This window comes from Streptococcus mitis, assembly GCF_946190375.1.
Taxonomy (GTDB): Bacteria; Bacillota; Bacilli; order Lactobacillales; family Streptococcaceae; genus Streptococcus; species Streptococcus mitis_CJ.
The window spans coordinates 1-44,786 of the sequence record NZ_CAMIAF010000017.1 but is presented as its reverse complement, the minus strand read 5'-3'; the positions used below and the strand labels follow the sequence as shown (position 1 = coordinate 44,786).

At 42.7% G+C, this 44,786-nt stretch carries 44 protein-coding genes, 1 pseudogene and 1 riboswitch; of the genes and pseudogenes, 31 read left to right on the top strand and 14 right to left on the bottom strand.

The features are described 5' to 3' along the window. Positions 1-78: 78 nt before the first annotated feature. The 9 genes and pseudogenes from N8M09_RS08615 to tig all read left to right on the top strand — a co-directional run. A pseudogene (locus N8M09_RS08615) lies at positions 79-573 on the top strand (N-acetylmuramoyl-L-alanine amidase family protein); the annotation flags it as partial. Positions 574-801: 228 nt separating this feature from the next. After that, on the top strand, positions 802-1,680 hold the full coding sequence (gene mvk / locus N8M09_RS08610; RefSeq protein WP_261064885.1) for a mevalonate kinase: 879 nt from the start codon (positions 802-804) through the stop codon (positions 1,678-1,680). Next, positions 1,662-2,615 carry a diphosphomevalonate decarboxylase gene (mvaD, locus tag N8M09_RS08605; protein WP_261064884.1) on the top strand — a complete coding sequence of 318 codons (954 nt, stop codon included), beginning with the start codon at positions 1,662-1,664 and terminating at the stop codon, positions 2,613-2,615. The genes mvk and mvaD overlap by 19 nt, the downstream gene beginning before the upstream one ends. Further along, the gene (locus tag N8M09_RS08600) at positions 2,602-3,609 is read left to right on the top strand and encodes a phosphomevalonate kinase (protein WP_261064883.1); all 1,008 of its coding nucleotides are present in this window, start codon (positions 2,602-2,604) and stop codon (positions 3,607-3,609) included. The genes mvaD and N8M09_RS08600 overlap by 14 nt, the downstream gene beginning before the upstream one ends. Next, entirely contained in the window at positions 3,593-4,603 is a 1,011-nt protein-coding gene (fni, locus tag N8M09_RS08595; protein ID WP_261064882.1) for a type 2 isopentenyl-diphosphate Delta-isomerase, read from the top strand. Before N8M09_RS08600 ends, fni begins: the two co-directional genes overlap by 17 nt. Positions 4,604-4,679: 76 nt before the next feature. Then, positions 4,680-5,378 carry a cell wall-active antibiotics response protein LiaF gene (gene liaF, locus N8M09_RS08590; protein WP_261064881.1) on the top strand — a complete coding sequence of 233 codons (699 nt, stop codon included), beginning with the start codon at positions 4,680-4,682 and terminating at the stop codon, positions 5,376-5,378. Further along, positions 5,375-6,370 carry an envelope stress sensor histidine kinase LiaS gene (locus N8M09_RS08585; RefSeq protein WP_261064880.1) on the top strand — a complete coding sequence of 332 codons (996 nt, stop codon included), beginning with the start codon at positions 5,375-5,377 and terminating at the stop codon, positions 6,368-6,370. The genes liaF and N8M09_RS08585 overlap by 4 nt, the downstream gene beginning before the upstream one ends. Positions 6,371-6,383: 13 nt before the next feature. Next, positions 6,384-7,016, top strand: a complete 633-nt coding sequence (locus tag N8M09_RS08580) for a response regulator transcription factor (RefSeq protein WP_227325565.1) — start codon at positions 6,384-6,386, stop codon at positions 7,014-7,016. Between the two features lie 161 nt (positions 7,017-7,177). Next, entirely contained in the window at positions 7,178-8,461 is a 1,284-nt protein-coding gene (gene tig / locus N8M09_RS08575; RefSeq protein ID WP_261064879.1) for a trigger factor, read from the top strand. Between the two features lie 153 nt (positions 8,462-8,614). Here tig and recD2 read toward each other — a convergent pair whose 3' ends face one another. The 3 genes from recD2 to rnhC form a co-directional block, all read right to left on the bottom strand. Then, positions 8,615-10,981: an SF1B family DNA helicase RecD2 gene (gene recD2 / locus N8M09_RS08570; protein WP_261064878.1), complete on the bottom strand. Its 2,367-nt coding sequence runs from the start codon at positions 10,979-10,981 to the stop codon at positions 8,615-8,617. Between the two features lie 234 nt (positions 10,982-11,215). Continuing rightward, on the bottom strand, positions 11,216-11,830 hold the full coding sequence (gene lepB / locus N8M09_RS08565) for a signal peptidase I (RefSeq protein WP_261064877.1): 615 nt from the start codon (positions 11,828-11,830) through the stop codon (positions 11,216-11,218). A gap of 3 nt (positions 11,831-11,833) precedes the next feature. Continuing rightward, positions 11,834-12,715, bottom strand: coding sequence for a ribonuclease HIII (rnhC, locus tag N8M09_RS08560; protein ID WP_261064876.1), 882 nt, complete (start codon positions 12,713-12,715; stop codon positions 11,834-11,836). A gap of 86 nt (positions 12,716-12,801) precedes the next feature. Between rnhC and zapA the strand changes: the two genes are divergently transcribed. From zapA to N8M09_RS08530, 6 genes are all read left to right on the top strand, one after another. Continuing rightward, the gene (gene zapA, locus N8M09_RS08555; protein WP_261064875.1) at positions 12,802-13,104 is read left to right on the top strand and encodes a cell division protein ZapA; all 303 of its coding nucleotides are present in this window, start codon (positions 12,802-12,804) and stop codon (positions 13,102-13,104) included. After that, positions 13,101-13,649 (top strand): CvpA family protein, encoded by a 549-nt coding sequence (locus N8M09_RS08550; RefSeq protein ID WP_261064874.1) that lies wholly within the window; start codon positions 13,101-13,103, stop codon positions 13,647-13,649. Before zapA ends, N8M09_RS08550 begins: the two co-directional genes overlap by 4 nt. Positions 13,650-13,866: 217 nt before the next feature. After that, positions 13,867-16,203 (top strand): endonuclease MutS2, encoded by a 2,337-nt coding sequence (locus tag N8M09_RS08545; RefSeq protein ID WP_261064873.1) that lies wholly within the window; start codon positions 13,867-13,869, stop codon positions 16,201-16,203. 164 nt (positions 16,204-16,367) lie between these two features. Next, a riboswitch (glycine riboswitch) is annotated at positions 16,368-16,456 on the top strand. Positions 16,457-16,546: 90 nt separating this feature from the next. Then, the gene (locus N8M09_RS08540; RefSeq protein WP_261064872.1) at positions 16,547-17,869 is read left to right on the top strand and encodes an alanine/glycine:cation symporter family protein; all 1,323 of its coding nucleotides are present in this window, start codon (positions 16,547-16,549) and stop codon (positions 17,867-17,869) included. 131 nt (positions 17,870-18,000) lie between these two features. Beyond that, positions 18,001-18,549: a carboxymuconolactone decarboxylase family protein gene (locus N8M09_RS08535; protein ID WP_000206768.1), complete on the top strand. Its 549-nt coding sequence runs from the start codon at positions 18,001-18,003 to the stop codon at positions 18,547-18,549. A 109-nt stretch (positions 18,550-18,658) separates the two neighbouring features. Then, on the top strand, positions 18,659-19,558 hold the full coding sequence (locus tag N8M09_RS08530; protein ID WP_261064871.1) for a TDT family transporter: 900 nt from the start codon (positions 18,659-18,661) through the stop codon (positions 19,556-19,558). Between the two features lie 23 nt (positions 19,559-19,581). Here the strand turns inward: N8M09_RS08530 and serS are convergent, their stop codons facing one another. The 3 genes from serS to N8M09_RS08515 form a co-directional block, all read right to left on the bottom strand. Further along, positions 19,582-20,856 carry a serine--tRNA ligase gene (gene serS / locus N8M09_RS08525; RefSeq protein WP_261064870.1) on the bottom strand — a complete coding sequence of 425 codons (1,275 nt, stop codon included), beginning with the start codon at positions 20,854-20,856 and terminating at the stop codon, positions 19,582-19,584. A gap of 213 nt (positions 20,857-21,069) precedes the next feature. After that, the gene (locus N8M09_RS08520; RefSeq protein WP_000079349.1) at positions 21,070-21,441 is read right to left on the bottom strand and encodes a DUF956 family protein; all 372 of its coding nucleotides are present in this window, start codon (positions 21,439-21,441) and stop codon (positions 21,070-21,072) included. A 2-nt stretch (positions 21,442-21,443) separates the two neighbouring features. Then, positions 21,444-22,808 carry an aspartate kinase gene (locus tag N8M09_RS08515; RefSeq protein WP_261064869.1) on the bottom strand — a complete coding sequence of 455 codons (1,365 nt, stop codon included), beginning with the start codon at positions 22,806-22,808 and terminating at the stop codon, positions 21,444-21,446. Positions 22,809-23,123: 315 nt separating this feature from the next. On the opposite strand from N8M09_RS08515, the gene N8M09_RS08510 reads away from it, so the two are divergent. The 13 genes from N8M09_RS08510 to N8M09_RS08450 all read left to right on the top strand — a co-directional run bounded on the left by N8M09_RS08510 (position 23,124) and on the right by N8M09_RS08450 (position 33,682). Further along, complete coding sequence (locus tag N8M09_RS08510) at positions 23,124-23,909, top strand: enoyl-CoA hydratase (protein ID WP_261064868.1); 786 nt, start codon at positions 23,124-23,126, stop codon at positions 23,907-23,909. Positions 23,910-24,000: 91 nt separating this feature from the next. Then, positions 24,001-24,435, top strand: coding sequence for a fatty acid biosynthesis transcriptional regulator FabT (gene fabT / locus N8M09_RS08505; protein WP_000386357.1), 435 nt, complete (start codon positions 24,001-24,003; stop codon positions 24,433-24,435). Further along, entirely contained in the window at positions 24,435-25,409 is a 975-nt protein-coding gene (locus N8M09_RS08500; protein WP_261064867.1) for a beta-ketoacyl-ACP synthase III, read from the top strand. Before fabT ends, N8M09_RS08500 begins: the two co-directional genes overlap by 1 nt. Before the next feature lie 58 nt (positions 25,410-25,467). Then, on the top strand, positions 25,468-25,692 hold the full coding sequence (locus N8M09_RS08495; protein WP_000257838.1) for an acyl carrier protein: 225 nt from the start codon (positions 25,468-25,470) through the stop codon (positions 25,690-25,692). A gap of 117 nt (positions 25,693-25,809) precedes the next feature. Then, positions 25,810-26,784 (top strand): enoyl-[acyl-carrier-protein] reductase FabK, encoded by a 975-nt coding sequence (fabK, locus tag N8M09_RS08490; protein WP_049511594.1) that lies wholly within the window; start codon positions 25,810-25,812, stop codon positions 26,782-26,784. Continuing rightward, entirely contained in the window at positions 26,777-27,700 is a 924-nt protein-coding gene (fabD, locus tag N8M09_RS08485; RefSeq protein WP_261064866.1) for an ACP S-malonyltransferase, read from the top strand. The genes fabK and fabD overlap by 8 nt, the downstream gene beginning before the upstream one ends. A gap of 40 nt (positions 27,701-27,740) precedes the next feature. After that, positions 27,741-28,472 (top strand): 3-oxoacyl-[acyl-carrier-protein] reductase, encoded by a 732-nt coding sequence (fabG, locus tag N8M09_RS08480; protein WP_261064865.1) that lies wholly within the window; start codon positions 27,741-27,743, stop codon positions 28,470-28,472. A gap of 21 nt (positions 28,473-28,493) precedes the next feature. Then, the gene (gene fabF / locus N8M09_RS08475) at positions 28,494-29,729 is read left to right on the top strand and encodes a beta-ketoacyl-ACP synthase II (protein WP_261064864.1); all 1,236 of its coding nucleotides are present in this window, start codon (positions 28,494-28,496) and stop codon (positions 29,727-29,729) included. Between the two features lie 2 nt (positions 29,730-29,731). Beyond that, positions 29,732-30,217: an acetyl-CoA carboxylase biotin carboxyl carrier protein gene (gene accB, locus N8M09_RS08470; RefSeq protein WP_261064863.1), complete on the top strand. Its 486-nt coding sequence runs from the start codon at positions 29,732-29,734 to the stop codon at positions 30,215-30,217. After that, entirely contained in the window at positions 30,214-30,636 is a 423-nt protein-coding gene (fabZ, locus tag N8M09_RS08465) for a 3-hydroxyacyl-ACP dehydratase FabZ (protein ID WP_000565515.1), read from the top strand. The genes accB and fabZ overlap by 4 nt, the downstream gene beginning before the upstream one ends. Positions 30,637-30,647: 11 nt before the next feature. Continuing rightward, positions 30,648-32,015, top strand: a complete 1,368-nt coding sequence (accC, locus tag N8M09_RS08460) for an acetyl-CoA carboxylase biotin carboxylase subunit (RefSeq protein WP_261064862.1) — start codon at positions 30,648-30,650, stop codon at positions 32,013-32,015. A 36-nt stretch (positions 32,016-32,051) separates the two neighbouring features. Beyond that, positions 32,052-32,918 (top strand): acetyl-CoA carboxylase, carboxyltransferase subunit beta, encoded by an 867-nt coding sequence (gene accD / locus N8M09_RS08455; protein WP_261064861.1) that lies wholly within the window; start codon positions 32,052-32,054, stop codon positions 32,916-32,918. Next, complete coding sequence (locus N8M09_RS08450) at positions 32,915-33,682, top strand: acetyl-CoA carboxylase carboxyl transferase subunit alpha (RefSeq protein ID WP_261064860.1); 768 nt, start codon at positions 32,915-32,917, stop codon at positions 33,680-33,682. Before accD ends, N8M09_RS08450 begins: the two co-directional genes overlap by 4 nt. Before the next feature lie 114 nt (positions 33,683-33,796). Here N8M09_RS08450 and nusB read toward each other — a convergent pair whose 3' ends face one another. The 6 genes from nusB to gatC form a co-directional block, all read right to left on the bottom strand. After that, a complete protein-coding gene (gene nusB, locus N8M09_RS08445) occupies positions 33,797-34,222 on the bottom strand; it encodes a transcription antitermination factor NusB (RefSeq protein ID WP_261064859.1) in 426 nt (141 codons plus the stop codon). Next, on the bottom strand, positions 34,215-34,604 hold the full coding sequence (locus tag N8M09_RS08440) for an Asp23/Gls24 family envelope stress response protein (RefSeq protein ID WP_000536307.1): 390 nt from the start codon (positions 34,602-34,604) through the stop codon (positions 34,215-34,217). The genes nusB and N8M09_RS08440 overlap by 8 nt, the downstream gene beginning before the upstream one ends. A gap of 21 nt (positions 34,605-34,625) precedes the next feature. Next, complete coding sequence (gene efp, locus N8M09_RS08435; protein WP_000568643.1) at positions 34,626-35,186, bottom strand: elongation factor P; 561 nt, start codon at positions 35,184-35,186, stop codon at positions 34,626-34,628. Between the two features lie 127 nt (positions 35,187-35,313). Next, positions 35,314-36,756 (bottom strand): Asp-tRNA(Asn)/Glu-tRNA(Gln) amidotransferase subunit GatB, encoded by a 1,443-nt coding sequence (gatB, locus tag N8M09_RS08430; protein WP_261064858.1) that lies wholly within the window; start codon positions 36,754-36,756, stop codon positions 35,314-35,316. Next, positions 36,756-38,222, bottom strand: coding sequence for an Asp-tRNA(Asn)/Glu-tRNA(Gln) amidotransferase subunit GatA (gene gatA, locus N8M09_RS08425; RefSeq protein ID WP_261064857.1), 1,467 nt, complete (start codon positions 38,220-38,222; stop codon positions 36,756-36,758). Before gatA ends, gatB begins: the two co-directional genes overlap by 1 nt. Further along, positions 38,222-38,524: an Asp-tRNA(Asn)/Glu-tRNA(Gln) amidotransferase subunit GatC gene (gene gatC, locus N8M09_RS08420; protein WP_000705419.1), complete on the bottom strand. Its 303-nt coding sequence runs from the start codon at positions 38,522-38,524 to the stop codon at positions 38,222-38,224. Before gatC ends, gatA begins: the two co-directional genes overlap by 1 nt. Positions 38,525-38,818: 294 nt before the next feature. On the opposite strand from gatC, the gene N8M09_RS08415 reads away from it, so the two are divergent. Then, on the top strand, positions 38,819-38,893 hold the full coding sequence (locus N8M09_RS08415; protein WP_232610068.1) for a hypothetical protein: 75 nt from the start codon (positions 38,819-38,821) through the stop codon (positions 38,891-38,893). A gap of 250 nt (positions 38,894-39,143) precedes the next feature. Here the strand turns inward: N8M09_RS08415 and N8M09_RS08410 are convergent, their stop codons facing one another. Both N8M09_RS08410 and N8M09_RS08405 read right to left on the bottom strand, forming a co-directional pair. Continuing rightward, positions 39,144-39,389, bottom strand: a complete 246-nt coding sequence (locus N8M09_RS08410) for a DUF4160 domain-containing protein (protein WP_261064856.1) — start codon at positions 39,387-39,389, stop codon at positions 39,144-39,146. Then, complete coding sequence (locus tag N8M09_RS08405; RefSeq protein ID WP_261064855.1) at positions 39,382-39,633, bottom strand: hypothetical protein; 252 nt, start codon at positions 39,631-39,633, stop codon at positions 39,382-39,384. The genes N8M09_RS08410 and N8M09_RS08405 overlap by 8 nt, the downstream gene beginning before the upstream one ends. 234 nt (positions 39,634-39,867) lie before the next feature. On the opposite strand from N8M09_RS08405, the gene N8M09_RS08400 reads away from it, so the two are divergent. Beyond that, positions 39,868-41,412 (top strand): peptide chain release factor 3, encoded by a 1,545-nt coding sequence (locus tag N8M09_RS08400; protein WP_001025436.1) that lies wholly within the window; start codon positions 39,868-39,870, stop codon positions 41,410-41,412. An 855-nt stretch (positions 41,413-42,267) separates the two neighbouring features. Further along, positions 42,268-44,786, top strand: a 2,519-nt coding sequence (locus tag N8M09_RS08395; RefSeq protein WP_261064854.1) for an accessory Sec-dependent serine-rich glycoprotein adhesin, incomplete at its 3' end; no start/stop codon positions are given.

The window sequence follows — 44,786 nt, the reverse complement described above, 5'->3', positions numbered from 1 at the left end:
TGATTATCAAGCATTATTTTACCTCATCTCTAGTATAACAAAAAAGCCATCAATTTGATGACTTTTTCAGTAGGCTCCTTTAACCAAGATGGGGTTCTTCAAGAATTTGTTGGCAAGCAAGTTTTAGAGGCAAAAACTGCTACCAATACCAACAAACATCATGGGGAACAATATGATAGTCCAGCAGAGAAACGAGTCTATTATTTTGAAGATTAACGTAGTTATCATACTTTAAAAACGGGTTGGATTTCTGACGAAGGACATTGGTATTATTTACAGAAGGATAGCGGCTTCGATGCTCATATCGACAGTTTAACGGTTGGGGAGCTAGTGCGTGGCTGGACCAATGATAACTCAACTTGGTACTATCTAGATCCAGAAACTGGTATCATGCAAACTGGTTGGAAGCAAATTGGCAATAAGTGGTACTACCTCCGTTCATCAGGAGCCATGGCAACTGGTTGGTTTCAGGTCAATGGCAAATGGTACTACGCTTATAGCTCAGGTGCTTTGGCAGTGAATACGACCGTAGATGGCTATTCTGTCAACTATAATGGCGAATGGGTTCAATAATGAAAGAAGCGATTGTGAAGGAAACAATCGCTTTTTTTGTGAAAATATAATAAAATAGATAGGAGAGAATAAATACTTGTAGGAAAAAATAATACTCTTCGAAAATCAAATTCAAACCACGTCAGCGTCGCCTTGCCGTACTCAAGTACAGCCTGCGGCTAGCTTCCTAGTTTGCTTTTTGATTTTCATTGAGTATGAGACGGCTTTTTCGTCTAGCAAAAGGAAAAAATGACAAAAAAAGTTGGTGTCGGTCAGGCACATAGTAAGATTATTTTAATAGGGGAGCATGCGGTCGTTTACGGTTATCCTGCCATTTCCCTGCCTCTTTTGGAGGTAGAGGTGACTTGTAAGGTAGTTCCTGCAGCGAGTCCTTGGCGCCTTTATGAGGAGGATACCTTGTCCATGGCGGTGTATGCTTCACTTGAACATCTAAATATCAAGGATGCTTGTATTCACTGTGAGATTGACTCGGCTATTCCTGAAAAACGAGGAATGGGTTCATCAGCAGCTATCAGCATAGCGGCCATTCGTGCGGTATTTGACTACTATCAGGCAGAACTGCCTCATGATGTACTAGAAGTTTTGGTCAATCGGGCTGAGATGATTGCCCATATGAATCCAAGTGGTTTGGATGCTAAGACCTGTCTCAGTGACCAGCCTATTCGCTTTATTAAGAATGTAGGATTTACAGAGCTTGAGATGGATTTATCTGCCTATTTGGTGATTGCCGATACGGGCGTTTATGGTCACACTCGTGAAGCCATCCAGGTGGTTCAAAACAAGGGCAAGGATGCCCTACCGTTTTTACATGCCTTGGGGGAATTGACCCATCGGGCAGAAGATGCAATTACACGAAGAGATACTGAAGGACTGGGACAAATCCTCAGTCAAGCGCATTTACATTTAAGAGAAATTGGTGTCAGTAGCCTTGAATCAGACTCTTTGGTTGAAACGGCTCTGAACCATGGTGCTTTAGGTGCCAAGATGAGTGGTGGTGGGTTAGGAGGCTGTATCATAGCCTTGGCAACCAATTTGACTCATGCACAAGAACTAGCAGAAAGATTAGAAGAGAAAGGAGCTGTTCAGACATGGATCGAGAGCCTGTAACAGTACGTTCTTACGCAAATATTGCTATTATCAAATATTGGGGAAAGAAAAAAGAAAAAGAGATGGTGCCTGCTACTAGCAGTATTTCTCTGACTTTGGAAAACATGTACACAGAGACGACCTTGTCATCTCTACCGACGGATGAGACTGCTGATGCCTTTTATATCAATGGTCAGCTACAGAATGAGGCGGAGCATGCCAAGATGAGCAAGATTATTGACCGTTACCGTCCAGAAGGTGAGGGTTTTGTCCGTATAGATACTCAAAACAATATGCCTACCGCAGCGGGTCTGTCCTCAAGTTCTAGTGGTTTGTCTGCCTTGGTCAAGGCTTGTAATGCTTATTTTCAGCTTGGATTGACTCGGAGCCAGTTGGCACAGGAGGCTAAGTTTGCATCAGGCTCTTCCTCTAGGAGTTTTTATGGACCACTAGGTGCTTGGGATAAGGATAGTGGGGAAATTTACCCTGTAGAGACAGACTTGAAACTAGCCATGATTATGTTGGTCTTGGAGGACAAGAAAAAACCAATCTCTAGTCGTGACGGGATGAAACTCTGTGTGGAAACCTCGACGACCTTTGATGACTGGGTCCGTCAGTCTGAGAAGGATTATCAGGATATGCTGGGTTATCTCAAGGAAAATGACTTTGCCAAGGTTGGGGAGTTAACGGAGAAAAATGCCCTTGCTATGCACGCTACGACCAAAACTGCGTCACCAGCCTTTTCTTATCTGACCGATGCATCTTATGAAGCCATGGACTTTGTTCGCCAGCTACGTGAGCAAGGAGAAGCATGCTACTTTACTATGGATGCTGGTCCCAATGTCAAAGTCCTCTGTCAAGAGAAAGACTTGGAGCATTTATCAGAAATCTTCGGTCAACGTTATCGCTTGATTGTGTCAAAAACAAAGGATTTGAGTCAAGATGATTGCTGTTAAAACTTGCGGAAAACTCTATTGGGCAGGCGAATATGCTATTTTAGAGCCAGGGCAGTTGGCCTTGATAAAGGCCATTCCCATCTATATGAAGGGCGAGATTGCTTTTTCTGATAGTTACCGTATCTACTCAGATCTGTTTGATTTCGCAGTGGATTTGACGCCAAATCCTGCCTACAGCTTGATTCAAGAAACGATTGTTTTAGTGGAAGATTTCCTGATTTATCGAGGTCAAACTTTAAAACCTTTTTCTCTAGAAATTCGTGGAAAAATGGAACGAGAAGGGAAAAAGTTTGGTTTAGGTTCTAGTGGCAGCGTCGTTGTCTTGGTTGTCAAGGCTTTACTGGCTCTGTATAATCTTTCAGTGGATCAGGAGCTCTTGTTCAAGCTGGCTAGCGCGGTCTTGCTCAAGCGCGGAGACAATGGTTCTATGGGGGACCTTGCCTGTATTGTGGCAGAGGATTTGGTTCTCTACCAGTCATTTGATCGCCGGAGGGTGGCTGCTTGGTTGGAAGAAGAAAACTTGGCGACTGTTTTAGAGCGTGATTGGGGATTTTTAATCTCACAAGTAAAATCAACTTTAGAATGTGATTTTCTAGTGGGATGGACCAAGGAAGTGGCTGTATCGAGTCACATGGTCCAGCAAATCAAGCAAAATATCAATCAGAATTTTTTAAGCTCCTCAAAAGAAACGGTGGCTGCTTTAGTAGAAGCCTTGGAGCAGGGGAAATCAGAAAAAATTATCGAGCAAGTAGAAGTAGCCAGCCAGCTTTTAGAAGGCTTGAGCACAGATATTTACACGCCTTCGCTTAGACAGTTGAAAGAAGCTAGTCAAGATTTGAAAGCTGTTGCTAAGAGTAGTGGCGCTGGTGGTGGTGATTGTGGTATTGCCTTGAGTTTTGATGAGCAATCAACTGAAACCCTAAAAAACCGTTGGGCCGATCTGGGGATTGAGCTCTTATACCAAGAAAGGATAGGACATGACGACAAATCGTAAGGATGAGCACATCCGCTATGCCCTTGAGCAGAAAAGTTCCTATAATAGCTTTGATGAGGTGGAGTTGATTCATTCTTCCTTGCCTCTTTACGATCTGGATGAAATCAATCTGTCTACAGAATTTGCTGGTCGAAAGTGGGACTTTCCTTTTTATATCAATGCTATGACGGGTGGAAGCGAAAAAGGTAAAGAAATCAATCAAAAACTGGCTCAGGTGGCAGAAGACTGTGAGATTTTGTTTGTGACAGGCTCTTATAGTGCGGCTCTCAAAGATCCATCAGATGCCTCTTTTTCTGTCAAGTCTAGTCATCCAAATCTCCTTCTTGGAACCAATATTGGATTGGACAAGTCTGTCGAGTTAGGACTTCAGACTGTAGAAGAGATGAATCCTGTTCTCTTGCAGGTGCATGTCAATGTCATGCAGGAATTACTCATGCCAGAGGGAGAAAGGAAGTTCAGAAGCTGGCAATCGAATCTAGCAGACTATAGCAAGCAAATCCCTGTTCCGATTGTCCTAAAGGAAGTGGGCTTTGGGATGGATGCCAAGACCATCGAGAGAGCCTATGAATTGGGCGTTCGAACCTTTGACCTGTCGGGTCGTGGTGGCACCAGCTTTGCCTATATCGAAAACCGTCGCAGTGGTCAGCGTGATTATCTCAATCAATGGGGCCAGTCTACCATGCAAGCCCTTCTCAATGCCCAAGACTGGAAAGACAAGGTTGAACTCTTGGTCAGTGGTGGCGTTCGGAATCCGCTGGATATGATTAAGTGCTTGGTCTTTGGTGCTAAGGCTGTAGGATTGTCACGAACCGTTCTGGAATTGGTTGAAACCTATTCAGTTGAAGAAGTGATTGGCATTGTCCAAGGTTGGAAAGAAGATCTACGCTTAATTATGTGTGCTCTTAATTGTGCTACCATAGCAGATTTGCAAAGCGTAGATTACATTCTTTATGGAAAATTAAAAGAAGCAAAGGATCAGATGAAAAAGGCGTAACCACCGCCTTTTTTCCATCTTCAGACCGAGGTGACTTTTTTGAATTGTGATAAAATAAAAGGGAGAGGATGAACCTATGAGAAAATTTAAAATCTTTTTATTTATCGAAGCCTGTCTGTTGACGGGAGCTCTGATGTTGATGGTTTCAGAGCATTTTTCGCGTTTTCTGCTGATTCTATTCCTCTTTTTACTTTTGATTCGCTATTACACTGGTAAAGAGGGCAATAACCTCCTTTTGGTGGTGGCAACCATTCTCTTCTTTTTCATCGTCATGCTCAATCCTTTTGTGATTCTAGCTATTTTTGTTGCGGTCATCTATAGCCTCTTTCTTCTTTATCCGATGATGAACCAGGAAAAAGAGCAGACCAATTTGGTTTTTGAAGAGGTGGTGACGGTTAAGAAGGAGAAAAATCGTTGGTTTGGAAATCTCCATCATTTTTCAAGCTACCAGACTTGCCAGTTTGATGATATCAATCTCTTTCGTCTCATGGGCAAGGACACTATTCATCTGGAGAGGGTCATCCTAACCAATCATGACAATGTCATTATCCTCAGAAAGATAGTGGGAACGTCCAAAATCATTGTGCCTGTAGATGTAGAAGTCAGTCTCAGTGTTAATTGTCTATATGGGGATTTGAATTTTTTCAACCAGCCCAAGCGAGCCCTTCGCAATGAACACTATCATCAGGAAACGAAAGACTATCTTAAGAGTAACAAGAGTGTCAAGATTTTCTTGACCACTATGATTGGCGATGTGGAGGTGGTCAGAGGATGAAAAAACAAGCTTATGTAATGATTGCTCTCACCTCTTTATTATTTGTCTTGTTTTTCTCCCACAGCTTGATGGAAATCCTTGATTTTGACTGGTCTATTTTCTTGCGGGATGTCGAAAAAACAGAAAAATTTATCTTTTTATTGTTGGTATTCAGCATGTCCATGACCTGTCTCTTAGCCCTGTTTTGGAGAGGTATTGAAGAGCTTTCTCTAAGAAAATTGCAGGCTAATCTCAAGCGTTTGTTGGCAGGGCAAGAAGTGGTTCAGGTTGCAGATCCAGATTTGGATGCCAGTTTCAAGTCCTTGTCAGGTAAACTTAACCTCTTGACAGAAGCTCTTCAAAAGGCTGAAAATCACAGTCTTGCTCAGGAAGAGGAAATCATTGAGAAGGAACGGAAGCGGATTGCTAGGGATTTGCACGATACAGTCAGTCAGGAGTTGTTTGCGGCCCACATGATTTTGTCAGGTATCAGTCAGCAGGCTTTGAAATTGGATAGAGAAAAGATGCAGACCCAGTTGCAGAGCGTCACAGCCATCCTTGAAACAGCCCAGAAGGACTTGCGGGTCTTGCTCCTGCACTTGCGACCAGTTGAACTGGAGCAGAAGAGTCTGGTTGAGGGAATACAAATCCTCTTAAAAGAGCTTGAGGATAAGAGTGATCTCAGAGTTAGTCTTAAGCAAAATGTGACGCAATTGCCCAAGAAAATCGAGGAGCATATCTTCCGTATTCTGCAAGAATTGATCAGCAATACCCTTCGCCATGCCCAGGCCTCTTGTTTAGATGTCTATCTCTATCAGACAGATTTTGAATTGCAGCTGAAGGTGGTGGACAATGGGATTGGTTTTCAGTTGGGGAGTTTAGATGACCTGAGTTATGGACTCCGCAATATCAAGGAGCGGGTTGAAGATATGGCAGGGACGGTTCAGTTATTAACAGCTCCCAAGCAAGGACTGGCGGTTGATATCCGTATTCCCCTGCTTGATAAGGAATGATAAAGGAGTAAAGATGAAAATTTTACTAGTAGATGACCATGAAATGGTCCGCTTAGGCTTGAAAAGCTACTTTGACCTCCAAGACGATGTGGAAGTTGTGGGCGAGGCGTCCAACGGGTCTCAAGGCATTGAGTTGGCCTTGGAATTGCGTCCAGATGTCATTGTCATGGATATTGTCATGCCTGAGATGAATGGGATTGACGCGACTCTAGCTATTCTCAAAGAATGGCCTGAAGCCAAGATTTTGATTGTGACCTCTTACCTAGACAATGAAAAAATCATGCCGGTCTTGAACGCGGGTGCTAGGGGCTATATGCTCAAGACTTCAAGTGCGGATGAACTGCTCCACGCTGTTCGTAAGGTTGCCGCTGGCGAGTTGGCTATTGAACAAGAGGTCAGCAAGAAGGTCGAATACCACCGCAATCACATAGAACTACATGAGGACCTGACTGCGCGTGAGCGAGATGTTCTCCAACTCATCGCCAAGGGCTACGAAAATCAGCGCATCGCAGACGAACTTTTTATCTCTCTCAAGACGGTCAAGACCCACGTGTCCAACATTCTTGCCAAACTTGAAGTCAGCGATCGTACCCAGGCAGCAGTCTATGCCTTTCAGCACCACTTGGTAGGGCATGAGGATTTTTAATAGTTATGTAAAAATAATATTGGAGAAGTGGCTGACCTTAGTATCAAAGAATCAAGCAAGTACCTCTCCCATCGTTGAAAAGCGCAGTCATTACTTGAAAAAAGTCGCTCGTTTATGTTATAATAGACTGTATTTAAAAAATTTTAAGGAGAAATGACAGAATGTCTGTATCATTTGAAAACAAAGAAACAAACCGTGGTGTATTGACTTTCACTATCTCTCAAGACCAAATCAAACCAGAATTGGACCGTGTCTTCAACTCAGTGAAGAAATCTCTTAATGTTCCAGGTTTCCGTAAAGGTCACCTTCCACGCCCTATCTTCGACAAAAAATTTGGTGAAGAGTCACTTTACCAAGACGTTATGAACGCTCTTTTGCCAAACGCTTATGAAGCAGCTGTAAAAGAAGCTGGTCTTGAAGTGGTTGCTCAACCAAAAATTGACGTAACTTCAATGGAAAAAGGACAAGACTGGGTTATCACTGCTGAAGTTGTTACAAAACCTGAAGTAAAATTGGGTGACTACAAAAACCTTGAAGTATCAGTTGATGTAGAGAAAGAAGTAACTGACGCTGACGTTGAAGAGCGTATCGAACGCGAACGCAACAACTTGGCTGAATTGGTTATCAAAGAAGCTGCTGCTGAAAACGGAGACACTGTTGTCATCGACTTCGTTGGTTCTATTGATGGTGTTGAATTTGATGGTGGAAAAGGTGAAAACTTCTCACTTGGACTTGGTTCAGGTCAATTCATCCCTGGTTTCGAAGACCAATTGGTAGGTCACTCAGCTGGTGAAACTGTTGATGTTATCGTAACATTCCCAGAAGACTACCAAGCAGAAGACCTTGCAGGTAAAGAAGCTAAATTCGTAACAACTATCCACGAAGTAAAAGCTAAAGAAGTTCCAGCTCTTGACGATGAACTTGCAAAAGACATCGATGAAGAAGTTGAAACACTTGCTGAATTGAAAGAAAAATACCGCAAGGAATTGGTTGCTGCTAAAGAAGAAGCATACAAAGATGCCGTTGAAGGTGCAGCAATTGATAAAGCGGTAGAAAACGCTGAAATCGTAGAACTTCCAGAAGAAATGATCCACGAAGAAGTTCACCGTTCAGTAAATGAATTCCTTGGAAACTTGCAACGTCAAGGTATCAACCCTGACATGTACTTCCAAATCACTGGAACTACTCAAGAAGACCTTCACAACCAATACCAAGCAGAAGCTGAGTCACGTACTAAGACTAACCTTGTTATCGAAGCAGTTGCCAAAGCTGAAGGATTTGATGCTTCAGAAGAAGAAATCCAAAAAGAAGTTGAGCAATTGGCTGCAGATTACAACATGGAAGTTGCACAAGTACAAAGCTTGCTTTCAGCTGATATGTTGAAACATGATATCACAATCAAAAAAGCTGTTGAGTTGATTACAAGCACAGCAACAGTTAAATAATCTTATACTCTTCGAAAATCAAATTCAAACCACGTCAGCGTCGCCTTACCGTACTCAAGTACAGCTTGCGGCTATCTTCCTAGTTTGCTCTTTGATTTTCATTGAGTATTAATAAACAAAAATCCCACCTGAATTGGTGGGTTTTCTTATGCACTATTTTCCAAAAATCTCTTTGAGGTCTACGTCTGTAATCCCAATCATGGCTGGGATGCTGTCCCAATTTTCTTCGGTCAGGATGTAGGATTGTTCAGAGTCAGTTGATGTGGCATTTTCGGAAACAGCTTGTGTATTTTCTTCAACATTTTCAATTAGATCACTGAAGCGTTCAATCAGATAGGTTTTTCGGGCTGTTCCGATGTGTTGGGTGGCATAATCGAAGGCCTGTAATTCACCTAGTAAGATAAGCTTGCTTTTGGCGCGTGTAATGGCTGTATAGATGAGATTGCGCTCCAGCATACGCCTACTAGCACTAGTAATCGGTAGGATGACAACAGGGAACTCACTTCCCTGAGACTTATGTATACTCATGGCATAGGCCAAACGAATCTTGTACCATTCGTTACGTGGGTAAGAGACTTCGTTACCGTCAAAATCAATGACAATCTCGTCTTGCTTCGATTCGGTATATTTACCAGGAATCAGGTCTGTGATGGCTCCTAAATCTCCATTAAAGACATTGATTTCAGCATCGTTGACCAAATGAATGACTTTGTCTCCCTTGCGATAGTGGCACTGGGGAGCTTCAAAACTAAGTTGGTCTTTTTGTGGTGGGTTAAGGAGGTCTTGCATGAGCTGGTTGATAGCATCAATCCCTGCCGTCCCTCGGTACATGGGAGCCAGAACTTGGATATCACGGGCAGGGATACCACTTCTGAGGGCAGCGCCTAAGATCTTTTCAATCGTAGCTGGAATATGGCCGCTAGCAATTTCAAAGTAGGAACGGTCAGCTTTTTTCTGGGTGAAATCAGCTGGCAAGATGCCCTGTCGAATTTGACTAGCTAGGGTAACGATGGTTGATTCTTCGCTTTGCCGGTAAATTTTTTCCAAGCGAGTCTGAGGAATCAGGGGAATATGAAGCAGATCCGCTAGAACCTGTCCAGGGCTGACAGACGGTAGCTGATCGCTATCTCCCACGATGAGAATTTTACTGTTAGAAGAGATATTGGAGAAGAGTTGATTGGCCAGCCAAGTATCCACCATGGAGAATTCATCTACGATGATAAAGTCGGCATCCAGATAATCTTCCAGATGACTGGTATCATCGTCACCTGTCATTCCCAAGTGGCGGTGTATGGTCGCGCTAGGCAAGCCTGTCAATTCATTCATGCGCCGAGCGGCTCGTCCAGTTGGAGCAGCAAGAAGAATCGGCAGATTGCTTTTTTTCCTGAGGTCAAGTCCTTCTAAAAGGGCATAAACAGCGATGATACCATTGATAACAGTTGTCTTACCAGTACCAGGTCCACCTGTCAGAATAAAGACCTTGTTCTGGATAGCATCACAGATGGCTTGTTTTTGAATGCTATCATACTCAATTCCCAGCTCTTCCTCGACAGTAGTGATATGCTTTTGAATGGTTTCTAAATCCTGGCTCTTCTGTTTTCCTTTTTCAAGGATACGAACCAAGTGACTGCGGATGCCTTCCTCAGCGAAAAAAAGGCTGTTGTCAAAAATCTTGGTATCAACCTGCTGAACCTTGTCTTCTTCAATCAGGTAGGAGAGTTCTTGGGCCACTTGGCTGGGGTCCAGTTCCACGGGGCGAGAAGATTCAAGGAGATTAAGGGTTTGTTCCAGCAAATCCCGTGCTTCAACATAAGTGTCCCCTGTTTCCGTACAGGCCTGGAAAAGACTATGAACTAGTCCTGCACGGAAGCGTTCAGGAGCCTGACTTTCGATTCCTAGTTCTTCCGCTAATTGGTCAGCAATAGTAAATCCCAAACCCTTGATATCCTCAACCAATTGGTAGGGATAATTTTCAACCACATCAAGGGTTTCTTCCTTGTAAAAGTCTTGAATCTGAAAGGCTAGTTTGTTGGGAATGCCGTAGTTGGCTAGTTTGGCTAAAACCATCTCGGTTCCGTAGTTGAGACGGAGGGTGGAGACGAAAGCCTCGCGATTTTTGGCAGAGAGTCCTGCGATGCCTTCTAGCTTTTCTGGGTGTTGCAGAATTTCGTCAATGGTATTGTCGCCATAGGTATCCACAATTTTCTGAGCTGTCTTGAGACCAATTCCCTTGAAATGGCTACTTGAAAAGTACTTAACCAAACCTTTGCTAGTTGGTTTTGAGCGTTCATACCGGCTGATTTGCAGTTGTTCCCCATACTTGGAGTGCTGGACAATTTGTCCCCAAAAAGTATAGTCTTCTCCCTCAATCACATCAGCCATGGTTCCCGTGACAATGATTTCAAAATCATCAAAATCCTCTGCGTCCGTATCTTCGATTTCTAGGAGGAGGATGCGATAAAAATTGCTGGGATTTTCAAAAATAATCCGTTCAATGGTTCCTGAAAAATAAACTTCCATAAGATTCCTTTGCATAAATAGGTGAGAGTTAATACTCTTCGAAAATCAAATTCAAACCACGTCAGCTTCGCCTTGCCGTACTCAAGTACAGCCTGCGGCTAGCTTCCTAGTTTGCTCTTTGATTTTCATTGAGTATAACTTTGTTTCTATCTTAATCAAACTGGATAGTGAATAATCATATTCTCACGATAGAAGAAGAGGCTGAGATTCTTGATTCTCGGCCTCTTAGGTCTTTTAAAATGTTCCGATACGGGTGATTGGCCAGAAGCGGAATTTAGCTTCCCCTGTGATATCTTTTGCTTTGAAGGTACCTACGTGGCGGCTGTCGCTCGAAACCAAGCGGTCGTCTCCGAGGAGAAGGTATTCTCCTTCTGGGACGGTAAAGCTAAAGTTGGTGTTGTAGTTGACATCAACTGTGAAGGCTTGAGCCTTTTGAGCAATACTTCTAAAGAAAGTTCCTTTATTTCCTTCAAATCCCTTGCCTGAGTATGTGCTTTGGAGTTTGTCATCCTTGAAGCGTTTGATGTAGTCAGCTAGGTAAGGCTCGTCCGTTTCTTTGTCATTGATGTAAAGTTTATCGTTTTCGTAACGGATGGTGTCGCCAGGCATTCCGATAACACGTTTGACAATGTCCTTATTGGCATCTTCTTCATGGGCCACCACGATATCAAATCGGTCAATAGGGAGGTGTTTGACAACAAAGAGGATTTCGCCATCTGCTAGGGTAGGATCCATGGAATGTCCTTCTACGCGGACGTTACTCCAAAAAAAGATACGGCTTAAAGCTAGTAATGACAGAATCAGGAGGAACAATCCCCACTCTTTTAGGAAATTTTTAAATGAATTCATAACTTACCTTTCTAAGCGTTTTTTCGCTTTTTCAGTATTTTTAAAGTGCAGTTTGGCACAGAAGTTAAGTCCCTGCATACCATAGGCTTGCAAAATCTGGCTAGCAACCTTATCAGAAGCTGTTCCAGCTCCACTTGGAAGCTGATAGCCCAGTTCTCGTCCCAGATTTTCAAGATTTTCCAGAAAGAGATCACGTGCAATGATAGAAGAAACTGCGACAGCCAAGTATTTTCCTTCAGCCTTTTCTTCTAAGCTGATAGGATTGCTGAAACGATTGGCCTCTTGTGCCAAGTACTTGTCATAATTTTTAGCACTGGTAAAGGCATCAATCACAATTTTCTCAGGCTGAAGTCCTTTTTGAAGAAGGAGATAGATAGCCTGGTTATGGAGGGCTACCTTAACAGAAACAGCATTGTAGCGGTCTCCGATGACCTCGTTGTATTTGCTTGGTGAGAGAAGCAGTGCCTGGTGCTGGATTTTTTCCTTGAGAACAGGAGCAATCTGACGAATCTTTTGGTCGGTCAGAGTTTTGGAATCCCCCACACCGAGTTTTCGCAAGAAGGCATGCTGGTCAGGTGTGACAAAAGAAGCCACAACTGCAAGTCCACCAAAGTAGGAACCATTTCCAACCTCATCCGTCCCAATCAAAGGGAGATTTTGTCCGCTGGTTTGCTCTAGAACCTGATAGCCAAAGAAACTGGCGTATTTCTCAGCTCCTTCACCCTGAAGCAAGACCTTTCCAGAAGTATAGATAGAAACCGTTGCTTGAGGTAATCTCAAAAAGTAGCGGATATAGGGATTCTTACTGGGAGCCAGACTGCTTTGATAGTGTTCAAGAAAAGCCTGAATCTCCTTTTCGCTTGGTGTGAGTGTTATACTTGCCATAGTTTCTATTGTACCATAAAAGCAGGCAAATTTGTAAAAACTGACAAAATTAGCGAATTTTGGTATAATATCGTGAGGTGAATTTTATGGCAAATCTAAATCGATTCAAATTTACATTCGGGAAAAAATCATTAACCTTGACAAGCGAGCATGATAACCTTTTTATGGAGGAGATCGCCAAGGTTGCGACAGAAAAATACCAAGCAATTAAAGAACAAATGCCTAGTGCAGATGATGAAACAATCGCTCTTTTGTTGGCAGTCAACTGTTTATCAACTCAACTCAGCCGTGAGATTGAATTTGATGATAAGGAGCAAGAATTAGAAGAACTCCGTCACAAGCTTGTGACTTGTAAGCAAGAACAGAGCAAGATTGAGGACTACTTATGATTTCACTCCTTCTTCTATTGGTCTTGGCTTGGGGATTTTATATCGGCTATCGGAGAGGCCTGCTCTTACAGGTTTATTACCTGATTTCAGCCATGGCTTCGGCTTTTGTGGCTGGCCAGTTTTATAAGGTGCTGGGAGAGCAATTTCATTTGTTGCTCCCTTATGCAAATCCGCAGGAAGGTCAGGGAACTTTCTTTTTCCCATCGGATCAACTCTTTCAGTTGGATAAGGTCTTTTATGCAGGGATCGGCTACTTGCTTGTATTTGGGATTGTCTATAGCATCGGTCGTTTGCTTGGTCTCTTGTTACACTTACTTCCTAGTAAAAAACTGGGTGGCAAGTTGTTCCAAGTTTCAGCAGGCATTTTGTCCATGTTGGTGACCTTATTTGTCTTGCAAATGGCCTTGACCATCTTGGCGACCATCCCCATGGCAGCTATACAAAATCCTCTTGAAAAGAGTATCGTCGCAAAATACATCATCCAGAGCATACCAGTAACAACCAGTTGGCTCAAACAAATCTGGGTGACAAATTTAATCGGATAAAAAGGGCAGGAGTTTTCCTAGCCCTTTGTTTACAGATTGACTAGAATCTATCAGAATGTAAAAAGCTAATACTCTTCGAAAATCTCTTCAAACCACGTCAGCTTCCATCTGCAACCTCAAAACACTGTTTTGAGCAACCTGTGGCTAGCTTCCTAGTTTGCTCTTTGATTTTCATTGAGTATACCACACCTAGACATTCAAAGATAAGGAAATAAAGATGAATAAGAAAATATTAGAAACATTAGAGTTCAATAAGGTCAAGGCCTTGTTTGAACCCCATTTGTTGACCGAGCAGGGCTTGGAGCAATTGAGACAGCTGGCTCCGACTGCCAAAGCAGATAAAATCAAACAGGTTTTTGCTGAGATGAAGGAAATGCAGGCTCTCTTTGTCGAGCAACCGCATTTTACCATTCTCGCAACTAAGGAAATTGCAGGAGTCTGCAAGCGATTGGAGATGGGGGCGGATCTCAATATCGAGGAGTTCCTACTCTTGAAGCGCGTACTTCTTGCTAGCCGAGAACTGCAAAGTTTTTATGCCAATCTGGAAAATGTTAGCTTGGAAGAATTAGCCCTTTGGTTTGAGAAATTACATGATTTTCCGCAATTACAAGGAAATCTCCAAGCCTTTAATGATGCAGGTTTCATTGAAAATTTTGCCAGTGAAGAATTGGCGCGCATCCGTCGAAAAATCCATGATAGCGAGAGTCAGGTACGCGATGTTTTACAGGATCTGCTCAAGCAAAAAGCGCAGATGTTGACAGAAGGGATTATTGCCAGCAGAAATGGCCGTCAGGTTCTACCTGTCAAAAACACTTACCGTAATAAGATTGCAGGTGTCGTCCATGATATTTCTGCCAGCGGAAACACCGTCTATATCGAACCCCGTGAGGTGGTCAAACTGAGCGAAGAAATCGCTAGTCGGCGAGCAGATGAGCGTTATGAAATGCTTCGAATTCTCCAAGAAATCTCGGAGCGTGTTCGCCCTCATGCGGCTGAAATTGCCAATGATGCTTGGATTATCGGCCATCTGGACTTGATTCGTGCCAAGATTCGTTTTATCCAAGAAAGGCAAGCAGTAGTTCCCCAGCTGTCAGAAAATCAAGAAATTCAATTGCTCCATGTCTGCCATCCTTTGGTCAAAAATGCCGTCGCAAATGATGTCCATTTTGGTCAAGATTTAACAGCTATTGTCATTACAGGTCCCAATACAGGTGGGAAGACCATCATGCTTAAAACTCTGGGATTGACGCAGGTTATGGCTCAGTCCGGTTTGCCGATTTTAGCAGACAAGGGAAGTCGTGTTGGTATTTTTGAAGAAATCTTTGCCGATATTGGAGATGAGCAGTCTATTGAGCAGAGCTTGTCTACCTTTTCTAGCCACATGACGAATATTGTGGATATTCTTGGCAAGGTCAATCAACATTCACTCTTACTCTTGGATGAGTTAGGAGCTGGTACAGACCCTCAAGAGGGAGCAGCCCTTGCCATGGCTATTCTGGAGGACCTTCGCCTGCGTCAAGTCAAGACCATGGCGACCACCCACTATCCAGAACTCAAGGCCTACGGTATTGAGACAGCCTTTGTGCAAAATGCTAGCATGGAGTTTGATACTGCAACTCTTCGCCCGACTTATCGCTTTATGCAGGGTGTTCCTGGCCGAAGCAATGCCTTCGAAATTGCTAAACGTTTAGGACTATCTGAAGTTATCGTAGGAGATGCCAGTCAGCAGGTCGATCAGGACAATGATGTCAACCGGATTATTGAGCAACTGGAAGAGCAGACGCTGGAAAGCCGTAAACGCTTGGACAATATCCGTGAGGTGGAGCAAGAAAATCTCAAGATGAACCGTGCCCTCAAAAAACTTTACAACGAACTCAATCGTGAAAAGGAAACCGAGCTTAATAAGGCGCGTGAACAGGCTACTGAGATTGTGGACATGGCCCTCAGTGAGAGTGACCAGATTCTTAAAAATCTCCACAGTAAATCCCAACTCAAGCCCCACGAAATCATTGAAGCCAAGGCCAAGTTGAAAAAATTGGCTCCTGAAAAAGTGGACTTGTCTAAAAACAAGGTCCTTCAAAAGGCCAAGAAAAAACGAGCTCCAAAGGTGGGAGATGATATCGTGGTGCTCAGTTATGGACAGCGTGGTACCTTGACCAGTCAACTCAAGGACGGCCGCTGGGAAGCCCAAGTTGGCTTGATTAAGATGACCTTGGAAGAGAAAGAGTTTGACCTTGTTCAAGCCCAGCAAGAAAAACCAGTCAAGAAGAAACAGGTCAATGTTGTGAAACGGACATCTGGCCGAGGCCCTCAAGCCAGACTGGATCTTCGAGGTAAACGCTATGAAGAAGCTATGAATGAGCTAGATGCCTTTATCGACCAAGCCTTGCTTAACAATATGGCGCAAGTTGATATCATTCATGGTATCGGAACAGGAGTCATCCGAGAAGGTGTCACCAAATACCTACAAAGAAACAAACATGTCAAGAGTTTCGGCTATGCCCCACAAAATGCTGGAGGCAGTGGTGCGACCATTGTGACTTTTAAAGGATAAGAAGTATTTCGGAATTCATAAAGTGAAAACTGTTGAACTAATTTTTACTAATAAACACATTGACAAAAGCCAACATTTTTTGTAAAATAAGAATCAATTAAATACCAACACCGAATGAAGTTTAATAGAAGTGGGGAATCGTTTGATTTTCCATGACTGTAAATGGACGGAACTCTGGAGAGACCGTAAAGGCACCGAAGGGGCAAGGCAGGTAACTGCTCAAACTCTCAGGTAAAAGGACAGAGCTAGGATAGACCGCTTTTTAGCATTTATCTAAGCATTCCAGAGTACATGTATCTTGCATGTGCTCTTTCTTTTGGGGTTGAAAAGATAGGAGAAGGAAATGTTAGAATTGCTTAAATCAATTGATGCTTTTGCTTGGGGCCCACCCCTCTTGATTCTCTTGGTCGGAACAGGGATTTACCTAACTGCCCGTCTAGGCCTCTTGCAGGTTTTGCGTCTGCCCAAGGCCTTCCAGCTTATTTTTACCAAGGATAAGGGGCATGGCGATGTATCCAGCTTTGCGGCCTTGTGTACAGCCCTAGCAGCGACAGTTGGTACGGGAAATATTATCGGGGTGGCGACGGCTATCAAGGTCGGTGGACCAGGAGCCCTCTTTTGGATGTGGATGGCTGCTTTCTTTGGAATGGCTACCAAGTATGCGGAAGGACTACTAGCTATTAAATATCGCACCAAGGATGATCATGGTGCAGTAGCGGGAGGTCCTATGCACTATATTCTTCTAGGGATGGGAGAAAAGTGGCGTCCCCTTGCCATCTTCTTTGCCCTGGCAGGTGTGCTAGTAGCTTTATTGGGAATCGGAACCTTCACTCAAGTTAACTCGATTACTGAATCTATCCAGAATACAACGACTATTTCGCCAGCTATCACTGCTCTTGTGTTGTCTGTATTTGTAGCGATTGCAGTCTTTGGTGGACTCAAGTCCATCTCTAAGGTTTCAACTACCGTTGTTCCTTTTATGGCTATCATCTATATTTTGGGAACTCTTACAGTTATTTTCTTTAATATTGGGAAGATTCCTGCCACAATCGCTTTAATCTTGACATCCGCTTTTAGTCCGGTTGCTGCGGTAGGTGGATTTGCCGGTGCTACCATTCGAATGGCTATTCAAAATGGTGTGGCGCGTGGTGTGTTTTCAAATGAGTCTGGTCTAGGTTCAGCTCCTATTGCAGCTGCTGCGGCTAAGACAAATGAACCAGTAGAGCAAGGTTTGATTTCCATGACAGGAACCTTTATTGACACCCTCATTATCTGTACCTTGACTGGTTTGACCATCTTGGTAACTGGTGTTTGGAGTGGTGATTTGAATGGAGTTGCCTTGACTCAGTCAGCCTTCTCAACAGTCTTTTCACACTTTGGACCTGCACTCCTGACCATCTTCCTTGTGCTTTTTGCCTTCACGACGATTTTAGGTTGGAACTATTACGGGGAACGTTGTTTTGAGTTCCTCTTTGGGGTTCGCTTTATCTGGCTCTACCGTGTGATCTTTGTGCTCATGGTCTTGTTGGGAGGATTTATCGAGTTGGATATGGTTTGGATTATCGCAGATATTGTCAATGCCTTGATGGCTCTGCCAAACTTGATTGCCCTATTAGTCTTGTCGCCAGTCGTCATTTCTGAGACTAAAAAGTATTTTGACAAATAATGGAATCACACATCGCGTGTGATTTTTTGCTGTCATAAAAAATTTCTATCAGTGCAATTTAAAATATATATTATACACGGTATAGAATCTGTGATAGACTAGATTTCAACAACATGAAAAGAGGTTTTATGATGACAACATTTACAATTCATACAGTAGAATCAGCGCCAGCAGAAGTGAAAGAAGTTCTTGAAACAGTAGAAAAAGATAACAATGGCTATATTCCCAACCTAATCGGTCTCTTGGCTAATGCACCGACTGCTTTAGAGGCTTACCGTACTGTCGGAGCTATCAACCGTCGCAACAGCCTGACACCCGTTGAGCGCGAAGTAGTGCAAATCACAGCTGCCGTGACCAATGGTTGTGCCTTCTGCGTCGCAGGTCACACAGCCTTTTCAATTAAACAAATCCAGATGAACGATGATCTGCTGCAAGCCCTTCGCAATCGTACTCCAATCGAAACAGATCCTAAATTGGACACACTAGCTAAGTTTACCTTGGCAGTTATCAATACCAAGGGTCGTGTAGGAGATGAAGCCTTGGCTGAGTTTCTAGAAGCTGGCTACACCCAACAAAATGCCTTGGATGTGGTTCTTGGTGTCAGCCTAGCAAGCCTCTGTAACTATGCCAACAATCTAGCTAATACCCCAATTAACCCAGAATTGCAACCTTATGCTTAATTCATATCTGAGTAAAAATGAAGTCTAAAATAATCGGACTTCATTTTTTATCCCCTCATTTAAGCGCTTTTATGCTATACTGAAACTAACATGATTATTGGAGGTTAGGATGAAAAAACTCCCCTTGGTATTTTCTGGTTGTTTGCTAGGTTTGGCAGGAGCTGGAAATCTCGTTTTAGATACATTGCCGGTTCTGTCCCATCTTTTTAGTCTGACAGGTTTGATTTTGTGGATTTACTTTCTGATTTTGCATCTCTTTAATTGGAAGGAAACCAAGCAAGAATTGACCAAGTCTCCTCTTTTGTCAGGAATGGCCACCTTTCCCATGGCTGGGATGATTTTATCGACTTATGTCTTTCGCGTCTTCTCTCATCTTCCTTTGGTAGCGCAAGGACTCTGGTGGTTTTCATTTCTCTTGGATTTGGCCTTGATTGCTGGTTTTACCATCAAGTTTGCTTGTCCAGGGCGGAGGGTTCATGCGACTCCAAGCTGGACGGTTCTCTATGTTGGGATAGCAGTGGCAGCTTTGACCTATCCTCTTGTCGGTATCATCGAAATCGCCTATGCAACCTTGAGTTTTGGGTTTCTCCTAACCTTCTATCTCTACCCGCTTATTTATAGCGATTTAAAGAAACATCCACTCCCACTAGCCATGCTTGGACAAGAAGGGATTTACTGTGCTCCTTTCTCATTGCTTTTGGCTTCTCTAGTTCGGGTTGGAGGAGCTAGCCTACCGACTTGGGTCTTGATTGTCATGCTCTTGGCTTCCCAATCCTTCTTTTTCTTTGTTTTGACTCGCCTGCCCAATATTTTAAAACAAGGTTTTCAACCAGCCTTCTCAGCCCTCACCTTCCCAACTATTATCACAGCTACTTCGCTCAAGATGGCTCAGGGGCTCTTGAAACTTCCATTTTTGGATTATTTGGTATTGGCTGAAACTATTATATGCCTAACTATTTTATTCTTTGTATTAGGCGCTTATCTGAATTGGTTACGAAAAAAGGTCTAGCTAGAAATAGCTAAACCTTATTTTTATGGTTTGATGACTTCAGCTCCACCCATGTATGGACGAAGTGCTTCTGGGATGGTCACAGAACCATCTGCATTTTGGTAGTTTTCAAGAATAGCAGCTACTGTACGTCCAACTGCAAGTCCAGAACCGTTCAAGGTGTGGAGTAATTTTACCTTGCCATCTGCTTCATCACGGTAACGGATTTGGGCACGACGGGCTTGGAAATCTTCTGTGTTTGAACAGCTTGAGATTTCACGGTAGGTATTTTGCGCTGGAATCCATACTTCCAAGTCGTAAGTTTTAGCAGCTGAGAAGCCCATATCTCCAGTAGAGAGCGCAACGACACGGTATGGAAGGTTGAGTTTTTGAAGAATGTTTTCAGCGTTGGCTGTCATTTTTTCTAATTCTTCATAAGATTCTTCTGGTTTGGCAAATTTGACCATTTCAACCTTGTGGAATTGGTGCAAACGAATTAAGCCACGCGTATCACGACCAGCTGAACCAGCCTCAGAACGGAATGATGGACTCATAGCAGTGAAGTAGATTGGCAGGTCTTTACCGTCAAGGATTTCATCACGGTAGTAGTTTGTTAGAGGAACTTCAGCTGTAGGAATAAGGACATAATTGCTGTCGCTGAGTTCAAAAGTATCTTCCTTGAATTTTGGATATTGACCAGTCCCAAACATAGAATCGTGGTTAACCATGTAAGGAGTGATGACTTCAGTATAGCCTTCCTTGCCATGTTCATCCAACATAAAGTTGTAGATGGCACGTTCCAAACGAGCACCGAGACCTTTATAGAAGAGGAAGCGAGCGCCTGTTACCTTACCACCGCGTTCCCAGTCAAGAATACCAAGGTCTTCACCAAGATCCCAGTGAGCTTTTGGTTCGAAGTCAAACTCGCGCGGAGTCCCCCAACGGCGAACTTCCACATTGTCATCTTCATCAGCTCCAACAGGAACGCTGTCAGCTGGGATATTTGGAAGAGTAGTGGTAAATTCTGTCAATTTAGCATCGATTTCTGCCAATTCAGCATCCAAGGCTTTAACCTCAGCAGATAGATTTTGCATAGCAGCAATCTTGTTATCTGCATTTTCCTTGTTGCGTTTGGCTTGGGCAATCTCAGCAGAAACTGTGTTGCGTTCTGCTTTGAGAGTTTCAACCTTGACCAAGATGTCACGACGTTTAGCATCGATTTTTTTCATCTCATTCAAGATAGCAGCATCTACACCACGTGTAGCCAATTTTTCTGCGACAGCATCAAAGTCTGTACGAATGCGTTTGATATCTAACATAAGAACTCCTTTATGAAAAAAGCACACCTGACAAAGCGTTGGAGTGGCAGGGCCACGGTTCCATCCAACTTCACAGGTGTGCACTTGATTGTGTATGTAATTGTTATTAACGGTAGAATTTCACCTATCCCTCCTATCTGCTCGCAGCATCCGCAGACTTTCTGAAAGAAGAAGATAACCTACTTATCCGTTGCTATGATTATACTAAAGTTTCTACTTTTTTGCAAATAGATTTTTAAATTTTTGACCAATTGTCTGAATCAAGGTCGGAAGCTTGACGACCTTGTCATTGCCCAGTTTTTCACGAGCAATTTTGAGAATGGCACCTGAGTCTTTTGAAGCAAAGAGGAATTTTCCTCTGTCTGTAAAGACTTCGAAGTGGCGACTGATTTTGCGACCAGTAACATTAGCTCCAATTTGGTTGATATGGCTCCAAGGAATCTGGATAAATTGTTCAACATTGACATCGGGGTAAAATTCCAAAGCCTGATCTCCGACAAGGAATTTCCCAACTTTCCCAGCTATAGAGAGATAGGAAGTTCCTGTCGTATTGAGAAGCACTGTTTTGTTAAGTGATTGAGCCATGCTTAGTCTTCCTTACTTTCACCGAAAAAGGCATTGTAGAGGGCTTTAATTGCTGCTTTTTCTTGGTCTTTATTGACAACAAACATGATAGAAACTTCACTAGAACCTTGAGACATCATCTGGATATTGATCTTGTTTTCAGATAGAGCACGTGTAGCAGTAGCAGTTACTCCGATATGACTCTTCATTTTTTCTCCAACAATCATAATGATAGAAAGGTCGTGTTCGATTTCTGCATGATCTACTTCAGCCTTTTGAACCAACTGACGAAGGATTTCTTCTTCCTTGATAGGAGTTAGTTCGCGAGAACGGAGAATGATAGAAAGATCGTCGATACCTGTTGGCATATGTTCCCAACCGATGTTGAGGTCTTCAAGGATTTGCAGAACCTTGCGTCCAAATCCAACTTCACGGTTCATGAGGTATTTAGACATGTTGATGCTGACAAAGCCTGAGTCACCAGCAATTCCTACTACTGGGAATTCATCACTACTATGTTTTAGAACGATACGAGTACCTGGATGATCAGGATTGTTGGTATTCTTGATAACTAGAGGAATTTTTCCACGGTAGGCAGGTAGAAGGGCTTCGTCATGAAGGACTGAGAATCCTGCATAAGCCAACTCACGCATTTCACGGTAGGTCAACTCAGGGATCGAGTGTGGTTGGTGGATAATGCCTGGGTGAGCCGCAAAGATACCATCAACGTCTGTAAAGTTTTCATAGAGGTCTGCCTTAACACCGGCAGCAATAATAGAACCTGTAATGTCTGAGCCTCCACGTGAGAAGGTACAGATTTGATTTTCCTTAGTAACTCCAAAGAAACCAGGAATGACAAGGACTTCATTTGTATTTGTCAATTCCTCAATCTTGTCATAACTTGATGGAATGATGCGAGCGTGGCCAGGTTCACTCGTTACCACAATCCCAGCTTCTCTAGGATGAACATAGCGTGCATCGATACCGTTTTGGTTAAAATAGGCAGCGATCAATTTAGCATTGTTATTTTCACCCGCTGCTAGGAAAGTATCGTAGAGAAATTCATTTTCATCAATAGGAAGAGTGGCTAAGGCGCGAATACTTTTTGAAATTTTTTCTAGAACGGCTGGTTTCAGTCCCAATTCACTAACCATGGCAGCATAGCGGTCGATAATCCAGTTTTGGCTCTTGCTAATATCGTTACCAGCAACATAGTCGCGGTAGTATTTAATCAAGGCATCCGTAACCTTAGTATCTTCAGCATTGCGTTTACCAGGCGCAGAAACGACTACAAAACGGCGCTCTGAATCACTTTTTACTATGTTCAAAACTTTTTCTAATTGACTAGCAGAGGCAAGAGAGCTACCTCCAAATTTAACAACTTTCATAAGAACTCCTAAAGTAAGTATTTTATACGATTATAGCAGAAAGAAAGCCTTTTTTCAATGAAGAAAATAAGATGCGTTCTAGTATAAAGCGAGCCTTTCTAATCGGCTGAGACACTTTCAGTTGATTTTTTCTTGTTTTCTGATTTTAAAAAAGATATACTTTGACAATGAAATAATTTAACACTCAATGAAAATCAAAGAGTAAACTAGGAAGCTAGCCGTAGACAGTACTTGAGTACGGCAAGGCGAAGCTGACGTGGTTTGAATTTGATTTTCGAAGAGTATAAACTGCTTATAAAATAAAAAGGAGTCCCGATGGAACACATTATTTATCAGCTTGATGAGGACTTGGCAATCCTTACCTTGAATCGTCCTGAGGTCGCGAATGGCTTTCATATTCCTATGTGTGAGGAGATTTTAGAATCTCTGACTCTGGCAGAAGAGGATCCAGCTGTGCATTTTATCTTGATTAATGCCAAGGGAAAGGTCTTCTCCGTTGGGGGAGATTTGGTAGAGATGAAGCGAGCAGTGGATGAGGATGATATTCCATCATTGACGAAAATCGCAGAGCTGGTCAATACGATTTCTTATAAAATCAAGCAAATTGCTAAACCTGTCTTGATGGAGGTTGATGGGGCTGTTGCAGGTGCCGCAGCCAATATGGCTATTGCTGCAGATTTCTGTCTGGCAACGGATAAGGCTAAGTTTATACAAGCCTTTGTTGGTGTTGGTTTGGCTCCGGATGCAGGAGGAATTCATCTCTTGAGTCGTAGTATTGGTGTGACGCGTGCTACTCAATTAGCCATGACAGGAGAAGCTTTGACCGCAGAAAAAGCTCTGGAGTGGGGGCTAGTTTACCGCGTCTGTGAAGCTGATAAACTTGAAAAAACGAGAGAACAGCTTCTTAAAAAATTAAGACGTGGTTCAAGTAATTCCTATGCTGCCATTAAGAAGTTGGTCTGGGAGAGCCAATTCAAAGATTGGCAAGATTATGCTGCTTTAGAATTGAATCTACAGAAATCCTTGGCCCAGACAGAAGATTTCAAAGAGGGAGTGCGGGCTCATTCGGAGAGAAGAAGACCGAAATTTACTGGAAAATAAGAAAATACTTGCACCATTCTTTGAAGTTTGATATAATTCTTTTGTCAAATGTTTTGATTGTGAAAGTTTTTTGAAAAGGAGGGAAAAGAGATTGGACTACCAACGAATTAATGAATATTTAACATCTATATTTAACAATGTCCTCGTTATCGAGGAAGTTAGCTTGAGGGGTAGTCGTTTCAAGGATATCTCCATCAAAGAAGTCCATACAATCGATGTAATTGGAAAATTCCCAGACGTGACGCCAAGTCAAGTGTCGAAAGAGTTGATGGTGACTCTTGGGACGGTTACGACGAGTTTGAATAATCTTGAACGAAAGGGTTACATTGAACGTATTCGCTCAGAGCAGGATCGACGTGTGGTGCATCTGCATTTGACAAAGAAGGGTCGCTTGGTTCATAGGCTGCATAAACGCTTCCACAAGGCCATGGTCGAAAATATTATCGACGGTATGAGTAAGGAAGAAACTGAAGTTATGGGCAAAGGTTTGACTAAACTTTATCAATTTTTGGAGGATTTGAAATAATGGCTTTTGCAAAAATAAGCCAGGTTGCTCATTATGTACCAGAGCAAGTGGTTACAAATCATGATTTAGCCCAGATTATGGATACCAATGATGAGTGGATTTCAAGTCGGACGGGAATACGTCAAAGACATATTTCAAGAACAGAATCTACTAGTGATTTGGCTACAGAGGTTGCTCAGAAACTGATGGCAAAAGCTGAAATCACAGGAGAAGAGCTGGATTTTATCATTCTAGCTACTATTACTCCAGATTCGATGATGCCCTCTACAGCTGCTCGTGTCCAAGCCAATATTGGTGCTAATAAGGCCTTTGCTTTTGACCTAACAGCGGCTTGCAGTGGATTTGTATTTGCCTTGTCAACTGCTGAAAAGTTTATCGCTTCTGGTCGCTTTCAAAAAGGCTTGGTGATTGGTAGTGAAACTCTCTCTAAAGCAGTCGATTGGTCAGACCGATCAACAGCTGTTTTGTTTGGAGATGGTGCTGGTGGTGTCTTGTTAGAAGCTAGCGAGCAAGAGCATTTCTTGGCAGAGAGTCTCAATAGCGATGGGAGTCGTAGCGAGTGTCTGACCTATGGACATTCAGGCTTGCATTCTCCATTTTCAGATCAAGAAAGTGCAGATTCATTTTTGAAGATGGATGGGCGCGCAGTCTTTGATTTTGCTATTCGGGATGTAGCCAAGTCTATCAAACAGACTATTGATGAATCTCCTATAGAGGCGACAGACTTGGATTATCTGCTACTTCATCAGGCTAATGACCGTATCTTGGATAAGATGGCTAGAAAAATCGGTGTCGATCGAGACAAACTTCCAGCCAATATGATGGAATATGGCAATACCAGTGCAGCCAGTATCCCGATTTTACTTTCAGAGTGTGTAGAACAAGGCCTCATCCGTTTAGATGGTAGCCAGACTGTTCTACTATCAGGCTTCGGTGGAGGCTTGACATGGGGCACGCTCATTCTTACAATTTAGGTAATCATGTGGTGAACACATTGTTATAAAAAACTATTTATTTTAAAGGAGTCCTATCATGGCAGTATTTGAAAAAGTACAAGAAATTATCGTTGAAGAACTTGGAAAAGACGCATCAGAAGTAACACTTGAATCAACTTTTGATGATTTGGACGCAGATTCATTGGACTTGTTCCAAGTAATCTCAGAAATCGAAGATGCTTTTGATATCCAAATCGAAGCAGAAGATGACTTGAAAACAGTTGGTGACTTGGTTGCCTACGTTGAAGAGCAAACAAAATAAGCAGAATATAAGATAGAAGGAGTAGGGAAACCCGCTCCCTCTTGTTTAGGCAATAGTTTGATTTTCAAATTATGACAGTATCGAACTATTACGTAAGCAAGAAACGATGGAGGCACTATGAAAACGCGTATTACAGAATTATTGAATATTGATTATCCTATCTTTCAAGGAGGAATGGCCTGGGTTGCTGATGGTGATTTGGCAGGGGCTGTTTCCAAGGCTGGAGGACTAGGGATTATCGGTGGGGGAAATGCCCCTAAAGAAGTTGTCAAGGCAAATATTGACAAGATCAAATCGTTAACGGATAAACCCTTTGGTGTTAACATCATGCTCTTGTCTCCCTTTGTGGAAGATATTGTAGATCTCGTCATCGAGGAAGGCGTCAAAGTGGTTACAACAGGGGCAGGAAATCCTGGTAAATACATGGAACGTTTCCATGAAGCAGGGATTACAGTTATTCCTGTTGTACCAAGCGTTGCCCTAGCTAAACGAATGGAAAAAATTGGTGCGGATGCTGTTATTGCAGAAGGAATGGAGGCCGGGGGGCATATCGGTAAATTAACAACCATGACCTTGGTGCGTCAAGTGGCGGCAACTGTATCTATTCCTGTTATTGCTGCAGGAGGGATTGCGGATGGTGAAGGTGCTGCTGCTGGCTTTATGCTAGGTGCAGAGGCTGTTCAGGTTGGAACTCGTTTTGTCGTTGCAAAAGAGTCTAATGCCCATCCAAATTATAAGGCGAAAATTTTAAAAGCTAGGGATATTGATACTACGATTTCAGCACAACACTTTGGCCATGCTGTTCGTGCGATTAAAAATCAGTTGACTCGTGATTTTGAAAAAGCTGAGAAAGATGCCTTTAAACAAGAAAATCCTGATTTGGAAATCTTTGAACAAATGGGAGCGGGCGCTCTAGCCAAAGCGGTTGTTCACGGAGATGTGGATGGTGGATCTGTTATGGCAGGTCAAATTGCAGGGCTTGTTTCCAAAGAAGAAACCGTTGAAGAAATCCTAAAAGATTTGTATTACGGAGCAGCTAAGAAAATTCAAGAAGAAGCCTCTCGTTGGGCAGGAGTTGTAAGAAATGACTAAAACGGCCTTTTTATTTGCTGGCCAAGGTGCCCAGTATCTAGGTATGGGACGGGATCTCTATGATTACTACCCTATTGTCAAAGAAACGATTGATCAAGCAAGTCAGGTACTGGGTTATGATTTGCGTTATCTCATTGATAGGGAAGAAGAAAAACTCAATCAGACTCGCTATACGCAACCTGCCATTCTAGCGACATCGGTTGCTATTTACCGTTTATTGCAAGAAAAGGGCTATCAGCCTGATATGGTTGCTGGTTTATCCCTTGGAGAATACTCTGCCTTGGTAGCCAGCGGTGCCTTGGAGTTTGAAGATGCAGTAGCCTTGGTAGCCAAGCGTGGAGCCTATATGGAAGAAGCGGCTCCTGCTGGCTCTGGCAAGATGGTGGCAGTTCTTAATACACCAGTAGAGGTCATTGAGGAAGCCTGTCAAAAAGCTTCTGAACTTGGAGTGGTTACCCCAGCCAACTATAATACACCTGCACAAATCGTGATTGGTGGAGAAGTGGCTGCAGTCGATCGAGCTGTTGAACTCTTGCAAGAAGCAGGTGCCAAACGCTTGATTCCTCTCAAGGTTTCAGGATCTTTTCATACTGCTCTTCTTGAACCTGCTAGTCAGAAACTGGCTGAAACACTAGCTCAGGTAAGTTTTTCAGATTTCACTTGTCCCCTAGTCGGCAATACAGAAGCAGCTGTCATGCAAAAAGAAGACATCGCTCGACTCTTGACGCGTCAGGTCAAGGAACCAGTTCGTTTCTATGAAAGTATTGCTCTTATGCAAGAAGCAGGCGTAACCAACTTTATCGAGATTGGACCGGGGAAAGTCTTGTCAGGCTTTGTCAAAAAAATTGATAAAACAGCTAAACTAGCCAATGTTGAAGATCAGGCGAGTTTGGAAGCCTTGCTAGAAAACGAGTAATCCCTTCTCCCATAAATACAAGAGGAAACAGGAGAAAAGAATGCAACTTAAAAATAAAAATATCTTTATTACAGGTTCGAGTCGTGGAATTGGTCTTGCCATTGCCCATAAGTTTGCGCAAGCAGGAGCCAATATCGTCTTAAACAGCCGTGGGGCAATTTCAGAGGACTTGCTAGCCGAGTTTGCAGACTATGGTGTCAAGGTAGTTCCCATTTCAGGAGATGTGTCAGATTTTGCAGACGCTAAGCGTATGGTTGATCAAGCTATTGCAGAGCTGGGTTCGGTAGATGTTTTGGTCAACAATGCAGGGATTACCCAAGATACCCTTATGCTCAAGATGACAGAAGCGGATTTTGAAAAAGTGCTCAAGGTTAACTTGACTGGTGCCTTTAACATGACACAATCAGTCTTGAAACCGATGATGAAAGCCAGAGAAGGTGCTATCATTAATATGTCTAGTGTTGTTGGTTTGATGGGAAATATCGGTCAAGCTAACTACGCTGCTTCTAAGGCTGGTTTGATTGGTTTTACCAAGTCTGTGGCGCGTGAAGTAGCTAATCGCAATATCAGGGTTAATGCTATTGCACCGGGAATGATTGAGTCCGATATGACAGCTGTTCTATCAGACAAGGTAAAAGATGCTATGCTGGCGCAAATTCCTATGAAAGAATTTGGGCAGGCAGAGCAGGTTGCAGATTTAACAGTATTTTTAGCAGGCCAAGATTATCTAACTGGTCAAGTGGTTGCCATTGATGGCGGCTTAAGTATGTAGCAGAAGCTAGAGGTGAAAAAGATGAAACTAAATCGCGTAGTAGTAACAGGTTATGGAGTAACATCTCCAATAGGAAATACACCAGAAGAATTTTGGAATAGTTTGACAAGTGGAAAAATCGGAATTGGTCCAATTACAAAATTTGATCATAGTGACTTTGATGTGCATAATGCAGCAGAAATTCAAGATTTTCCTTTTGATAAATACTTTGTAAAGAAAGATACCAATCGTTTTGACAACTATTCTTTGTATGCCTTGTATGCAGCCCAAGAGGCTGTCAATCACGCTAATCTGGATGTAGAGGCTCTTGACAGGGATCGTTTTGGTGTTATCGTTGCCTCTGGTATTGGTGGAATCAAGGAAATTGAAGATCAAGTGCTTCGCCTCCATGAAAAAGGACCAAAACGTATGAAACCATTGACCCTTCCAAAGGCCTTGCCAAATATGGCTTCAGGGAATGTTGCTATGCGTTTTGGAGCAAACGGTGTTTGTAAATCCATAAATACTGCCTGCGCTTCATCAAATGACGCTATTGGGGATGCCTTCCGCTCGATTAAGTTTGGTTTCCAAGATGTTATGTTGGTAGGCGGTTCGGAAGCTTCTATCACACCTTTTGCTATTGCTGGTTTCCAAGCCCTAACTGCTCTATCGACTACAGAGGATCCAGCTCGTGCTTCTATCCCATTTGATAAGGACAGAAATGGTTTTGTCATGGGTGAAGGTTCAGGAATGTTGGTTCTTGAAAGTCTTGAACACGCTGAAAAACGTGGGGCTACTATCCTTGCTGAAGTGGTTGGTTACGGAAATACTTGTGATGCCTACCATATGACTTCACCACATCCAGAAGGTCAAGGAGCTATCAAGGCCATCAAACTAGCCTTGGAAGAAGCTGAGATTTCTCCAGAGCAAGTAGCCTATGTCAATGCACACGGAACGTCAACTCCTGCTAACGAAAAAGGAGAAAGTGGTGCTATCGTAGATGTTCTTGGTAAGGAAGTACCTGTATCATCAACTAAGTCTTTCACAGGACATTTGCTGGGGGCTGCAGGTGCAGTAGAAGCTATTGTCACCATCGAAGCCATGCGTCATAACTTTGTACCAATGACGGCTGGAACAAGTGAAGTATCAGATTATATCGAAGCCAATGTCGTTTATGGACAAGGCTTGGAGCAAGAAATTCCATACGCTATTTCAAATACCTTTGGTTTTGGTGGCCACAATGCCGTTCTTGCTTTCAAACGTTGGGAGAATAAATAAGTATGAATTTAAACGATATTAAAGACTTGATGGCCCAATTTGACCAGTCAAGTTTGAGAGAATTTTCTTATAAAAATGGGACGGATGAATTGCAGTTTAGCAAGAATGAAGCAAGACTTGTGTCTGAAGTTGCAGCTCAAGTCGCTCCAGCGCCCGTTCTAGCAACACCAAGTCCAGCGGGTCCTACATCTGCTCCAGCAGAGCCTGTAACAGAAGAAGTTCAAGCTCCAGCTGAAACAAGTGTAGCTGCTGAGGGAGATGTTGTAGAGAGTCCACTTGTTGGTGTGGCTTACTTGGCTGCTGGTCCTGATAAACCTGCCTTCGTCACAGTTGGTGATAGTGTCAAAAAAGGTCAAACATTGGTCATCATCGAAGCTATGAAAGTCATGAATGAAATCCCAGCACCTAAGGATGGTGTGGTAACGGAAATTCTCGTTTCTAACGAAGAAATGGTTGAGTTTGGTAAAGGATTGGTACGAATCAAATGATCGATATTCAAGGAATCAAAGAAGCCCTTCCCCACCGTTATCCTATGCTCCTAGTAGACCGTGTCTTGGAAGTGAGCGAGGACACTATTGTTGCTATCAAAAATGTGACCATTAACGAGCCTTTCTTTAACGGCCATTTTCCTCAATACCCTGTCATGCCAGGTGTTCTGATCATGGAAGCATTGGCGCAAACAGCTGGTGTCTTGGAGTTATCAAAACCTGAAAATAAAGGGAAACTGGTCTTTTACGCTGGTATGGACAAGGTTAAATTTAAGAAGCAAGTTGTACCAGGCGACCAATTGGTTATGACAGCGACTTTTGTAAAACGTCGTGGTACCATTGCCGTGGTTGAAGCAAAGGCTGAAGTGGATGGCAAGCTTGCAGCTAGTGGTACCCTTACCTTTGCAATAGGGAACTAAGGAGGTTCTCCATGTTTCGAAAAATTTTAATTGCCAATCGTGGTGAAATTGCGGTTCGTATTATCCGTGCGGCGCGTGAATTGGGCATTTCGACGGTGGCGGTTTATTCAACTGCTGATAAGGAAGCCCTTCATACGCTTTTGGCAGATGAAGCAGTTTGTATCGGTCCTGGTAAGGCGACAGAGTCTTATCTCAATATTAATGCGGTTCTATCAGCTGCAGTTTTGACTGAGGCAGAAGCCATCCACCCAGGTTTTGGATTTCTCAGTGAAAATTCCAAATTTGCGACCATGTGTGAAGAGGTGGGAATCAAGTTTATCGGCCCATCTGGTCATGTTATGGATATGATGGGAGATAAAATCAATGCGCGTGCTCAGATGATCAAAGCAGGCGTGCCTGTCATACCAGGTTCGGATGGAGAAGTGCATAACTCTGAGGAAGCTTTGACTGTCGCTGAAAAAATTGGCTATCCTGTTATGCTCAAGGCCTCAGCAGGTGGTGGCGGTAAAGGGATTCGTAAGGTTGAAAAACCAGAAGACCTCGTATCAGCCTTTGAAACTGCCTCTAGTGAGGCCAAGGCCAATTATGGCAATGGTGCTATGTACATAGAACGGGTTATCTATCCAGCTCGTCACATCGAGGTTCAAATCCTAGGAGATGAGTATGGACATGTGATTCATTTAGGTGAACGGGATTGTTCTCTTCAACGGAATAACCAAAAGGTTTTGGAAGAAAGTCCTTCGATTGCAATCGGAAAAACGCTGCGTCATGAAATCGGTGCTGCGGCTGTTCGAGCTGCAGAGTCTGTTGGCTATGAGAATGCAGGGACCATTGAGTTTCTCCTTGATGAAGCAAGTGGCAAATTCTATTTCATGGAAATGAATACACGTGTACAAGTAGAACATCCAGTAACAGAGTTTGTTTCAGGTGTGGATATCGTTAAGGAACAAATTCGCATTGCAGCAGGTCAGCCTTTGTCTGTTAAGCAAGAAGATATTGTCCTACGCGGTCATGCCATCGAGTGTCGCATCAATGCAGAAAATCCAGCCTTTAACTTTGCTCCAAGTCCAGGTAAGATTACCAATCTCTATCTTCCAAGTGGAGGAGTTGGCTTGCGCGTGGATTCAGCAGTTTATCCAGGTTATACCATTCCCCCCTATTATGATAGTATGATTGCCAAAGTCATCGTTCACGGTGAAAATCGTTTTGACGCCTTGATGAAAATGCAACGTGCCCTCTATGAACTAGAGATTGAAGGAGTGCAGACCAATGCAGATTTCCAGCTTGACCTCATTTCAGATCGCAATGTTATTGCTGGGGATTACGACACTTCTTTCTTGATGGAAACATTCTTACCTAAATATCAAGAAAAAGAATAAAATGACTTCAAGAGTTTAAACCGAAAAGGGGAATCAATGGCTCTATTTAGTAAAAAAGATAAGTATATTCGAATCAATCCCAATCGTTCGGTTAGGGAAAAACCTCAAGCCAAGCCAGAGGTTCCAGATGAATTATTCTCTCAGTGTCCAGGCTGTAAGCATACCATCTATCAGAAGGATCTGGGAAGTGAGCGCATCTGTCCACATTGTAGCTATACCTTTCGTATTTCTGCCCAAGAACGCTTGGCTTTGACGATTGATATGGGAACCTTCAAGGAATTGTTTACAGGGATTGAAAGCAAGGATCCCTTGCATTTCCCTGATTATCAAAAGAAACTAGCAACTATGCGTGAAAAAACAGGTCTGGATGAAGCCGTTGTGACAGGAACAGCTCTTATAAAAGGTCAGACTGTGGCTCTTGGGATTATGGATTCTAACTTTATCATGGCTTCTATGGGTACAGTTGTAGGTGAAAAAATCACTCGTTTGTTTGAGTATGCGACTGTCGAAAAATTGCCAGTTGTCCTCTTCACAGCCTCTGGTGGAGCCCGTATGCAGGAAGGAATCATGAGTCTCATGCAGATGGCCAAGATTTCTGCAGCAGTTAAACGCCATTCAAATGCAGGTCTCTTTTACCTGACCATTTTGACAGATCCAACGACAGGTGGTGTGACAGCTTCTTTTGCTATGGAAGGCGATATCATTTTAGCTGAACCACAGAGCTTGGTTGGTTTTGCTGGGCGTCGAGTGATTGAAAACACGGTTCGTGAAAGTTTGCCTGAGGATTTCCAAAAGGCAGAATTCTTATTGGAACATGGCTTTGTGGATGCTATTGTCAAAAGAAGAGATTTGCCAGATACGATTGCTAGCCTAGTCAGATTGCACGGAGGGAGTCCAAGATGAATATTGCAAAAATAGTCAGAGAAGCGCGTGAACAGAGTCGCTTGACAAGCTTGGACTTTGCAACAGGCATTTTTGATGACTTTATCCAATTACATGGTGACCGTTCTTTTCGTGACGATGGTGCAGTTGTTGGTGGTATCGGCTGGCTTGGAGACCAAGCTGTAACAGTGGTTGGTATCCAAAAAGGCAAGAGCTTACAAGATAATCTTAGACGGAATTTTGGCCAACCGCATCCAGAAGGCTATCGCAAGGCTCTACGGTTGATGAAACAGGCTGAAAAATTTGGCCGTCCAGTTGTGACCTTTATCAATACAGCAGGTGCTTATCCTGGTGTCGGAGCGGAAGAACGTGGACAGGGGGAAGCTATCGCTCGCAATCTCATGGAAATGAGTGACCTGAAAGTTCCGATTATTGCTATCATTATCGGTGAAGGTGGTTCAGGAGGGGCTCTGGCTCTAGCAGTCGCAGACCGTGTCTGGATGCTGGAAAATTCTATCTATGCCATTCTCAGCCCAGAAGGCTTTGCTTCTATTCTATGGAAGGATGGCAGTCGTGCCATGGAAGCGGCAGAGTTGATGAAAATCACTTCACACGAGTTGTTAGAAATGGACGTGGTGGATAAGGTGATTTCTGAAGCAGGACTTTCTAGTAAAGAACTGATTAAGAGTGTCAAAAAAGAACTCCAAACTGAGCTAGATCTACTTTCACAAAAACCGTTAGAAGCGTTGTTGGAAGAGCGTTACCAACGATTTAGAAAATACTAATACCTCAGAATACATAAAAACTAGAACTGGCAGGCAGTTCTAGTTTTTATGTGGTTCTTACTCTGTGCAGAGGGAAAAGTCAAAAGGTGCTTGAAAGACCAAACACCTTTTCGATTATTCATTTTCTTCAGTTACAAATTGACTAAGCAGTCCGTTGATAAAGCGGGCTGATTTTTGATCTGAAAAATTCTTAGCAAGTTCAATGGCTTCATTAACTGCTACTAGCTGTGGTGTATCAAATGAAGTGATTTCAAAGATACCCAAGCGTAGTAAGTTTTTTTCGACCAAGGTCAAGCGTTCAACTGTCCAGCCTGACTTGAGGTGCTGGTTGATTTGTTTATCCAACTCGTCTTTTTGAGCTTGAACACCAGAAACCAAGTTTAGAAGAAAGGCAGGGATTTGCACATCTGCATCTTCACGGTCATGCGTGTAGGCAAAGTGACAAGCTGTTTCCATATCTTTGCCGAATTCAAGACTCATAAGAGCTTGAAAAGCGCATTTACGAAGTTCGCGTCTAGATTCTAATAATGGACTAGTCATTGAGGAAGTCCTCGTTAAATAGATCTTTCAACTCAGGTTTTGGTGTTTTATCTGGAACGATTCCTGTAACATGGATATTGACAGCAGAAAGTTCCACATCAGCCATATCATGGACAGCATCTTTGACCGCTTTTTGAATAGCAAGAGCTACTTTTGGTACTTTCACACCGTACTCAAGGTAGAGGTAGATGTCAGCAGTTAGTTCTTCGTTGCTTTCTTTTAAGTAGACGCCACGACCAAGAGAGAGTTTTGATAGGGTATCAGATACGGATTTATTTGAAAATGAATGGACACCATCAACTTTAGCAGTTGCGATGGCAATGATTTTTTCAAGTACACGTGGAGCGATAACGATTTCGCCAAATTGTTCTTCAGTTCCCATAGAATGACCTCTTTCTAGAGATTAGGCACGAGAAACGTAAGTTCCTTCTGCAGTGTTGATGATCAATTTTTGTCCAGCTTCGATGAAGTCAGGAACGTTGACAACAAGTCCAGTTTCCATAGTTGCTGGTTTACCAGAACCTGTAACAGTAGCACCCTTGATAGATGGTTGTGTTTCAGCAACTGTCAATTCAACAGTAGTTGGTACAGTTACACCGATTACTTCAGTTCCGTAGAATTGGATTTTCACATCAGAGTTTTCAAGGATGTAAAGCAATTCATTTTCAACGTTCACGACTGGGATTTCGTATTGGTCGTAAGTTTCAGTGTTCATGAAGTAGGCAGTTTCATCCATTTTGTACAAGTATTGAGCTGGAACAGTTTCGATAATAGCTTGTTCGAATTTTTCTTCTGGACGGTAGCTTGTATCAAATGTAGAACCAGTACGGACATCACGCAATTTCATACGCATGATTGTGTTCCCTTTACCTGGTTTGTGGTGGCTAGCTTCCAAAACGCGGATCAATTTTCCGTCTGCAGTTTCAAATGTCATACCAGCTTTCAATTTGCTTGCTTCAATCATGTTTTTACCTCTTTAATAAATATTATTACTCTTCATTTTACCATAAAATCTTCTGGAAATAAAGCCAAAATAGTTAATGGGATTTGGTAGGGGAGAAAAAACCAACCTCAGGGCTGGTTTTTCCATATTATTCTTCTTTCAACTTCGCTAATTCTTGAGCAAGGAGTTTAAGGGCAACTTGTGGGTTGGCTTGGCCTTTGGTTGCTTTCATAAGGAATCCTGTGAAGGCCTTGTCTGCGTTACGTTTGCCTGACTTGAAGTCGGCAATTGCAGTTTCGTTATCGGCAAAGACTTGGTGGATAATTGGAATCAAGACAGCTGGATCTGAGATTTGGACCATACCTGCTTTTTCCACGTATTCACGCGCACTGCCGCCATTTTTAGCAAGGTGGACAAAGACTTTCTTGGCAATCTTAGATGAGATAGTACCGTCTTCGATGATGGCAATCATTTCAACTAAGTTTTCTGGCGTTAGTTCGATTTGTTCCAGTGTCTTGCCTTCAGCATTCAAGAACTGAGCGACTTCCCCTTGGAGCCAGTTAGAAACTTGTTTGGCATCGCCACCGAGGGCAACAGCTTTTTCAAAGAAATCAGAAGTAACTTTATTAGCAGTCAACTGACTAGCATCGTAGTCTGATAAACCAAGGTCAGATACATAACGCGCACGGCGTTCTTTTGGAAACTCTGGCAACTCTGTACGCATTTCCTCAATCCACTCGTCGGAAATTTCAAAGAGGGGTAGGTCTGGTTCTGGGAAGTAGCGGTAGTCTGCAGCCCCTTCCTTGACACGCATGAGGATGGTTGCTTTGTTAGCTTCATCGTAACGGCGTGTTTCTTGACGGATTTGACCACCTGAGCGAAGGATTTCAGCTTGACGTTGAACTTCGTATTCAAGACCTTTACGAACGTTTGAGAAGGAGTTGAGGTTTTTCAACTCAGTCTTGGTACCGAATTTTTCTTGACCATAAGGACGAAGAGAAATATTGGCATCCACACGCATAGAACCTTCTTCCATCTTAACGTCAGAAATACCAGCGTACTGGATAACTTCCTTGAGGGCTGTTAGATAAGCATAGGCTTCTTCAGGAGAACGCATGTCAGCTTCAGATACAATCTCAATCAATGGCACCCCTTGGCGGTTGAGGTCAACGTAAGAGTAGCCGTCTGTACCGTGGGTGTTTTTACCAGCGTCTTCCTCTAGGTGGGCACGCTCGATACCGATTTTCTTAGTCGTACCGTCTTCTAGCTCGACTTCAATCCAGCCGCTATAACCGATAGGCTCATCAAACTGAGAAATTTGGTAGGCTTTTGGATTATCAGGGTAGAAGTAGTTCTTGCGGTCAAAGTGCATCTTTTTGTGGATGTCCATGTTGAGGGCAAGAGCAGCCTTGATACCGGCATCGACAACCCCTTTATTGAGAACTGGCAGAACTCCTGGGAAAGACCAGTCAATCACGTTAGTGTTGGCATTTTGGTCATTTCCGAAGTGAGCAGAAGTAGGTGAGAAGATTTTTGAATTGGTGTTGAGCTCTACGTGGACTTCAAGTCCAATGACTGTTTCAAAGTTCATTAGTTGTCACCTCCAAAAATCACGGGTTGTTGTTTGTGGTAGTCTGTTGTTGCTTCAAAAGCAGCAGCAGCTTGGTAAATAGTTTCCTCAGAGTACTTAGGACCAATCAATTGCAGACCAACAGGTAGACCTTGAGATAATCCAGCAGGAATCGAAATCCCTGGAAGACCAGCTAAGTTGACAGGAATAGTCAAGAGGTCAGCCAAGTACATGGCAACTGGGTCATGGTTGAGTGAGTCCAAGTCATAAGCAACACTTGGAGCAGTTGGTCCCAAAATCAAGTCGTAATCCGCGAATACTTTTTCGAAATCTTGGATGATAAGGGTACGGACCTGACCAGCTTTCTTGTAGTAAGCATCGTAGTAACCTGATGAAAGACTGAATGTACCTAGCATGATACGACGTTTCACTTCTTCACCAAAACCTTGGCTACGGCTGTTTACATAGATTTCATCAAGGTTGGTTGCATCTTCTGCGCGGTAGCCGTAACGGATACCATCAAAGCGTTGCAAGTTTGATGAAGCTTCTGATGAAGCGATGATGTAGTAAACGGCAACCCCGTATTTAGAGTGAGGCAGGCTGACTTCTTCAACGACAGCACCAAGTTTCTCAAAGTGCTTAGCAGCATTCAGAATGGTTTCCTTAACCTCTGGGTCAATCCCTTCACCAAGGTATTCCTTAGGCAAAGCAATTTTCATACCCTTGATGTCTTGACCGATTTTTGAAGTAAAGTCGGCAATGCGGACAGGGGCAGAAGTAGAGTCTTTGACATCTTCGCTGGCAATAGCGTTGAGCAAGAGAGCATTTTCCTTAACAGTTGGTGTGAAAGGTCCGATTTGGTCTAATGAGCTACCAAAGGCAATGAGACCGAAACGAGAAACTGTTCCGTAAGTTGGTTTGAGACCAACGATCCCGTTGAAGGCAGCAGGTTGGCGGATAGAACCACCAGTATCAGAACCAAGTGACAAGCGGACTTGTCCTGAGGCTACAGCTGCGGCCGAACCACTTGATGATCCACCAGGAACCTTGCTGTGGTCCCAAGCATTTTTAGTTGCTCCGTAGTGAGAAGTCTCACCTGAACCACCCATGGCAAATTCGTCCATGTTGGTTTTCCCGACGACAATCATACCCTTGGCCTTTGCATTGGCAACGGCTGTCGCATCAAAGATTGGCTCATAGTTGTAGAGCATTTTTGAGGCAGCAGTTGTGAGAATACCGTCTGTAGAGATGTTATCCTTAACAGCAAGTGGAATTCCTGAAAGGACATTATCAGCATCAATTCCAGCTTCATCAATAGCTTTAGCTTGAGCAAGGGCTTGCTCCTCAGCGATGGTAACAAAAGCGTTGATAGCTGTCTCTCGAGACTTGATATCTTCAAGCGTTGCTTGGGTTAATTCTGTTGCAGAAATTTCCTTAGAGACAAGGAGATTATGCAAGTCTTCAATGGTTTTATTGTTAAAAGTCATTAGGCATCTCCTCCATCGTCTAGGATAGCTGGTACCTTGATATAGTAGTTGTCTTTTTCAGGTACGTTTTTAAATAAGCGATCACGGTCTGTTCCTTCTTCGGCCACATCAGGGCGGAGTACAGTCTTGCGGTCAGCCATAGTTGTAGTTGGTGCGACACCAGTTGTGTCAACTTCGCCCAGCAATTCAACCATGTCAACAATCTTAGACAAGGTAGTCGCAAAGGCAGCAGTTTCTTCTTCAGAGAATCTTAATTTTGAAAGATTGGCAACGTGTGTCACCTCTTCTTGCGTAATTTTCATCTTGCATCCTTTCGTGAAATGATGATTTTTAGTCTGTTCTATTTTACCATATTTTCCTATAAATAAGGGAGGGAAAGATGAAAAAAGACAGGTATAGGATGGAGAACGGGTTTTTGATGATGATTTATTTGAAAAGCGGATTTCAAAGGAGAAAATATATGGTACAATAGTTTAAGAGAGAAGTGAAGACGGTGGTTACGAAATCGAAAGGATGGTGATGCTTATGTGCAGAACCTGTAAAATCTTAGTAGAAAGGAGTAACCAGATTTGTCCCCTTTTGAGGCTTTGATACTCATGTTTGTAGCTGGTAACTTTGTTATCACGCTCCTAAAGTTCATCCTTGAATTGGTAAAAGAGACAAAAAAATAGCCGTCCTAACTTTGGCGAGTTAACGAGCTATTTTTTAGTTATATAATTACAGCCACCGTCTTAAACGGCTCTGTAGGGTGTTGTTGACGCAACACCTTTTTCTATATTCATTGTAACATTTATTTGAAAAATTGCAAGGGGAATTAGGCTCCCTAGTATTTGGATAAGTTGAGTAGAAGCTGAGTAGCAGGCATTAAAATTGCTTGCTAGTTTTGTCTATTGTGCATTAGCAAACTAAGATTTTTTGGTTTTAGTATGCACTTTTTTGGTATTCATTCCATAAAGCCTGAAGTTCATTTGAGTTTTCTAAAACGTATTGCCTGATTATTTTTAGGTCTTTTGCCTTTAATTTACCATCTCTAAGTTCACCGTTCAGAAACATTGAGCCGACCTCTTCTCCGTGGATATAAATGTGAATATGTGCTTTTTGACCTTTATGGTTATGTTCGTTAGGACGAATTTCAATACCATACTTTAAGAAAGAATATTTAGGCATGTAGTAGTCCCACGTAGTCCTTCCATGTTTCAAGGTAGTTATCGCGATTTAACTCAATTTGCTTTTGAGCAAAACGAATGTCATAGTCTGCCAAGTCCAAATTTTCCAATACTTCTCCAGTTAGAATACTAAAGGTTCCGATTAATTCATCGTCATCATACATGCGCAAAATAGGCTTGCTTGGATTCTTGTAAATATCATCTTTCGTCACTTCTAAATTGGTTACACCAAATTCTTTGAACATGATTACATCTCCTTTTTGTTTTATTATATCATTTTTGCTAGAATTGTCACAGTTTTCGATATATTTGCCTATAAGAAATAACTTTTATTCAAGTAAACTCTAACAGAAAATAGAAATTGAAAAAAATGCTAAAATCCGATATAATAGAGTGTTGAAAGGAATGGTAAAATCCAATGTAGAAATCATTCTTAGCTATTGAAACAAGAAAAATAGAGAATCAAAGAAAGAGAACTTATGAATATTCAAGAAGAAATTAAGAAACGTCGTACCTTTGCCATCATCTCTCACCCGGACGCGGGGAAAACAACCATCACTGAGCAATTGCTCTACTTTGGTGGCGAGATTCGTGAGGCTGGTACGGTTAAAGGTAAGAAAACAGGAACTTTTGCCAAGTCTGACTGGATGGATATCGAGAAGCAACGTGGGATTTCGGTTACTTCATCTGTGATGCAGTTTGACTACGATGGCAAGCGTGTGAATATCCTCGATACACCAGGGCATGAGGACTTCTCAGAAGATACCTATCGTACCTTGATGGCGGTGGATGCAGCGGTCATGGTGGTGGACTCTGCTAAGGGTATCGAGGCACAAACCAAGAAATTGTTTGAGGTTGTGAAACATCGTGGCATTCCAGTCTTTACCTTTATGAACAAGCTAGACCGTGACGGTCGTGAGCCTTTGGATCTCTTGCAAGAATTGGAAGAAGTCCTGGGCATTGCTAGCTATCCGATGAACTGGCCAATCGGGATGGGGAAAGCCTTTGAAGGGCTCTATGACCTCTATAACCAACGCTTGGAGCTCTATAAGGGGGATGAGCGTTTTGCCAGTTTAGAAGATGGGGACAAGCTTTTTGGCAGCAATCCTTTCTATGAGCAAGTCAAGGATGATATTGAACTTTTAAATGAAGCTGGAAATGAGTTTTCAGAGGAAGCAATCCTTGCTGGAGAATTGACTCCTGTCTTCTTCGGTTCAGCCCTGACAAACTTTGGTGTGCAGACCTTCCTTGAAACCTTCCTTAAATTTGCTCCAGAACCACATGGGCACAAGAAAACAGATGGAGAAATTGTGGATCCTCATGATAAGGATTTTTCAGGATTTGTCTTTAAAATCCAAGCCAACATGGACCCTCGACACCGTGACCGTATTGCCTTTGTCCGTATCGTGTCAGGTGAATTTGAACGTGGCATGAGTGTCAATCTCCCTCGTACTGGTAAGGGTGCCAAACTGTCTAATGTTACTCAGTTTATGGCGGAAAGTCGTGAAAATGTGACCAACGCTGTAGCAGGTGATATCATCGGTGTTTACGATACCGGTACTTATCAGGTTGGGGACACTTTAACAGTTGGAAAAAACAAGTTTGAATTTGAACCCCTACCAACCTTTACTCCTGAGATTTTCATGAAAGTTTCTGCTAAGAACGTTATGAAACAAAAATCCTTCCACAAGGGAATCGAGCAATTGGTGCAAGAAGGTGCTATTCAGCTCTATAAGAATTACCAAACAGGCGAGTACATGCTGGGAGCGGTTGGTCAACTTCAGTTTGAAGTCTTCAAGCACCGTATGGAAGGCGAGTACAATGCGGAAGTGGTGATGAGCCCAATGGGGAAAAAGACCGTTCGTTGGATCAAGCCTGAGGACCTAGACGAACGGATGTCATCAAGTCGCAATATCTTGGCCAAAGACCGTTTCGACCAACCAGTCTTCCTCTTTGAAAATGACTTTGCCCTTCGCTGGTTTGCGGACAAGTATCCAGACGTAGAGTTGGAAGAAAAAATGTAACTCAGTACCAACAATTGGAACTGAAGTTCCTAATTGTTGGACGCTAGCCGCTATTTTGCGGTCTAGCTAACTGCCTTACTAACTGAGTTTTACAAATAGAATCGATTTGTAAAACTCAGTGTCGTAATCTAATAATCGGTAACTGCTATTGCTGTTTACCTAAACGCTTCATTAGGAAAAATCCGCAAATGGTTTTGATTCGTGGATTTTTCCGTCGTAATGGCAAGGAAGCGAACTAGCTAACTGCCTCATTAACTTCGTTTGGCAAATAGAATCGATTTGCCAAACTTCGTGTCGTGGTGTAACAATCTCTAACCTTTATGTTGGTTGATCTAAATATTCTAATAAGAGAAGTCCGGGAATGCTATATTCATGGGCTTTTTCCTTATGGCATTGTGGGCTTTTTTGTAAGAGTTAGTAGGTCGAGCTATTTGCATTACTAAAGTGCAACCTTTTTGCTTGCCAGCTTGCTCAAAAAATATCCTAGTTAAACTATATACTTTGAAATTTACTATCTCTTAATTCTAATGAAAGTAGAGAAGAGTTCCTTGGATAATATATATGTCTATACGAAGGAAAATGATGCTCTTTTTAATTTTGGATAAGTATGACGTATTCGTCGGCAAAAATAATGGATTTCTCTTTTTTTAGAGCCTAGTCAATGAGGAATTCGGTTTACTAGTATATTAACTGTATTTGTCAATGGAATCTCCATGTAAAATCAAGCAGAAAATGCTTTTTTTTTTTAGTAAAATATATTAGAAAACAAGTTGACTTACTATGATAATTTGTGTATAATGGGAAACGGTTGCATTAAGCTAACTAATGTAGTAGTTTTTTGGAGGAAAAAAATAAATGTTTTTCAGACGTCAAGAGGGTCAATATCGTGAAACTGATCGCGTGACCCGCTATAAGTTGGTGAAATCCGGTAAGCATTGGCTGCGGGCTTCAACCTCCTTATTTGGTTTGTTCAAGGTTTTCCGTGGTAGTGTTGACACTACTCAAGTTATGACCGAAGTGGTTGAAAACCAAACGAGCAATACGATTACAGGCCTCGATATCATAAGGGGGCTGGCAGCTACAGGAGCTGTATTAGGCGGAGCAGTGGCAACACAAACTACTGTTCATGCCAATGATGCGGTTGCCCTTGAAAAGACATTAGAGTCATCGGATGTTCTAGTTGCCAATGATACAGTTGTTCTCGGGTCGGCATCGCAAGAAAATTCAGAAAATTCGGTAAGTTTATCACGCTCAGAAAGCGAGAGTGTATTTACTTCAGCATCGAGCTCTACTAGCCAATCAGTGAGTGTTAGTGCCTCTGCAAGTATGTCAGCAAGTACTTCGGCTTCTGTTAGTGCGTCGACAAGTGCTTCAGCTTCAGCTAGTGTGTCAGCAAGTACTTCTGTAAGTTCTAGTCAGTTGATGGTCAATTCTGGGGGTGCTTCGGCTGCTACTAGCGCTACTAGTGTTGAAACTTCTGGACAATCAGAATCAGCATCAATTGCGAATCAAGGATTGTCGAATTCTAATTTTTCCGCTCCTGTATTGGATGCGGCTAAGTCAGAGACAGCTTTGACAGATAGAAATGCAGAATTAATAAGTTTGGCAGGAGTAACTGCTGGTGCCATAGCAACATCGGAAGTTTCAGCTAAACAACAGGATGAAAATCGTAAGAAGTTAACCAAACTTTCAGCTGAAATGGGTGAGTACCTAGCAAAAGCGGTCGGCTTACCTAATAGTGATGCAGCTATAGCAAAAGTGAATGCTGCGGTGACTGCTATCGAGACAGCTCTTGCTAATCTTAAGGCAGATTTGACCGAAACTGTAAAACTAGCGACCTCTGCTCGCAACTCGATTGCTAATGCTGTGTTGAGAGTCAATTCAGGTGCGCGTGATGCACGAAATGGTCAAAGTATGGGAAATGGGGCACATCCTAGAGCTTTACCTACTTCGTTAATCGCGAACACGTTTGCTAGCAATAGAACATCGGCTTCGCTTGAATCAGGTCAGTACAATAAGAATACTCATGAAGTAATTTGGCGTATCAATATGCACTCAGATAATGCCCTGAATTATGCTGGTTTACTTGCCAATGTGGATCCAAATACGACCATTACCCGTGTTACTTTTAATGGTCAACCGATGGAGAAGCGTGGTGGTTCTGGCAATGAGTACGTGTTTAGCAAACGTCATGATTTAAATAGAAATTTAGAGGCAACGATTGAAGTTCATGCCACTGTAAATGAAAAATCAAGCAATGCCAGATTGGATGCCCGAGTTGCTACAAGTAGTCAACCATTTACAAGTACGAATGTTTCTGGTAATTACACGAATTTGATGACCTCTTATGTCCATACAGGTAGAGCAGGAAGTCAAAACGGTGCTGTGAGAAATCAGGGACGCGCAACAGATAATCCTCCTACTGTTGAGATGCCAGAATCAATTCATGTTTTCAATGATGATCCTGTAAATTTCAATATTGTATTTAGAGATGATAAGGCTTTGAGACTATTTTATACTGGAGACAGTCAGTACATTAATGGTTTAAACGCTGAAAATTTACCTGGACAAATCAACTTTGCGACTCTTATACGAGATCCTAAAACAGGACTCAATAAAGAGTATGTTTATAACAATAAGCAGTGGACAACCCGTATTTATGGTACGATTGGTCGGGAAAATGGCTGGAAACCAATGGCTCCTGGAAAATATAAGATGGAGTATGGTGCTGATGATACTGCCGGACAACGAACAATGAATCATACGGATTTTCATATTCACGGATTTAATGAGCGTCAATCGCCTATAAGCGGTGCGACTGTCGCAGTTAATGATTCGACAAATCTGAGTCAGGCGGAAAAAGATCAAGTATTGGCTAACTTTAAAGCAGCCAATGCAAATGTTCTCTCAAGTACAGATTACAAAAAAGGAACTGAAGAAGGTTCTATCAGTGTAGCTAATAATGGAGATGTTACCATTACTTATCGTGATAGAACCACGGATACAGTCACAAACAATGTTAAGTATGGTGTAGAGAAAACAACTGAGCACTTTTATGCAGTTAGCGACGAGCCTTTATCTAAGATAAATCCAAGAAGTCTTGTGCGCCCAGTTGGCGGAGCATCTGATTTCCCTAGTGGGACAACATTTGCATGGAAACAAGGTCAAGCTCCTACAATGGCAGTAGGAACTCGAACTGCAACTTTAACTGTAACTCACCCAGATAAAAAGACTACAACAGATTTAACATACAATTATACTGTTTATCCGAAGATTGAAGCTCAAAGTGCCAATGGGGTCACAGGTAAGTTCTTTGCATTTAAAGGAACGCAAGGAACAGGCCTTGCTAAAGTCGACGGAGGCTGGGCTAACAA

Bases quoted from the DNA above. Each gene is read 5' to 3' on its own strand.
- fabD (WP_261064866.1), top strand. From the start codon at position 26,777: ATGACTAAAACGGCCTTTTTATTTGCTGGCCAAGGTGCCCAGTATCTA.
- N8M09_RS08410 (WP_261064856.1), bottom strand. From the start codon at position 39,389: ATGCCTAAATATTCTTTCTTAAAGTATGGTATTGAAATTCGTCCTAAC.
- N8M09_RS08515 (WP_261064869.1), bottom strand. From the start codon at position 22,808: ATGAAAGTTGTTAAATTTGGAGGTAGCTCTCTTGCCTCTGCTAGTCAA.
- accB (WP_261064863.1), top strand. From the start codon at position 29,732: ATGAATTTAAACGATATTAAAGACTTGATGGCCCAATTTGACCAGTCA.
- tig (WP_261064879.1), top strand. From the start codon at position 7,178: ATGTCTGTATCATTTGAAAACAAAGAAACAAACCGTGGTGTATTGACT.
- N8M09_RS08495 (WP_000257838.1), top strand. From the start codon at position 25,468: ATGGCAGTATTTGAAAAAGTACAAGAAATTATCGTTGAAGAACTTGGA.
- N8M09_RS08535 (WP_000206768.1), top strand. From the start codon at position 18,001: ATGACAACATTTACAATTCATACAGTAGAATCAGCGCCAGCAGAAGTG.
- gatB (WP_261064858.1), bottom strand. From the start codon at position 36,756: ATGAACTTTGAAACAGTCATTGGACTTGAAGTCCACGTAGAGCTCAAC.
- N8M09_RS08530 (WP_261064871.1), top strand. From the start codon at position 18,659: ATGAAAAAACTCCCCTTGGTATTTTCTGGTTGTTTGCTAGGTTTGGCA.
- liaF (WP_261064881.1), top strand. From the start codon at position 4,680: ATGAGAAAATTTAAAATCTTTTTATTTATCGAAGCCTGTCTGTTGACG.
- N8M09_RS08450 (WP_261064860.1), top strand. From the start codon at position 32,915: ATGAATATTGCAAAAATAGTCAGAGAAGCGCGTGAACAGAGTCGCTTG.
- N8M09_RS08600 (WP_261064883.1), top strand. From the start codon at position 2,602: ATGATTGCTGTTAAAACTTGCGGAAAACTCTATTGGGCAGGCGAATAT.
- N8M09_RS08520 (WP_000079349.1), bottom strand. From the start codon at position 21,441: ATGGCTCAATCACTTAACAAAACAGTGCTTCTCAATACGACAGGAACT.
- rnhC (WP_261064876.1), bottom strand. From the start codon at position 12,715: ATGGCAAGTATAACACTCACACCAAGCGAAAAGGAGATTCAGGCTTTT.
- accD (WP_261064861.1), top strand. From the start codon at position 32,052: ATGGCTCTATTTAGTAAAAAAGATAAGTATATTCGAATCAATCCCAAT.
- N8M09_RS08400 (WP_001025436.1), top strand. From the start codon at position 39,868: ATGAATATTCAAGAAGAAATTAAGAAACGTCGTACCTTTGCCATCATC.
- mvaD (WP_261064884.1), top strand. From the start codon at position 1,662: ATGGATCGAGAGCCTGTAACAGTACGTTCTTACGCAAATATTGCTATT.
- N8M09_RS08510 (WP_261064868.1), top strand. From the start codon at position 23,124: ATGGAACACATTATTTATCAGCTTGATGAGGACTTGGCAATCCTTACC.
- recD2 (WP_261064878.1), bottom strand. From the start codon at position 10,981: ATGGAAGTTTATTTTTCAGGAACCATTGAACGGATTATTTTTGAAAAT.
- gatA (WP_261064857.1), bottom strand. From the start codon at position 38,222: ATGACTTTTAACAATAAAACCATTGAAGACTTGCATAATCTCCTTGTC.
- N8M09_RS08500 (WP_261064867.1), top strand. From the start codon at position 24,435: ATGGCTTTTGCAAAAATAAGCCAGGTTGCTCATTATGTACCAGAGCAA.
- fabZ (WP_000565515.1), top strand. From the start codon at position 30,214: ATGATCGATATTCAAGGAATCAAAGAAGCCCTTCCCCACCGTTATCCT.
- N8M09_RS08540 (WP_261064872.1), top strand. From the start codon at position 16,547: ATGTTAGAATTGCTTAAATCAATTGATGCTTTTGCTTGGGGCCCACCC.
- fabF (WP_261064864.1), top strand. From the start codon at position 28,494: ATGAAACTAAATCGCGTAGTAGTAACAGGTTATGGAGTAACATCTCCA.
- N8M09_RS08550 (WP_261064874.1), top strand. From the start codon at position 13,101: ATGATTTCACTCCTTCTTCTATTGGTCTTGGCTTGGGGATTTTATATC.
- gatC (WP_000705419.1), bottom strand. From the start codon at position 38,524: ATGAAAATTACGCAAGAAGAGGTGACACACGTTGCCAATCTTTCAAAA.
- lepB (WP_261064877.1), bottom strand. From the start codon at position 11,830: ATGAATTCATTTAAAAATTTCCTAAAAGAGTGGGGATTGTTCCTCCTG.
- serS (WP_261064870.1), bottom strand. From the start codon at position 20,856: ATGTTAGATATCAAACGCATTCGTACAGACTTTGATGCTGTCGCAGAA.
- nusB (WP_261064859.1), bottom strand. From the start codon at position 34,222: ATGACTAGTCCATTATTAGAATCTAGACGCGAACTTCGTAAATGCGCT.
- accC (WP_261064862.1), top strand. From the start codon at position 30,648: ATGTTTCGAAAAATTTTAATTGCCAATCGTGGTGAAATTGCGGTTCGT.
- N8M09_RS08440 (WP_000536307.1), bottom strand. From the start codon at position 34,604: ATGGGAACTGAAGAACAATTTGGCGAAATCGTTATCGCTCCACGTGTA.
- fabG (WP_261064865.1), top strand. From the start codon at position 27,741: ATGCAACTTAAAAATAAAAATATCTTTATTACAGGTTCGAGTCGTGGA.
- fabK (WP_049511594.1), top strand. From the start codon at position 25,810: ATGAAAACGCGTATTACAGAATTATTGAATATTGATTATCCTATCTTT.
- N8M09_RS08585 (WP_261064880.1), top strand. From the start codon at position 5,375: ATGAAAAAACAAGCTTATGTAATGATTGCTCTCACCTCTTTATTATTT.
- zapA (WP_261064875.1), top strand. From the start codon at position 12,802: ATGGCAAATCTAAATCGATTCAAATTTACATTCGGGAAAAAATCATTA.
- fni (WP_261064882.1), top strand. From the start codon at position 3,593: ATGACGACAAATCGTAAGGATGAGCACATCCGCTATGCCCTTGAGCAG.
- N8M09_RS08580 (WP_227325565.1), top strand. From the start codon at position 6,384: ATGAAAATTTTACTAGTAGATGACCATGAAATGGTCCGCTTAGGCTTG.
- mvk (WP_261064885.1), top strand. From the start codon at position 802: ATGACAAAAAAAGTTGGTGTCGGTCAGGCACATAGTAAGATTATTTTA.
- N8M09_RS08545 (WP_261064873.1), top strand. From the start codon at position 13,867: ATGAATAAGAAAATATTAGAAACATTAGAGTTCAATAAGGTCAAGGCC.
- N8M09_RS08405 (WP_261064855.1), bottom strand. From the start codon at position 39,633: ATGTTCAAAGAATTTGGTGTAACCAATTTAGAAGTGACGAAAGATGAT.
- efp (WP_000568643.1), bottom strand. From the start codon at position 35,186: ATGATTGAAGCAAGCAAATTGAAAGCTGGTATGACATTTGAAACTGCA.